Below are 55950 nucleotides of genomic sequence, written 5' to 3'. Positions count from 1 at the left end.
CCGACATCAGCTGGAGGGCCCATCCGGACTATCGGGGTCTGCAGGCGCTCAACATTATCGCGCACTCGTCCTTTTCCGGTATCACGCATGCCGGCCGGGCCTATATCGCCCTTGCGAACTATTACCGCTTCGAAGGCCTCAACGACGACGGTGCCACCGAGGCCCTCGCGGGCATCACGACGCCGCGCCTGCTTGAGCTGGCCAAACTTTTGGGCGGCCTGCTGCGTGTCGCCTACCTTTTCTCGGCTTCGATGCCGGGCGTCACGCACCATCTCGGCTTGCGGTCATCGCCCCGTCCGGACGTCGATCTCGAATTCATCGTGCCGGCGGCCTATTCCGGATTCGATGGCGAACGGCTGGATGGCCGTCTTCAGCAGCTCGGCAAGCTGACGGGCAAGCGGCTGGCCTTCCATTTCGAGAGCTGATCGGGATTACGCAGGTACGCTGCGAAGAGGCGGCTGCGCGCTGAGCGCGCAGCCGCCTTTTTATCATTCGGCCTTCAGGAAGTCGCCGACCTCGAGCAACACGAACTCATTGTCGTCCGCCTTATCGATGGCGCGGCCGGCGGAGAAGGGCAAGTTGTTGTCGTTGCCGACGATGATATGCGTGTCGTCGACGCGATCGACGTTCTCGATGGTGACGAAAGGCATGTCGTAGTAGCCGTCACCACCGCCCTGACGCTTTCTGCCTTCCGGATCTGCGATCTTGAGAAGATCGATGTAACCGATCTTGCGCACGGCCTTGCCGGCATTTTCGTCGCTCATCTCGATCTTGTAGATGCGCTTGAGCTTGGAGCCCACGGCGAAGCAGTCAGGCTTCGGATCCTTCGGGTCTGCGCAAGCCTTGTCGACCGTGCCGGCCCCGTTGTCGCGCTCGATGACCAGCGCGGTCTTCTCGTCGAGCATGTTGAAGTCGCCGATTGCCTCGCCGCCTTCGGAGAGCGGATAGAGCCAGCTGCGGCCGGTCCAGGCTTTGCTCGCGACATCGAGTTCGATGATTCTGAGCGCCGGTCGACCGTCGGCCTGCTCGACCGTTTCATTGTCGGTCCAGATCGGCCCTTCAAGCAGGCCGTAGAGCTTGCTGCCGTCCTTGGACATCGCCATGCCCTCATAGCCGCCGGAACGCTTCAGGTTGAAGGCCGGCGTTTTCTTGGAAGGGTCCGCTTGCAGCGTCAGTGTGGGGTTGTCGGGAGACATCACCGGCTTGCCGTCGACGGCGGTCGGAATGACATCGGTCAGTTTGCCGGCCGTATCGAATTTCAGGATGTAGGGGCCGAACTCTTCACCGACCCAGAAGCCGTCGGCGACTGGCTGGATCGATTCCACGTCGAAATCGGCGCCGGTGAGATAACGGTTGGCCGAGCCTTCCATGACTATCGGGAAGGGCGCTTTGCGATCGGGATCGGACAGGAAGACGGTTTGCAGCGCTTCGACCTTGCCGGCATCCCAGTCGATCTTGAGATGATGCAGCATCAACATCGCGTCGGTCGAGTTCAGCTTGTTGCCGAACCCATTGTCGGAAAGGCTCCAGAAGGTCCCGTCCGGCATCGCCTTGATGCCGGAAAAGCCCTGCATCGGCTGGCCATTGAACGGCAGCGACACGCCGGTCGGCCGCACGCCATCCGTTCCCGGCACGCTGGCGAGTTCCACGGCACGCTTCCGGTCGGCGGTCGAGAATTTCCCCGAGGTCTTGAGATAGTCAGCCGCATCAGCCGGTGCCGCGATGATCGTGTTGGCGGGCAGGATCGCATGTGCCTTCAGCGTCGCCGGAAAGACCTTCTCTTCGGCAGCGGCCGTCGTTGTCATCACAAGGGCCAGTGCGGCGGAGGCTAAAAATGCTTTCGTCATGAAGTTCACCTTGGGTTGGAGATCTGAGACCGGTCCCCGATAGGCGCGTTTGATGACGGCTGATTGATGCTTGTTTTACAGCCTCGTGAAGCTTTGGTGACACTCGATAGCTTGCTCGAACGTTCAAGATCTGCAGTCACTTCGGGCGGTAACGTTGGCGGGAAAAATGCGGAGATAGAGCGGTTACTATGTTCGAGACGAAGTTTGCAATCGTCCTGCGGGACGACCTCGCCATGTGGCAGAAGCTGAACGTCACAGCCTTCCTTGCCACCGGTATAATCGGGCAGAAGCCGGGGATTATCGGGGAGGCGTATCGTGATGCCGCCGGCAATCTTTACAACGCGCTAAGCATCCAGCCGATCATCGTCCTGTCGGCAGGCGGCGCCACGCTCGGCGATATCCAGCGGCGGGCTTTGGCGAAGGATGTTCGCACGTCCATCTACATCGACGAAATGTTCTCGACCGGTCATGACGCCGCCAACCGGGAAGTCTTTTCCAAATCGGCGCCCGACAATGCCCGGGTCGCGGGGATCGCGATCCACGCGGAGAAGAAGCTCGTCGACAAGATCACAAAGGGGGCAAAGCTGCACGGCTAGAATCGGCCACAGGCTTCGACCTACCTTGAGAGAGGCCGGCGGCGCGAAGGGAGGATACGCCAAGCTTCTGGCCGCGGCCCTTGATCTCATGTTCGCCGAGATCCTCGCTTCTGACCGAGGCCGGCAGGCGCATGCGCCGCAAGAGATCCGCGGAAATCAGGATCTGCCGATCGAGCGTTCGGCAAAGACCTTCGAGGCGCGCCGTGGTGTTCACCGTGTCGCCGAAATAGGTGATCTTGTGCCTGTCGACCCCGATTTCGGCCGCAACGATTGTTCCGCCGTGCAATGCGGCGCGAAGGCGAGGGACCTCGCCGTAGTCCTTGCGCCAGCGGTGGGCATCCGCCTCGATCCGGTCGAGAATATCGAAGGCGCAGCGGATGCAGGCGGCGTCGGCGATGGCACGATCGAAAGGCCAGGTAATGACCGCCGCGTCGCCGACATAGTCATCGATTGAACCGCCGTAGCGCAGCACCGGATCGGCCATGGTTGCGAACAGTCTTCCGAGGTATTCCTGGGTGCGCAGATCGCCGAAACGCTCGGCGAATGAGGTGGAGCCTGCGAGGTCGACAAAGAGGAACACACGCTCCTCTTGCACCGGCTTGCGGTAGCGCCCGGTCAGCAAGCTGAGGAATACGTCGCGGCCAAGCAGTTCGCGCACTCTCAGGACAAAGATGATCGGGCCGGAGATTGCCAGTGCGATGAGGAGTACGTTCAGCGAGGGCATCATCTCGCCGGGATGGCCCACTAGGCGCAGAAGAGACCCTGCGATCGCAAAGCCGGCATAGACGAGCGCAACATACACGGCAATGGAAGATAGCAGAAAGCCCGGTGTCGAAAGGCTGTGAATCTTTCTGTAGAGGCGCCGGAATATGATACGCCGTTCGAAGGCGAGGATCGGCATGCAGATGAACAGCGCATAGATTGCGCCGATCAGTCCGCCATCGCCGTAGACCACCCAGGCATAGGCCACGCCACTGCCCGCGACGACGAGCAGCAACAGGATGAACTCAAGCGTGGAAAATCTCCAGCGCATGCGCGGAAGCCTCGGAACCGGAAAACATAAAAGGACGATTGTGGATCGGGCGGCGATCCGCAATGCATTGAGACGGCTCATCCGACGCCGTTCGGGCCGGATCAGCTCTCTCGATGCGTCCTCGCTATTGCTGGATTCAGGCGGAAAGTTGTTTTCTCACCTGCGGCATTTCAACCGCCTATTTCCATCGCCTCAATCCGCTTGCCGACGAAGCGCAGGGCGACTTCACCGTTGATGAGCTTCAGGGCCATTTCACCAAAAAGCTCCCGCCGCCAGCCCTTGAGCGCGTCCACATCGGCCTTCTCGCCTTCGGCGGCGATCCTGTCGAGGTCCTCGCTGTTGGCAATGATCTTGGCGGCGACGCCTTCCTTTTCAGCGATGAGCTTCAACAGCACCTTCAGCATTTCGCCGGCCGCCGCAGCACCCTCGGGCGCGTGGTTCTGCCGCGGCAGGCGCGGCAGGTCCGGCTTCGGAATGCCAAGCGCCTCGTTCACGGCCTCGACGACGGCCGTGCCTGCGCTCGAACGTTCCCACCCCTTGGGGATGGTCCTGAGCCGACCCAGCGCTTCGGCGTCCTTGGGCTGCTGCTGGGCGATCTCGTAGATCGCGTCATCCTTGAGTATCCGCCCGCGCGGAACATTGCGCGTGCGAGCCTCACGCTCACGCCAGGCCGCTACCTTCTGCAGGACCGCGAGCTCCATCGGCTTCTTGATGCGCATCTTCAGCCGCTGCCAGGCGTTGTCCGGGTGCAGGTCATAGGTTTCCCGGCTTTCCAGGATCGCCATTTCTTCGGCCAGCCAGGACGAACGACCCTCACGGGCGAGTTCCGCTGTCAGATACTGGTAGATCTCCCTGAGATGCGTGACGTCGGCGAGCGCGTAGTCGAGCTGCTTGTCCGTGAGCGGTCGGCGGCTCCAATCGGTAAAGCGCGAAGACTTGTCGATCTGCTCGTTCTTGATGCGATTGACCAACTGATCGTAGGAAACGCTGTCGCCGAAGCCGCAGACCATCGCCGCGACCTGCGTGTCGAACAGCGGATGCGGGATAAGGTTGCCGAGATGATGGATGATCTCGATGTCCTGGCGCGCGGCGTGAAAAACCTTGACGACCTCCGGGTTGCCCATCAGCGCAAAGAACGGCGCGAGGTCGATGCCGGGCGCCATCGGGTCCACGATGACGGCCAGATCGGGGCTCGCCATCTGGATCAGGCAGAGCTCCGGCCAGAACGTCGTTTCACGCAGGAATTCGGTGTCGATCGTAATATAGCTTGATTGGGCCAACCGTTTGCAGGCGGCCTCTAGATCTACTGTGGTTTGGATCATCGGGTTTTTAATCACTGTGGCAAAAATGCGGCTTGCCCTTCCGTGTATCGTTTCGCGGCTGCTGTCACAATCGAAATTGTCAGACCACCTTGAAATAACCGGTCATCCCGGTCTTTTGATGTTCGATGATGTGGCAGTGAATTACCCAGTCGCCAGGGTTGTCCGCAACCAGCGCGACTTCCGCCTGTTCGTCCGGCAGGAGAAGGATGGTGTCGGTCGGCGGCGGCAGAAAGCTCCGTTTGTTGGAGTTCAGAATGCGGAAGCTCAGCCCGTGCAGGTGGATCGGGTGCGCGTGCGGCGTGCGATTGGAGATCTGTAGCACGTAGCTCTTGCCGAGTTTCAATTCCTCGATCGGCGCGATCGGATCCGGCGTATCTCCAGGCCACGGAACCTTGTTGATCGCCCAGAATGTGTAGCCGAGCGAACCGCAGATCGAGGGCGCTGCCTTGTGCTCGGCCGTTGCAGTCAGTTCGATTGGAATCCGTTTGGCGGCGGAGAGGTCAGCTTCCGCGATCGGATTGGGGGGTAGGGGAGCGATGTCGCGCAGGTCGCGTTTCAGCGAGGCTCCCACCGACCTGAACGTCGCGATGGTCCAGGGCTGCGAGCCGCGGTCGTTGCCGAGCTTTGCTGTCTGGCCTTCACTCTCCGGCATCCGGACGACGATATCCATGCGCTGCCCGGGGCCCACGTCGAGGCGATCGAGCGCGAAGGGGGCCTCGACCGGATTGCCATCCAGGGCAACTACCTTCGCCGCCGCGCCCTCGAGCGCCACCGTGTAGATGCGCGTTACGTCAGTGGCGACAATCCTCAGGCGCACCAGGCTGCCGGCGGGCGCCTCGTACACGGGTTCGCGCTGCCAGTTCGTCGTCCTGACCGTGCCATAGGTGCCGCCCCGGGCCGCATCGCGGGGTTTGAACGGGTCGATGAACTTGCCGCCCGCCCCGAGCCGCCAATCGCGGAGGTTAAGGACGATTTCGGCGTCGAAGGCCGGGTCCTCGGGATTCTCGACGACGATCACGCCCGCAAGCCCTCGGCCGATCTGCGTCAGCGTGTTGCAATGCGGGTGGTACCAGAAAGTGCCGGCATCGGGTGGCGTGAAGACATAATCGAAGCTGTCGCCGGGATAGACATAAGGCTGCGTTATCTCCGGCACGCCGTCCATCGCGTTGGCGATCCGCAAGCCGTGCCAATGGACCGTGGTCGGTTCGTCTAGCCTGTTCATCAGTCTTGCCGCATAGGCCTCGCCTTTGCGCATTCGCAAGACCGGAGGCACGCTCGTGTGTGGAGCATCGCCGAGGCCGTAGGTCATGACCTTGGGCGTCACGCCATCGGCCGCGATCCTGGCGTCCGCGAATTGTGCCGCCAGGACTTGCGGAGCGGGAGAGGCGCCAGCCCGAGCGGCAACGCCGGCGCCCAGCGCGAAAGCGCCTCCAAGCGCGGCCGAGCCCTGGAGAAACGTTCGGCGGTTCAACAACGGCATCATGACGTCCCGTGGTGAGGATAAGCGATCGGGCCGTTTCTAAACCTGATTTTCATAATCAGCAATTCGCCCTGCCGGTCATCTTGCCGCAGAGGCCTGTCACGCGTCCTCTCGCTGGCCGCCGGCAAGCTTATTGAAGAAGGACGAGGTGCGCAGGAGATTGCGAAACGGCATGGCGCGCTCTTCCGTCGGCACGGCCCCACGCGCCGTCATGCGCCGGAGCGTGTAGAGCATGAACAAGGCGAGGATCACCGCGGTATAGATGAAGAGCGCCTGCGGTCCGTAGAGGTCGAGCATGAAGGAGGCGAAGAGTGGGCCGATGATCGCGCCGAGCGACCAGAAGAACAGCATGCCGGCGGAGACGAGCGCATGCTGCCCGTCGGCCGCGTGATCGTTGGCATGTGCCGAACAGAGCGAATAGAGCGGCATCGCGAAGGCGCCGAAGGCGAAGATACCCGCAAAATTCAGCCACTCGTCGCTGCCTGCGCCGAAGGCGAGGAACAGCCCGGCTAGAAGCGAACCGAGCGTCGCGATCAGGATGATCAGCCGCCGGTCGATCTGGTCTGAATAGTGCCCGAGCGGATATTGCAGCACCACGCCGCCGATGATGCCCGCACTCATGAAGGTCGCGATCGCGGTGACAGAGAGGCCGATGCCCTGCGCATAGATCGGCCCGAGCGAGCGAAAGGCCGCGTTGGTAAGGCCGACGACGATGCAGCCGACCGTCGCAAGCGGCGAGATGTTCCACAGCGCCTTGACGTCGAACCGGATCGCTTCCGGGGCTACGGGGCTTGACCGGTCGGCAAAGGAAATCGGCACCAGCGAGAGTGTCAGCGCCATCGAGATGATCGCGAAAAGCTCGAAGCCGCCGATGCCGACACCCGGAATCACATATTGGGCGGCAGTAACGGAACCGAGATCCACCAGACGGTAGACGGAAAGCGTGCGCGCCCGGTTGGCGTTGGTGACGCTCGCGTTCAGCCAGCTTTCGACGGTTGCAAAGAGGCTGGCGAAACAGATGCCGGCAAGAAGCCGCATCAGGAACCAGAACCACGGGTCGATGAGCAGCACCATCGAGATGGCCGCTGCCGATGCGATCGCGGCCATCGCCGAGAAGGTGCGGATGTGGCCGATTGCCCGGAGGATACGCGTGACATAGACGCAGCCGATGGCAAAGCCGATATTGTAGCCGGCGCCGACGAGCCCGATCAGCGAGGTCGAAAATCCCTCCTCAAGCGCTCGCAGCGAAATGAACGTTCCCTGCAAGCCGTTGCCGCCGATGAGAATGCCTGCGGTGACGAGAAGCGGGATGAGCGGGCGGATCTGGGACATGGGGGCAGGAAGCATCCGGATAACGGCCGCGAGTCAAGGATAATACCGGCCTGCTTCCTGTTTAGCGGTGGCCCACCGTCGGGGACAGTCGTGATTTGTGGCCTTTTGCGTTCTTTTTGTGCCACCTGCCTGCAATGATAGTGACGACAGCAGCGAGCCGGCTGACGACTCTGGCCACCGGAACAAAGCCGCGGCCTTGACAAAACCGGCGCATCATGCGCTTTTCCGCCCGATTTTGATCTGCCGTGCGCCCCCATGCGGCCGCGCGGTTTTCAGCAATTCCAGGATTAGACGATGCACCGTTACCGCAGCCACACCTGTGCCGCCCTCCGCAAGTCGGATGTCGGCTCCACCGTTCGCCTCTCCGGCTGGGTTCACCGCGTCCGCGACCATGGCGGCGTGCTCTTCATCGACCTGCGCGATCATTATGGCATGACCCAGGTCGTCGCCGACCCGGATTCTCCTGCCTTCAAGACGGCAGAGACGGTGCGCGGCGAATGGGTTATCCGCATCGACGGAACGGTCAAGGCGCGCACCGACGAAACCGTCAACAAGAACATGCCGACCGGCGAGATCGAGCTCTATGCGCGCGAGATCGAGGTTCTGTCGGCGGCCAAGGAATTGCCGCTGCCGGTCTTCGGCGAACCGGACTATCCGGAAGATGTGCGCCTCAAATTCCGCTTCCTGGATCTTCGCCGCGAGACGCTGCACCGCAACATCGTCAAGCGCACCGAGATTATTTCGGCCATGCGCCGGGGCATGAGCGAGATCGGCTTCACCGAATATACGACGCCGATCCTGACAGCCTCCTCGCCGGAAGGTGCGCGCGACTTCCTCGTGCCGAGCCGCATTCACCCCGGCACCTTCTACGCGCTGCCGCAGGCACCGCAGCAGTACAAGCAGCTTCTGATGGTCGCAGGCTTCGACCGCTATTTCCAGATCGCTCCCTGCTTCCGCGATGAGGATCCGCGCGCCGACCGGCTGCCGGGCGAATTCTACCAGCTCGACCTCGAAATGAGCTTCGTCGAGCAGGAAGACGTATGGGACACGATGGAACCAATGATCCGCTCGATCTTCGCGGATTTCGCCGGCGGCAAGCCGGTGACGGAAAAGTTCCCGCGTATTCCCTATGACACGGCGATCCGCAAGTATGGCTCCGACAAGCCGGATCTCAGGAACCCGATCGAGATGCAGAGCGTGACCGAGCATTTCGCCGGTTCGGGCTTCAAGGTCTTCGCTAACATGATCGCATCCAACCCGCGGGTCGAGGTATGGGCGATTCCGGCCAAGACCGGTGGCTCAAGAGCGTTCTGTGACCGCATGAATGCCTGGGCCCAGAGCCAGGGCCAGCCGGGTCTCGGATATATCTTCTGGCGCAAGGAGGGCGAGAAGCTCGAAGGTGCCGGGCCGCTCGCCAAGAATATCGGCGAGGAACGCACGGACGCTATCCGCACGCAGCTTGGCCTCGAGGACGGAGACGCCTGCTTCTTCGTCGCCGGCGAACCGGCGAAGTTCTACAAGTTTGCCGGCGAAGCCCGTACCAAGGCGGGCGAGGAGCTGAACCTCGTCGATCGTGACCGCTTCGAACTGTGCTGGATCGTCGACTTCCCGTTCTACGAATGGCTGGAAGAGGAAAAGAGGATCGATTTCGCTCACAATCCCTTCTCGATGCCGCAGGGTGGCCTCGAGGCGTTGAACGGCGACGACCCGCTCTCCATCAAGGCCTACCAGTACGACATGGTCTGCAATGGGTTCGAGATTGCGTCCGGTTCCATCCGTAACCAGCTGCCGGAACTGATGGTCAAGGCTTTCGAGTTGACGGGTAAATCCCGGCAGGAAGTCGAGGAGCAGTTCGGCGGGCTCTACCGCGCCTTCCAGTACGGCGCCCCGCCGCACGGCGGCATGGCCTTCGGCATCGACCGTATCGTCATGCTGCTCGTCGGTGCCAAGAACCTGCGCGAGATTTCGCTCTTCCCGATGAACCAACAGGCCCAGGATCTCCTGATGGGCGCGCCGTCGCCGGCGACGCCGACGCAGCTGCGCGAGCTGGCGATCCGTCCGATCCCGCAGAAGAAGGACTGAACGTGCAAGCACGGCCCGGCGGTCTCTACCGCCGGGTTTTTTATGATCGAGCTGCAGGCCGCGCTGCGACCGTCGCCCCAAGCGTTGTCGTCCCATTGCTCGCCTTGACAGGATTCTCCTCGAAGCGTTTCCTTTCTCCGCTGCTCCATGGCAGCGTTTTGGGTGGAGTGAACGATGGCGAAGAACGTCAAGGACCTACTGGCGCAAGCAAATAGTGTTGTCCCGAAATTGTCGCCCACCGAGGCGGCCGAGAAGATGCGCTCCGGTGATGTGCTCATCGTTGATGTCCGCGATCCGACCGAGGTTCAGCAAACCGGGAAGATCAAGGGCGCGGTGAACGTCTCGCGGGGAATGCTGGAATTTCGCGCAGACCCGGAAAGCCAATACCACAATCCGGCCTTCCAAAAGGACAAGACGGTCCTGCTGCATTGTGCGTCCGGCGGCCGTTCGGCCCTTGCCGGAAAGACGCTGCAGGACATGGGCTACACGGCAGTATTCAACATCGGCGGCTTCAAGGAGCTCGTCGAGGCGGGCATCGATACGGAACCGGCTTGAGGCGCGTGGATCGATCAGGTAGCCGAGATTGAGGCTCCTCGGGAGCTCCGCACCTGCTCGGCGGCATGACATGAAGGCGCCGGGACGCGTCTGCGCCCCGGCGCGTCTGGGTGTTGAGTTGCTTCTTAGAAATCCATGCCGGGCGCGCCGGGCATCGGAGGCGGCGCTTCCTTCTTGGGTTTCTCGGCGATCATCGCTTCGGTCGTGACCAGCAGGCCTGCCACGGAGGCCGCGTCCTGCAGTGCTGCGCGCACGACTTTGGCCGGATCGATTACACCCATGTCGTAGAGGTCCCCGAATTCTCCCGTCTGCGCGTTCCAGCCGTAGGCGAAGTCCGATTTTTCACGCAATTTGCCCACGACGATCGACCCTTCGGCGCCCGCATTCTCGGCGATCTGGCGCACAGGGGCCTCGATTGCACGGCGGACGATCTCGACGCCGACGCGCTGGTCGTCATTGGCCGTCGGCACGTTGCCGAGCGTCTTGACGACGCGCAGCAGCGCAACGCCGCCGCCGGGAAGGATGCCTTCCTCGACCGCCGCCCTTGTCGCATGCAAGGCGTCGTCGACGCGATCCTTCTTTTCCTTGACCTCCACCTCGGTCGAACCGCCGACGCGGATCACCGCGACGCCACCGGCGAGCTTGGCGAGCCGCTCCTGCAGTTTCTCACGGTCATAATCCGACGTTGTTTCCTCGATCTGCGCCTTGATCTGGCTGATGCGCCCGCCGATATCGGCCTTCTCACCGGCACCATCGACGATGGTCGTCGTCTCCTTTTCGACGATTACCCGCTTTGCCCGCCCGAGCGTATCCATCGTCACGTTCTCGAGCTTGATACCGAGATCCTCGGAAACGACCGTGCCACCGGTGAGGATTGCGATATCCTCGAGCATGGCCTTGCGGCGGTCGCCGAAGCCGGGCGCCTTGACGGCAACGATCTTCAGGCCGCCGCGCAGTTTGTTGACGACGAGCGTTGCCAATGCCTCACCCTCGACGTCCTCGGCGATGATCAAGAGCGGCTTGCTGGACTGGATCACCGACTCGAGAATCGGGATCATCGCCTGGAGATTGGAGAGCTTCTTTTCGTGGATCAGGATGTAGGGATCTTCGAACTCGACCCGCATCTTGTCCTGATTGGTAATGAAATAGGGAGAGAGATAGCCTCTGTCGAACTGCATGCCTTCAACGACTTCGAGCTCGATCTCAGCGGTTTTGGCCTCCTCGACGGTGATCACGCCCTCGTTGCCGACCTTCTCCATCGCCTCGGCCAGATAACGCCCGATCTCGGCATCGCCATTGGCGGAGATCGTTGCCACCTGGGCGATTTCGGCATTCTTTGAAACCTTGCGGGCGTGGGTCTCGAGTTCCTTGACGATGGCCTCGACGGCAAGGTCGATGCCTCGCTTCAGATCCATCGGGTTCATCCCGGAAGCGACGGCCTTGGCGCCTTCCTTGACGATCGCCTGGGCAAGCACGGTCGCAGTGGTCGTGCCGTCGCCGGCAACGTCGCTCGTGCGCGAGGCCACTTCGCGCAGCATCTGTGCGCCCATGTTCTCGAACTTGTCCTCGAGTTCGATTTCCTTGGCGACCGACACACCATCCTTGGTGATCCGCGGCGCTCCAAAGGATCTGTCGATGACGACGTTCCTGCCCTTGGGGCCCAAGGTGACCCGAACGGCGTTGGCCATGATGTCGACGCCGCGCAGCATGCGGTCGCGGGCATCGGTATTGAATTTGACTTCCTTGGCAGCCATGTGCTCCTCCCTCAACACGGAAAATGTAGGATGATCGCTGATTGCCCCCGCAACAGGCTACTGGATCACCCCTGTCATCATGCCCTTGCGAACACCGACTCCAGGGCGCACGCCGTGGTCCGCCCCCTGAGCCGGACTGCTACTATAATTCCTCGTCGTCTTCTTCAGGTGTCAGGATGTCGATCAACGCCGCGACACGGCCGGCCGGAAGATGGCGGCCTTCGCCGATCAGGGCCTCGTCATTGTTGACCCAAGCAATCGCCTCGGCGAGTTCGCTCGCTGTCGCCCCCGTCGCAAGTAACTCGGCCATTAGTGTCTCGTCGACCGGGCCGAGAATGGCGGTGATATCCGAATGCTTCAGTCCCATGGCGTCCTCCTTCCGTTTCATCGGTCGGGAATGCGCAATTGTCGGCAACCATACGCAAAAATAGATAGGTGATCGCCTCAGAGCATCAAGCAGTGGATGATAGCATTAATCAATCGGGATAGAAAAAGCCCGGCGCTGCATCGCCGGGCTCGATCGGGATCGGACTCTCGCTTCGCGAGCGCCCACAGCGCCGCGCGTCTTATCCGGCGCGCAAAGGACGCTGTAACACTTTGAATTGCTGCATGTTTGCTTAAATCGGCTACGATTTAAGCAAACATGCGGGAGGCGCTCAGTCGTTCGCCGTCACCTTCACGCCGAGTACCGAAGGAATCGTGTTCGGCGCACCCATGGCGGCGCCCATGATCATCGGGAAGGGAACCGGCTTCTCGGGCTTGGCGCTGATCGTCAGGCTCTTCGGTCCGTCAAGATAGGCGCTGACGGCGGCCGAAACCTGGTTCTGCAACTCCGGTACGTTGAGCTGCGCCATCATGATCGGCACCAGGCCCTTCAGCGATTGTGCCATTTGATCGCCGGTAACGCCCTGCTGGCTGCCGGCGTAGTCGAGCGCTTTCTTGGTGATCGAAGCATCGTCGAAGCGGATCGAGGCGCTGTTGAACGTCAGCTGCTGCATGAGGCCCATCATCGCGAGACCCATCGCCTGATTGGCCTCTTCCTTGTTCGGATTGGCTTCTGCGGCTTTTGTCGCTTCCTGCAGCGCCTTCATGAACTGCAGCGTATATCCGGAAAAGTCCATGGCAATGTTCAGCCGGCCGACATTCTTGAAGTCGAGGGCGTATTCATTGAGGGCAAGGTTCCCGCTCTGCAGTGCCCAACTGCCCTTCATGGTGACCTCGCCGTCGAGCGTGGTCAGCCCCAGCTTTTCGATCGCTTCCTTCGCTTTGGCGTCCTCGACGTCAGAGAGATCTGCCTTGAGCCCGGCGAGCGATGCGTCGAAGTCGAAGCCGGCATCATTTTCCTGCCGCGTCAGATTGGCTTCGGTGCTCTCGACCGTGAAGACGTCCTTGCCCTTGACATTGACCACGATCGGTCCGGTTCCTGCCGTCTCGTAAAGCAGGATATCGTTGATCGTGTCGCCGGCCGGATTGCCTGGGATCGACAGTCCGCCGATCGACAGGTTGCGTGCGGAGAAGCTGGAGCCGTCCTGGTTGACATTGATATCCGGGAGGGTAACGGTCTCGGCGTAGTAGCCGCCATTCTCGCGCTCCTCGACACCCTCGAAGGTGACGTTACCGATGTTGGCCGCCTCTCCCGGGTTCGCCGCCATCTGCAGCTTGACGCCGGTCACTGTGACGACGTCGCCGTTCACGTCCGCCTTGTCGAACCGGATCGAGGTGCCGTTGGCGGATAGAGCCGCATCAAGCTTTTTCATCATGTCCGCGCCGTCCAGCGCGAAGGCGGGGCCGGCAAGTGTGAGAAGGGCGGCGCTCGCCATCATCAGGCGGATCTTGCGCGTATGCGTCATTATCGAGTTCCTTATCAAAAATGTTTGATGCGAAGCTGTTTCTGGGATCGGTTATCGCTAATCTGAGTGATCTCTGCGGGATCCGTCAACTCGCCAGCCCTGACGGAGCCTGAAACGATCCCTGCGACGGTCGGCCTGCCCCTTGCAGACAGCCTGACATCTCGAACGCGGATACCCTCACTCGAATCCTCAATTTCAAATCGGCCAAATCAGCACACGCTGAAGCTAATACGAAACAGGGCAAAATTATATTCGTCAGATCGGATGGTGCTTGTTCCCCGCGGATCATCCTTTCCGGAACCTTACCGGCCGTCGGCCGTCTAGACGCGCGGCGCAGTAGAGGCCGCGTTCTCCACAACGCGGTGCCTTGAAATTCTTGCCGTTGGCGGCCGGTTGCGGTAGCAAGAGGGCATGGGACAAAGCCTTTTGCCGCCATCGGGCGGGGACGACAACATTCAGCCGGTTGACCTCAAGGCAGCGCTGGAAGAGCGCTATCTCGCCTATGCCCTGTCAACCATCATGCATCGCGCGCTGCCGGACGTCCGCGACGGCCTGAAACCCGTCCACCGCCGGATCATCCACGCCATGAGCGAGATGGGGCTGAGACCCAATTCCTCGTTCAAGAAATGCGCGCGTATCGTCGGCGACGTCATCGGTAAGTTCCATCCGCATGGCGACCAGTCCGTCTATGACGCCCTTGTGCGCCTCGCGCAGGATTTCTCGCAGCGTTACCCGGTTGTCGACGGACAGGGCAACTTCGGCAATATCGACGGCGACAATGCCGCCGCCTACCGTTACACCGAAGCGAAGATGACCGAGGTTGCAGCCCTTCTTCTCGAAGGGATCGATCAGGACGCTGTCGATTTCCGCCCGACCTACAACGAGGAAGACCAGGAGCCGGTCGTGCTTCCCGGCGCTTTTCCGAATCTTCTCGCGAACGGCGCCTCGGGTATCGCCGTCGGCATGGCCACCTCCATTCCGCCACACAACGCCCATGAGCTTTGCGACGCGGCCCTTCATCTCATCCGCCATCCGGATGCGACGGTCGAGGACCTGCTGTTCGATCCCGCCAACCCCCAGAAGGGGGGCATCGAGGGGCCGGACTTGCCGACGGGCGGCGTGATTGTCGAAAGCCGGGCAAGCATGATCGAGTCCTACCGGACCGGTCGCGGCGGCTTCCGGGTCCGCGCGCGTTGGGTTTCGGAGGATCTCGGCCGCGGCGGCTATCAGATCGTCGTCACGGAGATTCCCTATCAGGTCCAGAAGTCGCGGCTGATCGAGAAGATCGCTGAGCTGCTCGTCGCCCGCAAATTGCCGCTGCTCGAGGATATTCGCGACGAATCGGCCGAAGACGTGCGCATCGTGCTCGTGCCGAAGAGCCGCTCGGTCGATGCCGGCATCCTGATGGAATCGCTGTTCAAGCTGACCGAGCTCGAAAGCCGCATTCCGCTCAACATGAACGTGCTGTCGATGGGCCGCGTGCCGCGCGTCATGGCGCTGAACGAGGTGCTGACGGAGTGGCTGGCTCACCGCCGCGAGGTGTTGCAGCGGCGCTCGCGCCATCGGCTGGCCGCAATCGACCGCCGGCTGGAAATTCTCGGTGGTTATCTCGTCGCCTATCTCAATATCGACGAGGTGATCCGCATCATCCGCGAGGAGGACGAGCCGAAGGCGGTGATGATGGAGCGTTTCACGCTCACCGATCTGCAGGCCGAATCGATCCTCAACATGCGCCTGCGCTCCTTGCGCAAGCTTGAGGAATTCGAGATCCGTACCGAATTCGACGCGCTGTCGAAGGAAAAGGCGGAGATCGAGGCGTTGCTTGCCTCTGATGAGAAGCAGTGGCAGGCCGTCGCCTGGGAAATCGGCGAGGTCAAGAAGAAGTTCGCCAAGGCGACCGAGCTTGGCAAACGTCGCAGCACTTTTGCCGATGCGCCGGAGGCCGACGTCGAGGCCATTCAGCAGGCGATGATCGAGAAGGAACCGATCACCGTCGTCATTTCGGAAAAAGGCTGGATCCGCGCCCTGAAGGGACACATTTCCGACACGTCATCGCTCCAGTTCAAGGAGGGAGACGGGCTGAAAGTGGCTTTCCCGGCGCAGACGACGGACAAGATCCTGATCTTCACGACGGGCGGCAAGGTCTACACCCTTGGCGGCGACAAGCTGCCCGGCGGGCGCGGCCATGGCGAACCCTTGCGCATCATGGTCGACATGGAGAACGATCAGGACGTGCTGACCGCCTTGGTCCATGATCCGGCACGCAAGCTCATCATTTCATCCGCTGCAGGAAACGGTTTCGTCGTTACCGAGAGCGATATCGTCGCCAATACCCGCAAGGGAAAGCAGGTGATGAACGTCGGTATGCCGGATGAGGCGAAGCTCGTCGTTCCCGTCAAGGGCGATCATGTCGCCGTCGTCGGCGAAAACCGCAAGATGCTTGTTTTCCCGTTGGTGCAGATCCCCGAAATGGCGCGCGGCAAGGGCGTCCGGCTGCAGCGCTACAAGGATGGCGGCATTTCCGACATTCGATGCTTTACCATTGCGGAGGGGCTCACCTGGGAAGACAGCGCGGGTCGCGTCTTCACCAAGATGAAGGATGAACTGATCGAGTGGCTCGGTGACCGTGCCGCGGCCGGACGAGCCGTGCCGAAGGGCTTCCCGCGGAGCGGCAAGTTCAACGGCTGATCTGAAGCGCCGTGCGTCCTTCAGGACGCGCAAAGGACGCTGTAGTCTTTGAATCTACGCATCGTGCTTTCCGAGAATCGATTCCGATTTTTGGGCCGATGCGCTAGCACTTTGAATTGCTGCATATTTTGTCCTTAAATCCGCTCAGATTTGAAGAAATATGCAGTCGAAGGGCGCCGCTGACGCGATTGCCTTCGTTGTTCAATGTTCCTCTCCAGAGGGGTGAATGTCATGGCCTCCGCTCTTGACGCAACCTTGCTGGCTCTTGCCGATCCGATACGCCGCCGCATATTCGAGGTCTTGTTTGCAGGCGCGACGCGTGCCGCGGAGATCGCCTCTGCCGTCGGCATGAAACGGGATGACCTTTCCGGGCATCTTGCCATCATGGAAAGCGCAGGCCTGATTGCCCGGCAACAGAGGGAGGGCGGGGAGATCGTCACCGCCGATCCGGCGCCGCTCGAGATCGTGGCGAAGTGGATCAATACCAATCGCGAACTCTGGACAATGCGCTCGCAGATGCAGAGCGTTTCGCAGGAGTCCGGACCCGGCGAGGGACAGTGATCGCGCGATGCGCCACGGCGCCGCGCGCCTTATCGGACGCCTAGGCTACGTTATCGCAGCAGAGGCGCGCCTATCGGAGTTCCGCACATTGCATCTGCGCCTTCATCGCCCTGCTGCGCATCTGCCAGAGGGAATGGCCGATCAGGGCAAGGATAAGGATGGCTCCCCCAAGGAGCGTCTGCGTCGTTGGCGTTTCCGAAAAGACGATCCACACCCAGATCGGAGCGAGAATCGTCTCCAGCAGATAGAACATGCCGACCTCCGGCGCGGAAAGAAACCGCGGGCCCGTCGCGAGGCAGAAGAAGGCAAGCGGGATCATCACCAGGCCGTTGAAGAGGATGTAGCCGGGTTCCGCAATCGAAATGCCGCTCGACGGCAGGAGCACGAAGGCAGCAATGGCGGGGAAGATTGCAGTCGTCAGCGGCACCAGCGCCATGTCCCGGCCGCTCCTGCGGGCGATGGTGATTGCGCCTGCCAGCAGGAAAGCCGAGCAGGCGGCCATCGCGTCGCCGAAGAGATGTCCGCTTTCGAGCCCGTCCTGCACGATCACCCCGACGCCAAAAACCATAACGCCCATCGTCATGAGCGTGGCGTTCGAGGGCCGTTCCTTGAGGAAAATCCAGGAAAGGAGCGCCGCGAACATCGACGTGAAGGCCAGTACGAAGACGACGTTCGCCGTCGAGGTGTTGAACACGGCGAGCAGGAAGGTGAAGGAGTTGATGGCGTAGAAGAGACCGGCGACCATACCCGCCTTGCCGGGAATCAAGGCAACGCGGCGGCCAAGTACGCGATTGAGCACGAACCAGGCGGCAAGCGCGACAAAGAAGGTTGAAAGGCTGCGCAAGGCGAGAATCGACCAGACCTCGCCGTTCGCCGACCGAATAAGCGGAATGTCGAAGGAAAGGGCGAGGCCGCCAAGGCCGGTGATGGCAAGGCCGCGCCGGTGCCGGGCGGCGTCAGAGGAATGGGTCAACTCTCAGTCCGTTTCGGTGGGTGCGTCATCGTCGCCACAATAGCGCTCCCACCCACGAGCCATAAGGTGCTCCTGCGGCAAAAACTTTGTTTTATACCCCATTTTGCGCGAACCCTTCACCCAGTAACCAAGATAGACATGGGGAAGGCCGCGCTCCTTCGCTCGGCGAATATGATCGAGGATCATGAAGGTGCCGAGCGAACGTTCCGACAGAGCCGGGTCGAAGAAGGAGTAAACCATCGACAGGCCGTCGCTCATACGGTCGGTCAGGGCCGTGGCGACCAATGGTCCCCTGGCCTTTTCGTTGATGCCATCGCCTTCGATCCGCAAGCGGTATTCGATGATCTTCGTATGCACGTGGGTGTCCTCGACCATCATGGCGTAATCGAGCACCGACATGTCGGACATGCCGCCCTTCTGATGCCGCCGGTCGAGGTAGCGGCGGAAGAGGTTGTATTGTTCACTCGAGGGTTCGGCGGGGTATTCGGCCGAGACCACGTCCCGGTTGGCGGCGAGCACCCGACGCATAGAACGCGTCGGCGCGAACTCGTTCGCAAGGATGCGCACCGAGACGCAAGCGCGACAGGTTTCGCAGGCTGGCCGGTAAGCGATGTTCTGGGAGCGGCGGAAGCCGCCCTGCGTCAGGAGATCGTTCAGTTCCGGGGCCCGTTCGCCCACCATGTGGGTGAAGACCTTTCGCTCCATCTCGTTCGGCAGGTACGGGCAGGGTGCCGGTGCAGTCAGGTAGAATTGTGGAGACGGTGTGGTCTGGGTGTTCATCGAGCGTGGGCGCCACTCTTCGTGCGGTTACTCATCGCAATAGCATGGCCTAAGAATGAAAAACGTCAACACACTCGTTTAGGCATTCCTCACGGAATTGGTGCTTTGCCGCCCGCAGGCCGCGGAGATAACCCGCAGGCATTAATACACATCGCGACGGACAGTGACCGTGCCGATCAGAAGGTCGTGCAAGAGCCGGCCGCGGTCGGTGAAGAGACCGATCAGCAGGATAAGCGGTGTCAACAGCGCGTTGGCGATCCAGAAGATCACCAGATGAACGATCGCCGTCAGAAAATCCATCGGCCGTCCGTCCGTGCGGGCGATCGCCACGCCCATGATTCTCATGCCCGGCGAGGCCTGCTCGCGGCCGCCGACCGTCAGTCCGAAATAGAGCATCGCCACAAGCGCAAAGAGCACGGGGTAGAGGAGGAATCCGAGGCCGAGCGTGAGAATGCCTAGGAAAAACACGACGACCGCCGCGGGAATCCACAGCAGGGCGATGATCACGTAGTCGATGATGAAGGCAAAGACTCGCCGCGACAGCACGCCCTGATAGGCGCGCCAGTCATCGCTCGGGAATCTGACTTGTTCGTCATGCATGCTCATCTGCGTGCCTCACATTGTTGCCGACCAGATATGGGGAAGGAGCCTCGACAAAACAATGCATGGCTGAATGCGGTCTGCCACTCAGCGTTTTGCCAGGATGCGCGCCACTTCGACCGAAAAATAGCTCAATATCCCGTCGCAGCCCGCCCGCTTGAAGGCAAGCAGCGTTTCCAGCATGACCCGTTCGCCATCGATCCAGCCATTGGCCGCAGCGGCCTTCACCTGCGCATACTCTCCGGAAACCTGATAGGCGAAAACCGGCAGGCCAAAGGCCTCCTTCATCCGCCAGCAGATGTCGAGATAGGGCAGGCCCGGCTTGACCATGAGCATGTCGGCACCTTCCTCGACATCAAGCGCGGCATCGCGGATCGCCTCGGTACCGTTGGCCGGGTCGATGTAATAGGTCTTCTTGTCGCCCTTGAGCAGGCCGCCGGTGCCGATTGCCTCACGGTACGGGCCGTAGAAGGCGGAGGCGAATTTCGTCGCGTAGGACATAATGCCGACATTCTGGTGGCCGGCGGCGTCGAGCGCCTCCCGGATCGCGCCGATGCGCCCGTCCATCATTTCGGACGGGGCAATGATGTCCGATCCCGCATCGGCCTGCGTCACCGCTGCCCTGGCGACGACCTCCACGGTCTCGTCGTTTACGATCTCGCCGTCGCGGAGGATCCCGTCATGGCCATGGCTCGTGAACGGGTCGAGTGCGACGTCGGTGATGACGCCGATGTTCGGCACCGCCGTCTTGATCGCCCGCGTCGCCTCGTTGATCAGGTTGTCGGCAGCGAGGCTGTTGGAGCCGGTTTCGTCACGCAACGCCATGTCGATGTTTGGAAACGTGGCAATTGCGGGGATACCAAGGTCAGCCGCCTCTTTCACCGCCTCGACCGCCTTGTCGACGCTCATGCGGTTGACGCCCGGCATGGCGTCGATCGGCTGGACGATGCCGCTGCCCGGCACGATGAAGATCGGCCAGATCAAGTCGTCGACGGTCAGGCGGTTTTCCTGCACCAGCCGTCGCGTCCAGTCCGCCTTGCGGTTGCGGCGCATGCGGCGGTGTCCGGTTATCCTGTCCACAAGATTCGTATTGTCGCTCATCGCGCCGCTTCCTTCTGCATTTGCACTGGAGACCGCGCTTTACCATGTGCTGCCGTCGGTTGAAAACCGCACAGCCTCACCGGCGGCTGCGGCATTTGCTCCCGGCACATGTTTTTCCTCTGCGCGCCTGATTGGACGCACGGTGCTGTAGCGCCGCGCGAGCCCTGCGGTTCTTGCTGGTAGATCTGACGAAGTACTCGGCCTATGTTGCCGCGCATGCTTCACGATTCTGCTCATGTCCCGAAGCCGTCGCTGACCGAAGTGCTCTTCGGCTGGTTCCTGCGCGTGGTGTCGGCATCCTGCTTCTGGTTCGCCTTGAACTATTGGGCGATGCTCATCGGCTTCTCCCACAACGGTGCCGGCCGGTTCGATCTGCTGCCGCCGGAATGGCGCGCCGCGGCCACCGCCCTTGCCGTCGTCTACCCGGTCGCTGCAATCGGCCTATGGCTTTTGGTTTCCTGGGGGCCGGTTGTCTGGGTCCTCGCCGCGGCAATCGAAATCGCCGTGCATGAATTTTACCCCGGCACTTTCGGTGCCCGGCCTTTGCTTTTCGTGCTCCACGGGGCCGTCGCCGTAACCTTCGTTCTTTTCCGCGTTGCGCTTTTCGTGCAGCGACTGCGGCAGGCGCGGAAGGTAAGGGTTGATTCACCCTGAGACAGGCTCGCCCGACGGTAAGCTCATGTTAAGGCTGCGGTTTAAGTAGAATTTTATACGTATTCGATAGGGTCTCACTCAAGGCGGGAAGACAAACAGACACCGCCAAACAAAACAGTGAGGCAGTCAAATGAACACGAAAATGAAGCCGCAGGCAGTTGCGCCCCGAGACCCGCAGGAAGAAACGATCCGTGGTCTCTACATGGAATCCCTTCACCTTGTCGAGCGTCTGCATCGCCGCCTGCTCGACGTCATCAAGGACGAGTTCGACCGTCAGGGTCGCAGCGACGTCAACGCCGTCCAGGCGCTGTTGCTCTTCAACATCGGCAACTCCGAACTGACCGCCGGCGAACTCCGCTCGCGTGGCTATTATCTCGGCTCGAACGTCTCCTATAACGTCAAGAAGCTCGTCGATCTCGGTCTCATCAACCACCAGCGCTCCCGCGTTGACCGCCGCTCGGTCCGCATCAGCCTGACCGAGGAGGGCCAGGACATCGCCGAAACCGTCGCGAAGCTCTACGAGCGCCACATCGGCTCGATCCAGAAGGTCGGCGGCATCGGTTCCGACGAATTCACCCAAATGAACAAGCTCCTGCAGCGTCTCGACCGCTTCTGGAACGATCAGATCCTTTACCGCCTCTGATCTCGGCTTAATTTTCCTCCGGTTTCAAGGGTCGGGCGCAATCCCTGCGTGTCCGGCCTTTGCCGTTCTTGCTAGAAACGGTTGTTGTCAGACTCTTCTCGTGCTATCCGCCCGACCGGCCCGAGACACGAATTGGCCATATTGCTATGACAGCGACGCTTGCATGCGGCAGGTGCGCTTGCGCCGAAGACGACGTTCGTTTCGCCATCGGCCTGCCGGGAGAGGGCTCTCGCTCGCATTATCGTGACGGCAATGGGAGAGCCGGGTGGCACGCGGGTTTACCTTTGTTAACCATGTCGTGTTAGGGCTCGGGCAGCGCGCGTTTTGCGCGCATTGAGATGGTGGGACTATGTCGAAAAAGAACGGAATTGATGCTTTCTCGCGCCGTGCATTTCTGCGCTCGGCCGCAACGCTCGGTGCTGCCGCCTGGGCAGGCGCCGCCAGCGCGCAGGATGCTCTGAACGAGATCATCAATTCGCCGCGCCGCGGCTCCTGGGACGACCAGTTCGACGCCAAGGCATCGCGCACGGCGACGGCCGTCCTTTCCAACACGCCGGTCTTCGGGCCGGAAACGATCAGCCATCTCCAACAGGCGATCTATGACTATCAGCAGATCGTAGCCTCCGGCGGTTGGCCGACGGTCACGACCTCGGTGAAGCTGGAGTTGGGCGTCACGGATCCCTCTGTCCAGCAGCTGCGCCAGCGCCTGATGGTTTCCGGTGATCTGCCGCGTTCGGCCGGTATTTCCTCTTCCTTCGATTCCTATGTCGACGGTGCGGTGAAGCGCTTCCAGGCGCGTCACGGCCTGCCGGCTGACGGCGTCATCGGCGAATACACGCTGAAGGCGCTCAATGTCGACGCCATGACCCGCCTCGGGCAGCTTGAAACCAACCTTGTTCGCCTCCAGTCGATGTCGGGCGATCTCGGACGTCGCTACGTGATGGTCAACATTCCGGCCGCCTATATCGAGGCTGTCGAGAATGGTCGGGTGGTGCTGCGCCATACCGCAATCGTCGGCAAGATCGACCGCCAGTCGCCGATCCTCAACTCGAAGATCTACGAGGTCATCCTCAATCCTTACTGGACCGCGCCGCGCTCGATCGTCCAGAAGGACATCATGCCGTTGATGCGCAAGGATCCGACCTATCTCGAGCGCAACGCGATCCGTCTTTTCGATGGCAGCGGCAACGAAGTTTCGCCAGAGACGGTGGACTGGAACGCCGAGAAAGCGCCGAACCTGATGTTCCGGCAGGACCCCGGCAAGATCAACGCGATGTCCTCGACGAAGATCAACTTCCACAACGAGCACGCGGTTTACATGCACGACACGCCGCAGCAGGGCCTGTTCAACAAGCTGATGCGATTTGAGTCCTCTGGCTGCGTGCGCGTGCAGAACGTTCGCGACCTCTCGACTTGGTTGCTGAAGGAAACGCCCGGCTGGTCCCGTCAGCAGATGGAGGCGACCATCAAGTCCGGCGTCAACACGCCGATCACGCTTGCGGAGGAAGTACCGGTCTACTTCACCTATGTCACTGCCTGGTCGGCAAAGGACCGGGTCGTGCAGTTCCGCGACGACATCTATCAGCGCGACGGCGCTGCCGAACTCGCGCTCCAGACGACAACGGGAATCGAACAGTCGGCAGGCGCCATCGAGCAGGATGCTCTGCCGCAATAAGCAAACTTTCGACTTCACCGATAGAGGCCGCGCATCTCAACGAACGCGGCCTTTTTCTTGGCATGCGCGCCGGGTTGTTCGGCGCGGCGGATGGTGGAAATGGCGCAAACCGCACAGCGGATATTGCTCTCCGCGTGCGAGGAAGCTAAAGAACGACCACCTTTGAGAGGAGCCTCGAGCCGATGCTTGCACAAACCAATGACGCCTTCTTCACCCGCTCTCTCGCGGAAAGCGATCCGGAGATCTTCGGTGCGATCGAGAAGGAGCTGGGGCGCCAGCGCCACGAGATCGAGCTGATCGCCTCCGAGAACATCGTCTCGCGTGCCGTGCTCGAGGCCCAGGGCTCGATCATGACGAATAAATATGCCGAGGGCTACCCGGGCAAGCGCTACTACGGCGGCTGCCAGTTCGTCGACATCGCCGAGGAACTGGCGATCGAACGCGCCAAGAAGCTCTTCGGCGTCAACTTTGCCAACGTCCAGCCGAACTCCGGTTCGCAGATGAACCAGGCGGTTTTCCTGGCACTGCTGCAGCCGGGTGACACCTTCATGGGCCTCGATCTCAACTCCGGTGGTCACCTGACCCATGGCTCGCCGGTGAACATGTCCGGCAAGTGGTTCAACGTCGTCTCCTACGGGGTCCGCGCCGACGATCACCTGCTCGACATGGACGACGTCGCCGAAAAGGCCCGCAAGCACAAGCCGAAGCTCATCATCGCCGGCGGCACCGCCTATTCGCGCATCTGGGACTGGAAGCGCTTCCGCGAAATCGCCGATGAAGTCGGCGCCTGGCTGATGGTCGACATGGCCCATATTGCCGGTCTCGTTGCCGGTGGTCAGCATCCCTCTCCGTTCCCGCATTGCCACGTCGCGACGACGACGACGCACAAATCGCTGCGTGGTCCGCGTGGCGGCATGGTGCTCACGAATGACGAGGACATCGCCAAGAAGATCAATTCGGCCGTATTCCCCGGCCTCCAGGGCGGCCCGCTGATGCACGTGATCGCGGCCAAGGCCGTTGCCCTTGGCGAAGCGCTGCAGCCCTCCTTCAAGGAATATACGGCCCAGATCGTCAAGAATGCTCGCACCCTCGCCGAAACGCTGAAGGCGAACGGCCTCGACATCGTTTCGGGCGGTACAGACAACCACCTGATGCTCGTCGACCTGCGCAAGAAGAACGCGACGGGCAAGCGGGCGGAAGCCGCTCTCGGCCGCGCCTACATCACCTGCAACAAGAACGGCATTCCCTTCGATCCGGAAAAGCCCTTCGTCACGTCGGGCGTCCGCCTCGGTGCGCCGGCTGGCACGACGCGCGGCTTCAAGGAGGCGGAATTCAAGGAAATCGGCGAGTTGATCGTCGAGGTGCTTGATGGCCTCAAGGTCGCCAATTCCGACGAGGGCAACGCCGCCGTGGAAGCTGGGGTGCGCGAGAAGGTGATCAAGCTCACCGACCGCTTCCCGATGTACAGCTACATGTGATCGGACGGCTGCATGCGCTGCCCCTATTGTGGTTCCGAAGACAGCCAGGTGAAGGATTCCCGTCCGGCAGAGGACGGGAATGCCATTCGCCGCCGCCGCATCTGCCCGGATTGCGGCGGCCGCTTCACGACCTTCGAGCGGGTGCAACTGCGTGAGCTGATGATCATCAAGAAAACCGGCCGGAAGGTACCTTTCGACCGGGACAAGCTGCTCCGTTCATTCGAGATTGCCCTCAGGAAGCGCCCCGTCGATCGGGACCGCATCGAGCGCGCGGTGTCGGGCATCGTCCGCCGGCTTGAGAGTTCAGGCGAAACGGAAATCCCTTCCGAAGAAATCGGGCTGCAGGTGCTCGAGGCTTTGAAGAGCCTCGACGATGTCGCCTTCGTCCGCTACGCGTCGGTCTATCGCGATTTCTCGCACGCGGAAGATTTCGAGAAAGTCATCGCGGAAATCAGCGCCAAGATCGCGCGTGATCCCGGCGAATAGGCCCAAGCGGAGCGCAGCATGACAGTGCCGACGCGCGAAGACGAGAGGTTCATGGCGGCGGCGTTGCGTCTCGCCCGCCGCAATCTCGGGCAGACTTCGACAAACCCTTCTGTCGCCTGCATCATCGTTAAGGACGGAACGATCGTCGGACGGGCGGTAACGGCGCCCGGAGGACGCCCGCATGCCGAGACGCAGGCGCTCGCCGAAGCCGGGGGGAAGGCGAGGGGGGCAACCGCCTATGTCACGCTTGAACCGTGCTCGCATCACGGCAAGACGCCGCCCTGCGCCGACGCTTTGATCGCCTCCGGCGTCGCGCGCGTCGTCATTTCACTTCTCGACCCCGACGAGCGTGTTGCCGGACGCGGGGTGGTGATGCTGCGCGATGCCGGCATCGGCGTCGAGATCGGCACGCTCCATCGCGACGGTGAGCGGACGCTTGAGGCCTATCTCATGCGTCAGCGCATGAAACGCCCGCAGGTGACACTGAAGCTTGCAGTTTCCCAGGATGGAATGATCGGCCGTAGCGGGGAGGGGCAGGTTCGGATTACCGGCACGATTTCGCGTGCGCAGGTGCAGGTGCTGCGCGCCGAGACCGACGCGATATTGGTCGGGATCGGCACGGCGACCGCCGATGATCCGGAACTGACCGTGCGCTTGCCGGGATTGGAGGACCAGTCCCCAATTCGCATCGTTCTCGACCGCCGTGTCGATCTGCCAGTCGGCTCCAAACTCGTCCGTTCCGCGCGAGAAGTTCCGGTAATTGCCGTGGCAGATGCAAGGCTGGATGAGGATGCTGCCAAGCGTCGCGCGGCGCTTGAGGCCGCTGGCGTCGAGGTGCTGGACGCCGGCAGCATCCCCGACCTTTTGACGGCGCTTGCCTCGCGCGGCATTTCCTCGCTGCTGGTCGAAGGTGGCGCGCGGGCAGCCCGCGCGTTCCTCGATGCCGGTTTGGTCGACCGTATCCTGCTTTTCACCGGCCCGATCACCATTGGCGAAGACGGGATTCGATCCCCATTTGATCGGCAGTCCATTCCTGCCGCTTTCAAGCTTCGGCGGATGGCGCGTTATGGCGATGATATTTTCGAAGATTACGAGAGAGACATCTGATGTTCACAGGCATTGTCACCGACATCGGTATCGTTGAGGCCGTCACTCCATTGAAGGAAGGCATTAAGCTTCGCGTTGCCACCAACTATGACCCGAAGACGATCGATTTGGGCGCCTCCATAGCCCATTCGGGCGTATGCCTGACGGTCACCGCGTTGCCAGAGGCAGGCAGCAACGAGCGGTGGTTCGAGGTCGAGGCATGGGAAGAGGCACTTCGGCTGACGACGATCGCTAAATGGGAAAAGGGCACGCGCATCAATTTGGAGCGCTCCTTGAAGATCGGCGACGAGCTTGGCGGCCATCTTGTCTCCGGCCATGTGGACGACAGAGCCGAAATCCTCTCGGTGGAGCCGGAAGGCGACGCGGTACGCTTCCGGTTGCGCGCGCCGGAGCAGCTTGCCAGGTTCGTGGCGCCCAAGGGCTCGGTCGCCCTCGACGGAACCTCGCTCACCGTCAACAAGGTGGATGGCGCCGAGTTCGACGTGCTCCTGATCCGTCATTCGCTCGAAGTCACCACGTGGGGCGAGCGCCGGGCCGGCGATCTTGTCAACTTCGAGGTTGATACAATGGCGCGTTACGCGGCACGGCTGGCAGAATTTCCCGCGCCCGAGGCGGAATAACAAACGGCGGAAATGGATCCGCCCCCGACTACAGCGCCCCGCGCGTCTTGTCAGACGCGCAAAGGACGCTGTAGCACTTTGAATTGCTGCATGTTTGTGTCCCTAAATCGGCTACGATTTAAGGAAACATGCAGTAGCGGGGGCGGACATGGCTTCAACGCACGTAGAGTGTGAGGCTGCCGTCGGCCGCCTGCGCCGCGCCTGCGATGTTGTTCATCTCGACGTCGCGTGCCTTCAGCTTGGCGGCGAGCGCCCTGTTGGCGTCGACGGCGGCATGGAGGGCTGCCATCTGTTGCGGGGTTTCCGCGTCGATCCTGGCGCGGGTTTCGCTCATCCGGCTCAGCGTGTCGACATCGACGATGCTGAAATTGTCGCCCTTGAAGTTTCGAACGGTCCGGTCGATCTGGTTCGGCCAGTTCATTTCGGCACTAGCTGCGTAAGAGATGCCGCCGAAACTCAAGGCGGAGAGGGTGGCGATGACGGAGATTTTCGCAAAGCGGTTCATGGTCATGCTCCTTTGATTGCCCGCGGGTCTCCGGCGCGTGTCAACGGGGCCGAGGCGTCCCGCGATGGCCAGCACCCATCCTTGGCGGGTGAGGTCACCCGCGGCGAAAAAGGTGCTCGACTGTTTCGACTGGTTGAGGCGGCGCTCCCGTCGCGCGACCGAGAGTTACGTCGTTTCAACGGTTCACAAGCTGGACTGGAATGTGGCCCTTTCAAAGGCATAACGGTCTGAAAAATAATTAAAAATTGTTCATGTTCGAATTGGGGAGCTCGTCTAGGCCGCGGACTTCAGGTGCCGTTCGAACAGGATGACGTGGTTGCCGTGATAGGTCGTGCGCCAGAATTCCAGAAAGCCATGCTTGGCCGCTACCCGGATCGATGCCTGGTTGCCGACGTCGATGACACAGGTCTTCTTCAAGGCCGGAAATTGACGATCGGCCCAGGCAAGGGCTGCGGTCACCGCTTCCGTGGCCAGCCCTTTGCCATGTGCTCTGGGGGAAAGTGCCCAGCCCATTTCCATCGTGCCTTCGAGGGAGGGCGTGATCATCCGGTGGGCGTCGTGGAAGCCGGCCTCGCCGATGAAGGCGCCGGTTGCCTTCTCCTGAATTGCGAAGAAGCCGAAGCCGAAATAGTGCCACATGCCGACCTGGCGCAGGAAGCGTGTCCAGGACTGCTCGCGGGAATACGGTATGCCGCCGATGTAGCGTGTGACCTCCTCGTCGGCGAACAAGGCGGTATAGGCGGCAAAGTCGTCGCGCCGGTAGGGCCGTAGCAGAAGTCGTTCGGTTTCGATGGTGGGAACGCTGTGCATGTTTCGATCCAGATTATTGCAGGGGAGTTTAAATCAGGCGCCCGGTTCTCCATCCCAGTAGTCGGTCGTGGATGCGGCGCGGCCGATAAACCGGAATGACGCGTTTGGCGAACCGGGACGCCGTGTCTTTGCCAGGAATTTGCCGGAATCGGGATATTCGCAGATCTCCGTGGCCGCCATGGTCGAGATGGAAAGGTACTTGAGCGGCGCCGTCCCCGTGTTGATCAGATGATGCGCGGTTTCGGGGCCACCGGCCGGCGCAGCCAGCACCGACGTCGTGGCGTTCGTTGCCGAAGCGATAGGTCCCCTGTCCCTCCAGGACGATGAACAGCTCTTCCTCCACATGATGGTTGTGAAAGGGGCAGCCGGATTTGCCCGGCGGCACCTCGCCGTAGCCGATGCCCAGATCCTTGAGGCCGAGGAGAGCACCGAAAGAAACGTCGCTCGACTCGAAAAACGAGCCACGCTGCCAGTGCTCGAGTTTGAGGTTCTTCAGGCTGACGATCGGCTTTCGCGCTTCCGTCATCGTGCTCCTCCCAATCTTTGCGACGCCGCCGTCGCCATCTCGATCACCGAACCTACAGCGCCGCGCGTCTTATCAAACGCGCAAAGGTCGCTGTAGCACTTTGAATTTGCAGCATGTTTTTATCCTTAAACCGGCTGCGATTTAAGAAAAGCAGTGAGGACAGCTCCACCTTGCAGGATCGACGCTACTGCACCTAAGGTTTAGCTGCAATTAAAGCTGTTGCAAGCAAATACGTTCCTGCAGACCTGTACTCTTGGCAAGTTCATGGACCCGACTGTGCCGGCGCCCGCTTGGGCTTCGTCCTCGTTACTGTCTCACCCGGGCGGCGGAGAAGCCGTCGCGTCCACGCCGCAAGCGGCATCGGCGCGGCAAATGGCCTCCGGCTGGCGGAATTTGCTTGCCATTCTGTGTCGGGCGTGGTTTGACCGCCGCCTGCGCCGGTCAGGTCCGGCCCAAATTTTCAAAGACAGGTGATCCATGGCGAAGACCTCCGCCCACATCTTGATTGTGGAAGCGCGCTTCTATGATGATATGGCCGACGCCTTGCTCGACGGTGCAAAGCACGCGCTCGATGCAGCCGGCGCGACTTATGATATTGTGACAGTTCCAGGGGCGTTGGAAATTCCCGCCGCGATTGCCATGGCGCTCGACGGCGCCGACGAGGGCGGCACCGAATATGACGGCTTCGTCGCGCTCGGCATGGTTATCCGCGGCGAGACCTACCATTTCGACATCGTTGCGAACGAATCCTCGCGCGCCCTGATGGACCTCGCCGTCAGCGAAAGCCTTGCGCTCGGCAACGGTATTCTGACGGTTGAGAATGATGACCAGGCCTGGGCACGCGCCCGCCGGTCGGAAGGCGACAAGGGTGGTTTCGCTGCGCGCGCGGCGCTGACCATGATCGAACTGAAAAAGAAATTGGGCGCAGAACAGTGACGAAGACTCCCTCGGATCAGCCGCTGAAGCAGGTCAACCAGCGTGGTGCCGCGCGCCTCGCAGCCGTCCAGGCGCTTTATCAGATGGATGTCGGCGGCACCGGCGTGCTGGAAATCGTCGCCGAATACGAAGAGCACCGGCTGGGTCGGGAACTCGACGGAGAGACATACCTGAAGGCGGACGCCTCGTGGTTCCGTTCGATCGTGTCGGGCGTCGTGCGCGACCAGCGCATGCTTGACCCGCTGATCGGCACCGCCCTTCAGGACGATTGGGCGCTGTCCCGGCTCGATTCCACCGTCCGCGCGATCCTGCGCGCCGGCACCTTCGAAATGCTCGAGCGCAAGGATGTCCCGGTTCCGGTAATCGTCACCGAATATGTCGAGATCGCCAAGGCCTTCTTCGAGGATGAGGAGCCCAAGCTCGTCAACGCTGTTCTCGACCGGATCGCCAAGCAGGTCCGCGGCCAGCGGAAATAGCAAAAATGGTGGCAGCGACTGCGGACGACATCGGGGCGGTTCTCCGCGAGGCGCGTCGCAACGTCTTTCTGTTGACCTTTGCGCAGGCGCTGCTCGGGGTGGTCGGGCCGATCAGCTTCGCGGTCGGCGGTGTCGCCGGCCACCAGCTTCTCGGTGATGACAAGTCGCTGGCAACCGCACCGCTTACCGGATTCAACGTGGGTTTGGCGCTCGGTGTCGTACTTGCGGCGACGCTGTCTCGGCTGGTCGGCAGGCGCTCGGCCTTCATCGGCGGCGCCCTTATCGCCGCTTTGGGCGGACTGGTTGCAGCCGCGGCGCTTTTCTGTGAGAGCTTCTGGCTGTTCACCTTCGGCTTGGCCGTTCTTGGCTCGTCCAGCGGCTTCACGCAAAAGCTTCGCTTCGCGGCGGCAGACGCATCGCCCTCCTTCTACAAGCCGAAGGCGATTTCCTGGATATTGGGCGGCGGCATCATCTCGGCGATACTCGGGCCGCAGATCGTCATTTTCGCCGGTGACTACTTCGCGCCCGTATGGTTTGCGGGTGCCTTCGTGGCCTTGCTGCCGGTCTGCCTTGCGGCCATTGTCTTTTTTGTGCCTCTTCGCCTGCCGGATATCAGAGGCGGTTCGGATCTGCATGCCGCCGCGCCGGTCCGGCCGCTCCGCGAGATTGTCGGCACCCAACGGTTCCTGACAGGTATGATCTGCGGCGTTTCCGCCTATGCGCTGATGACCTTCATGATGACGGGCGCACCGGTCGCCATGGTTGTCGGCTGCGGTTTTTCGACCGACCTCGCGACGCTGGGAATACAATGGCACGTGCTTGCGATGTTCGGCCCGAGCTTTGCAACGGGCTGGCTCATCGCCCGCTTCGGCGCGGAGCGTATCGTGGCCTGCGGCTTTGTGCTGCTTCTGGCTTGCGCGGCGATCGCTCACATGGGAGTGGCGCTTTGGAATTTCTGGGGTGCACTCGTTCTCCTCGGGCTCGGCTGGAATTTCGCGTTCATCGGCGCGACCGCAATCATTGCGCAGAGCTATCGGCCGCATGAGGCGGACAAGGTTCAGGGGTTCCATGATATCGTGCTGTTTTCGACGGTCGCCAGCGCGTCTTTCGCCTCCGGCAAGGTGCTTTCCACCTATGGGTGGGACGTGCTCAACGCCGTCGTCTGGCCGGTTGCCGGCATCTGCCTCTTGCTTCTTCTGATGCTGATGCGGAGGAGCGGGCGCATTGCCGCCTGACCGACTGCAGCCGAGGCTCAGCAAAATCTTCCGACTCCCTCCAAACGCGATCACTCCGGTATTTTCAGGGGCTTGACGATCCCCATTCGCGCCCGCACTCTGGCCGCGCCGTGAGGGGTGCCGCTTGAGGATGCGGCGCGCGATTCGCGGAATGAGGGGCCTGCGGGAGGGAGTGAACCTGCAGGTTGAAACGGAGGATAATGCGAAATGACCTTACTTTTAGGCGTTATCGCATGCGGGTTGCTCGCGGTGGCCTATGCCATCTGGGCAACGCAGTCGGTGCTTGCCGCCGATCAGGGGAACGCCCGCATGCAGGAGATCGCAGGCTTTATCAGGGAGGGGGCGCAGGCCTACCTCACACGTCAATACAGGACCATTGCCATTGTCGGTGTCGTCGTTTTCATCGCCGCGTGGATTCTTCTCTCGAGTGCAGCCGCAATCGGCTTCCTGATCGGTGCAGTGTTGTCGGGCGCGGCTGGTTTCATCGGCATGCATGTCTCGGTCAGGGCCAATGTTCGCACGGCCCAGGCGGCATCGGTCAGCCTTGCCTCCGGTCTCGATATCGCCTTCAAATCGGGCGCAATCACCGGCCTGTTGGTGGCCGGCCTGGCCCTGCTCGGCGTCTCGGTCTACTACCTCATCCTGACAGCGGGCTTCGGGCACGACCCGGCTTCGCGTGAGGTTATCGATGCGCTTGTGGCGCTCGGCTTCGGAGCATCGCTGATCTCGATCTTCGCCCGCCTCGGCGGCGGCATCTTCACCAAGGGAGCCGATGTCGGTGGCGATCTCGTCGGCAAGGTGGAAGCGGGCATTCCGGAAGACGATCCGCGCAACCCGGCGACCATCGCGGACAATGTCGGAGACAATGTCGGCGACTGCGCGGGGATGGCCGCGGACCTTTTCGAAACCTACGCGGTTTCGGTCGTGGCGACCATGGTGCTGGCATCGATCTTTTTCGCCGGTACTCCGCTGCTCGCTACTGTGATGATCTATCCGCTGGCGATCTGCGCGGCTTGCATCATCACCTCGATCATCGGTACCTTCTTCGTCAAGCTCGGTGCCAACGGCTCGATCATGGGGGCGCTCTATCGGGGGCTGATCGTCACCGGCGCGCTCTCGATCATCGGTCTTGGCGCCGCGACCTCACTGACGATCGGCTGGGGCTCGATCGGGACGGTCGCCGGCAAAGACGTCACCGGCTGGGGCCTGTTCATCTGCGGCATCCTGGGCCTCGTCGTCACAGCACTGATCGTCGTGATCACCGAATACTACACCGGCACCAACAAGCGGCCGGTGAATTCGATCGCGCAGGCCTCCGTTACTGGTCATGGCACCAACGTGATCCAGGGACTTGCCGTCTCGCTCGAGTCGACCGCTTTGCCGGCGATCGTCATCGTCGGCGGCATCATCGCCACCTACCAACTCGCCGGCCTCTTCGGTACCGCTATTGCAGTCACTGCCATGCTCGGTCTCGCTGGCATGATCGTGGCACTCGATGCTTTTGGTCCGGTTACCGACAACGCCGGTGGTATCGCCGAGATGTCGCATTTGCCGCCGGAAGTGCGTAAGTCGACCGACGCGCTCGATGCCGTCGGCAACACGACCAAGGCCGTGACCAAGGGCTATGCGATCGGTTCCGCGGGCCTCGGCGCTCTCGTGCTTTTCGCGGCCTATTCGAACGACCTCACCTACTTCGCCGCCAATGGCGACAAACATCCCTATTTCGCCGATGTGGGTGCGATCTCGTTTGACCTGTCCAATCCCTATGTCGTCGCCGGCCTGATCTTCGGTGGCCTCATTCCTTATCTTTTCGGCGGCATCGCCATGACGGCCGTCGGCCGTGCAGGCGGCGCTGTCGTCGAGGAAGTGCGCCGCCAGTTCAAGGAGAAGCCGGGCATCATGGAAGGCAAGGATCGGCCCGACTACGGCCGCGCCGTCGACATGCTGACCAAGGCGGCAATCCGGGAAATGATCGTGCCTTCGCTGCTGCCGGTGCTGGCGCCGATCGTCGTCTATTTCGGGGTGCTACTGCTTTCCGGCTCGAAGGCCTCGGCCTTTGCCGCGCTCGGGGCGTCGCTCCTCGGCGTTATCGTCAACGGGCTTTTCGTCGCCATATCGATGACGTCCGGGGGCGGGGCATGGGACAATGCCAAGAAGAGCTTCGAAGACGGTTTCGTCGACAAGAATGGCACGCGCCACATGAAGGGTTCCGATGCCCACAAGGCTTCGGTCACAGGCGACACCGTCGGCGATCCCTACAAGGATACGGCTGGCCCCGCCGTCAACCCGGCGATCAAGATCACCAATATCGTGGCGCTGCTGTTGCTGGCCGTCCTAGCCTGACAAAGGCTCCTGCAAAACAAAAAGGGCCCGCGAACCTTGTTCGCGGGCCCTTTTGCATGCTGCGACTTATGGATCCTTGCCAAAGTCCTTGAAGAGGTTTCGCGCCGCTGCCTGTCCGGCGCCCGGGCCGCTCAGGAGCTGGCCGAGGAAGCTCGTTTCCTTGCCGCCGGTCGGCGTCGTGCGTGACAGCATGTCGAAGACCTTACCGTCCTTCATCGTATAATGTGCGAGCTGGCTGACGACGCCTTCCTTGTCGAAGTAGACGGCAAGGATCGATTGGTCGATGAGCTTCGGCTTCATGAAGGCGACCGGCCGCTTGCGCGTCTGCGAGATGTAATAGAAGACCTCGTTGTCGAAGGTGGCGGTCGTCGACGGCGTGCCCAGAGAGAGCAGCACCTGCTCGCGGCTCGATCCGACCGGGACAAGGTTCAGCGTTTCCTGGTCAACGACATAGCCTTGATGGAGGACCTCGCCCATATTCGCCGTCGTGCAGGCGGCAAGCGTGGTTGTGCAAAGGGAAGCCACGAGCACGGCACGGCTTAGAACATTCAGGTTTGATATCAAATACCGCTTCGACAAGGACTGTTCCCCTGGAGTAACGATGGCAGATCCGCCATTGCATTTCGTGCCTGCTTCGGTAAACCAGCTTCGGCTATCATGCAATAACGTCGTGGGCGCCGCCCACATTTCGAGAAAGCCAGAGCTGGGCTTTGTGATGATTTTTGGACTGTTCAAAAGAAAAAGCGGCAATATTGCGATTGTGGAGCGCCAGTATGCGTTGCTGACCGCCGCCGCACGCCAGCCGTTTCTGTACACCGACCTTGCTGTCCCTGACACGGTCATGGGCCGCTTCGAGATGTTGTCGGCAATCCTGATTCTCTATTTTCGGCGGACACGCGCCTCCGCGCGCACCGGACAGGAGATCGCGCAGGAAATCGTCGATGCCTTTTTCGAAGACGTCGACCACTCGATCCGCGAACTCGGCGTCGGTGACGTGGGCGTGCCGAAGAAGATGAAGAAGTTCGCCGGCATGTTCTACGGCCGCCTCGAGTCCTATGCCGCCGCGCTCGAGCAAAGGGACGGAGAGGCCCTGGCCGCCGCGCTCCGCCGCAACTTCCATCCCGATGCCCACGAAGGGCCGTCGATGGACGGACTGGCCGCCTATCTGCTGGCCACCGAAGCGGTCCTGTCCGAGACCCCGGAAGAGGTGGTCGAAGCGGGCCAGTTGCGCATGCCGCCAGCAGGAGCGTAATAGGCCGATAGCGATGCCGCCCGAAGATCGCGCTCGGCGGCTGTATGCGCGGCATGGAGATCCGATGCCGCGAGGAAGGATCTTGTCATGAGAGACGATAGCAAACCGGCGTTCTCCTACCCGGTGAAGGTGGGACACATCTCGGCAAACGCGGTCAGCGTCCATCTTTCGGCGAGCGAGGCCGAGCGCCGGGCGCTTGCCAAGCTCTGGAATGTCGAAGAAGTACTCTCGCTTGCCGCCGACCTCCAGATCGCGCGCTGGAAGAAGGACGGAGTGAAGATCAAGGGAGATGTCGCTGCCCGCGTTGTCCAGTCCTGCGTGGTGACGCTCGAACCGGTCGAGGCGGAGATAAACGAGCCCGTCGAGGCGATTTTCGTGCCGGAAGGATCGCGGCTTGCACGCCAGGCGCACAACGACGGTGGCGAGATGGTACTCGATCCGGATGGTCCGGACATTCCCGACACCTTTGCCGGCGATACCATCGATGCGGGGGTCGTGGTCAGCGAACATGTCGCCCTCGCCATCGATCCCTATCCGCGCAAGGAAGGTGCGGTCTTCGGTGAGCGCATCGAAAGCTCTGCGGAGGATGACAAGCGGCCGAACCCGTTTGCCGCGCTGAAGGACTGGAAAAAGGATTGAAACGGCGCAAGCCGCGCTTACAATTCGGTTGTCACGCAGACGAAAAGCAGTATTTTGGCCCGACTCCAGCCGATGGGGCCGGTGCGCCGTGACGTCGCATGTTGGCTCAAGCGTCAGAAGGAACAAGGATCGCCCCGCGTGAAAAGTGATGCGCAGGGCGAGACGCGTTTGCGTGGGCAGGAAAAAGGATAAGACACGCGTGGTCAGAATTTCACTTGACGTGATGGGGGGCGACTATGGTCCTGAAGTCGTCATCCCGGGCGCAGCAAGAGCGCTCGAACGTCACCCGGACATAAGATTCGTCTTGTTCGGTCAGGAAGCGCGATGCGCCGAGCTTCTGGCCAAGTATCCGAAGCTGAATGCAGCGAGCACTTTCAACGATTGCGAAATCGCCGTCGCCATGGACGAAAAGCCTAGCCAGGCGCTCCGGCGTGGGCGTGGCAAATCGAGCATGTGGAAGGCGATCGACGCGATCAATGCCGGCGAGGCGGATGTGGTCGTTTCCGCAGGCAATACAGGCGCGCTGATGGCGATGTCCGTCTTCTGTCTCAGAACCATGCAGGGGATCCAGCGCCCTGCGATTGCCGCCATCTGGCCGACGCTCAAAGGGGAAAGCATCGTCCTCGACGTCGGCGCGACGATCGGCGCGGACGCGCAGCAGCTCATGGATTTCGCCTTGATGGGCGGCGCGATGGCTCGCGCACTGTTCGAGGTCGAGCATCCTTCGGTCGGCTTGCTCAATGTCGGCGTGGAAGAAATCAAAGGCCAGGAAGAGGTCAAGGAGGCCGGACGGCTCATCCGCGAGGCCAACATCGAGGGCATTGACTATTACGGTTTCGTTGAAGGCGACGATATTGGCCGCGGAACCGTCGATGTCGTTGTCACCGAAGGCTTCTCTGGCAATATCGCCTTGAAGGCGGCCGAAGGAACGGCGCGCCAGATTGCCGAATATCTGCGCGCGGCGATGTCGCGCACATTGCTCGCGAAGATCGGTTACGTGTTCGCAAAGGGCGCCTTCGACCGGTTGCGTGAAAAGATGGACCCGCGGAAGGTCAACGGCGGCGTGTTCCTCGGCCTCAATGGCGTCGTCATCAAGAGCCATGGTGGCACCGACGCCGAGGGTTTCGCGGCCGCAATCGATGTCGGCTACGACATGGTAAAGAACGGCCTCAAGGCCAAAATAGAAAGCGACCTGGCGAAATATCACGGCGCACAGCCGTCTGAACCCCTCCCGCCGGCATGAATGATGAGGTTTTGAGTAAATGATCCGTTCCGTCGTTCGCGGCTTCGGGGCAGCGCTGCCGAAGCGAGTGATGACCAACAAGGAAATGGAATCGAAGGTCGACACGTCCGACGAATGGATCGTGCAGCGGACCGGGATTCGCCAGCGTTACATCGCCAGTGAGGGCGAAACGACGGCATCACTCGGAGAAAGTGCCGCGCGCGCCGCGCTTGCGCGGGCCGATCTGACGGCCGACGACCTGGACCTGATCATCGTTGCCACATCGACTCCGGACAACACGTTTCCGGCGACGGCGGTTAACATCCAGAACCGCCTCGGCATGCGGCACGGCGCGGCCTTCGATCTGCAGGCGGTCTGTTCCGGCTTCGTCTATGCGGTGGCGACGGCGGATGCCTATATCCGCGGCGGACTCGCCAAGCGGGCCCTGGTGATTGGGGCGGAGACGTTCTCGCGCATCCTCGACTGGTCCGATCGCACAACTTGTGTCCTCTTCGGCGACGGCGCCGGCGCGATCGTCCTTGAAGCCCAGGAGGGAGCAGGCACGAATGCCGACCGCGGCGTGCTCACGGCACAACTGCGCTCAGACGGCATTCATGGCGACAAGCTTTACGTCGACGGCGGCCCATCGACCACGGGCACCGTGGGCCATCTCAGGATGGAAGGCCGTGAGGTGTTCAAGCATGCCGTCGGCATGATCACGGACGTGATCGAGGCGGCTTTCGAGGCAACGGGAACGACGGCAGACGACGTCGACTGGCTGGTTCCGCACCAGGCCAACCGACGCATCATCGATGGCTCTGCAAAGAAGCTGGGCATCCCGCTCGATAAGGTTGTGGTGACGGTCGACGTCCACGGCAATACCTCGGCCGCCTCCATTCCGCTCGCGCTTGATAACGCGGCCGCCGACGGGCGGATAAAGAAAGGCGACCTCGTGATGCTCGAGGCGATGGGCGGCGGCTTCACCTGGGGTTCCGTTCTCATCCGGTGGTAAAGAAAATAATGAAGCACCGCAGGCGCTTGACCGCAAAAGGCAAGGGCAATAGTCTTCCTTCGCTGATCGGCATGCCAGACATCGGTGGGGGAAGATGAGCGGAAAAACAGTAACACGGGCGGACTTGGCTGAGTCGGTCTTTCGCAAGGTGGGCCTATCTCGTACAGAGTCGGCCGAACTCGTGGAAACGGTCATTGATGAAATATGCAACGCAATCGTGCGTGGCGAGAGCGTGAAACTGTCCTCCTTTGCGACGTTCCAGGTGCGCGACAAGAATGAGCGCATCGGGCGCAATCCGAAAACCGGCGAGGAAGTTCCGATTTCACCGCGCCGGGTGATGACCTTCAAGGCGTCCAACGTATTGAAACAGCGCGTGCTGAAGGCGCATTTGAGCCGCAAGGCCAAGCAGAGGCCGGCCGCTCCGGCGTCGTGATCCCCTGCTCGAAACCACAAATGTGGTTGAAAACCTGTCCATAACCCATTGAAATGGGCGCGACTCGTGCGATCATCGCGCGGTGATCCGTCCATTGCGGTGCTGACAAGCCGCGTGATCTGTAAATGGGGATGATATGGACAAAAGCCCGGACGCCTTCCGCACAATCAGCGAGGTCGCAGACGAGCTCGATCTGCCGCAACACGTTCTGCGTTTCTGGGAGACACGATTCCAGCAGATCAAGCCGATGAAGCGGGGCGGCGGTCGGCGGTATTATCGCCCGGAGGACGTCGATCTCCTCAAGGGCATTCGCCACCTCCTCTATGATCACGGCTACACGATCAAGGGCGTGCAAAAGCTCCTGAAGGCCAACGGCAACAAGTTCGTCGCGGCGATCGCAAGCGGCGATCTAGCAACTGTCGAAGCACTTGCAGCTTCCAGCAACGAGGAGCCGCAACCGCCGAAGGTCGGTGTCGCCGACGAGGACCAGATCGTCGGCCGCGCGAAGGCTCCGGCGGGCCGGCGGTTTTTCTCCTTCGGCGGCGGTAGTGGCGACGACGCGGAGGTATCGATCGGCAAGGCTTCCGTAAGCAAGGAAGACCGGGCGTTGTTGCAGGAGGCGCTTTACGATCTCCTGGAATGCAAGCGGCTGCTCGACCAGGTGCGGTGACACCGCTTTCAAGGCATCTATTGATGAGTGTGATTGGTGGCTACCGGTGCAGCGCTATTTTGCTCTGCGCGGCTTGGAAGTGCCGTTCGCAAGTCGATCCGGAGTGAAGGCAAACGCCGGGAAATGAACATGCTCAAGGAAGGCAAGACCGTTCGCCCCTGCCTGAGGCTTTGCCGCCGGCGCGACTTGCATCGCCGCTGAGAGCTGATCGAGATATTCCAGCGCCTCGTGGGCCGCCAAGACTGTTAGCATCCTGCCGTCTGCCTGGCCCGCCTTCTGCAGGTCGTTCCTGGTAGTCTCCACCGCGTCGCGGACGAACCCTCGTGGGTCATGGCTCTGTGAAGCGGCCCATTCGAGAAGGCGGCACATTATCATTTCATTCACACGCAAGGCGGCGACGGTTTGACCAAGCAGCAGCGCCAGTTTCTGAAGCTTATCTTCGTTTACTTTCCGAGACATCTGTATCTTCCCGTCGTTTGGCTTTCTTCCTTTCTGGAGCGTCGCCCGCCGCCAACGAATGCACGGCGGCTCTCGGCCGGCATGGACCGAACGGCACCGAGCAGGGTTTTGTTCCCCGTGGGTCCGGTCAGCTGCCGCCCGGCCTCGATCCCGTAAGTGCCCGTCGGCAAACTTCGTCGCACTGCATTGGCGTGGGCGATGGAGAGGTTGCGGGGCGCCTGTTGCATGAAGGTTCGTCCGACATATGCACGCGGGCGGTTCGTTTTTCCTGTCGACATCGAATTTCGGGCTTGCGCTCCCAGCGTTGAGAATATAGGGATTTTCTCGGTTCGGAGCGTAGCGCAGCCCGGTAGCGCACTTGACTGGGGGTCAAGGGGTCGCTGGTTCAAGTCCAGTCGCTCCGACCATTTAATCCCTTGGCAACTCCCTTCGCGATGACCGTCCGGCAACGGCGTCGTTGACGGTAAAACGCCATCAGGCCAAGCAAAACTCCCTAAGTCCGTGAGAAAAATCCTGCGTCGGGCGACAGGCAGGCTTGCGGTACCGGCTGGGAGCTGGTGCTTCCCCGCTTCTCGCTGGCTTCCTTTTCGTGGCGCTGCGAAACGCATTTCCACGGCGCCGATCACAACCGAACCAGAGAACGGTTTTGTGATTTGGTCGGGGCCGCGGCGGCGGATAGACTGCGCCTGCAACAACAAGGAGAAGCCTTATGAAGACCATCCTCGTATTTGCAGCCGCCCTCGCTTTCTCGACAACAGTGGCTTCCGCCGAGTGCATCGGCCATTCCAAGACCACTGCTTCTGTAGACGAAGAGATGACCACGGCGAGCGTCACCAAGGCCGAACAGTCGACGCCGGCGGAAGAGATCCTTCTGCAGCAGAAACAGCAGCAGGAAGAGCGGCAGGCGGAACAATAGGCCAAATAACGTCGGATGCGGGGCCTCCCTGATGGGCGAGGCGTACAGCATCCGACGCCTCTCGACGACAACCGGCAATCCCGCTTCAGCAATTCAGCTCCTTTGCGCGTCTGATAAGACGCGCGGCGCCGGCGTGTCCGTTTTGTGGATAGATGGTCGCTCAGCGGCGCTGGCGCGCCGCCAAACGTCGGTAGAGTTCTTCCGTCCGGTCAAGCATCACGTCGAGCGTGAAACGATCCTTGTGGACCTCGGCCGCCTTGAGGAGCGCGGGATAGCTTTCCGGGCTTGCAGCCGCGATCATTGTCTTCGTGAGCTGCGAAACATCGTCGCTGTTGGGAATGATGAAGCCGTTCTCGCCGTTGTGGATGACGGTTCGGGCGCCGCCGACATCGGCGATGATGATCGGCCTGCCCGCGGCGGCGGCCTCCAGCATGACATAGGACATCGCTTCGTAGCGGCTTGGCATGACGACGAGATCGAATGCGGCCACAGCCTGGGAACCGGTAAAGGCGGAGGTTAGGTGAATGCGGCTTTGCAACCCGCTTGCCGCGATCGTGCGGCGAAGCTCCTCCTCCAGTTCGCCGGCACCGACCATCACGAGATAGCTGTTCTTGACCGATGATGCCGCGCCTTTGAATGCGTCAATGAGCCGCTCCGGCGCCTTCTGGCTGGAAAGACGGCCAATGAAGCCGAAGACGAAGGCGTCTGCGGGAATCCCGAAGCTCGCTCGAACCGTCTTCGCCATGTCGGGTGAGGGGGGCGAAACGCCGTTGACGATCACGGACATTCGTCGTTCGGGCATGCCGAGCGACAATGCATGCGCGCGCTCGTCATCGGAAACCGTGATGAGGTGATCGGTAAAAAACCACGCCAAGGCCCACTCGATGGCGCCGTAGATCAAGCGCCCCGCTCGATCAAGCGCCGGGTCCATCGTCCGGAAGGCATGCGGGGTATAGACGCGCGGCGCATGGCGCCCGGGCAGCCGCAGGCGCGTGAGGGCGCCCGCCTTGGAACTGTGGCCGTGGACGATGTCGAACGGCCCCGCGGTTCGGCTGATGCGCCGAATGGCGCGAAAAGCCGACAGATCGGACGGTCCAGGCGCACGCTCCATGTCGACCGCATGGACGGCGGGCAAGTCGATTGCCTTGAGCTCGCGGACGAAGCCGTCTTCCGCTCGCACCGGCGAATAGATCGCCTCGACGTGATGGCCGCGCGCCTGCATGCCGCGGCAAATGTCGAGGAAATGCCGGCCGGACCCGCCTCCGCTTGGCTCCAGCACTTCGAGAAGGCGCAGCGGACGGGCCGACGATCCGTCGGTTGCGGGCGTGTCGATGGTCATATGTGCCTTCCGGCGCGGGCGCGCCTTTGAAAGCGATATTCGAGCGCGGCACATCCCCAGACGATGCCAAGCAGCATGTAGAAATGACGCCAATGATCCGTATCGATGACGTTGCCGACACCAGCATGGCCGATCAGTGTCACCCACGCAATCATCAGGTACGGTTGCCATGGCCGGTCGAGCAGGAGGAAGCGGAAGCCCAGTGAAAGCGTCCATGCGATCAGCGTCACGTAGGCGATCAAGCCGATCCAGCCGTAGGACGTCAGGCACTTCAGCCAGATATTGTGCTCGTCCTCCGGGAAGATGGTGCTGAAAACCAGAGGGCCGATGCCGAGCGGTTTTTCCATCGACATGAGAAAGCCGATCCGGTGCCGGTCGAACCGGCCGAGATGTCCGCCATCATACTCCTGAACAAGCTGGGAACGGCTTGAGAAAAGGGTTGCGACCTGCTCGGACTGCAGGGCGGCTGCGAGTGCGGTGACGATGAAGAGCGCGCCGCAGAGCGCGAGCACCAGTATGCGCAGGCGGAAGAGGCCGCTTCGCTCCTTCAGCAGCATGACGAAGACAAAGGCGACGACGCAGAAGAGATTGAGCGCCCAGGCCGCTCGCGAAAACGAGAGAAAAACGCCGAGCGTCAGGATGAGAAGTCCAACGATCTTCGCCGGCGCCTGGCGGATCGGCTGGGTGAGGAGGCCATGAATGAGATAGAGCGCCGGCGCGGCGAGGAAGGGGCCGAAAACGTTCGGGTCCTGGAACGCTCCCTTCGCGCGGTCGTAGAGCGTGAAGTTGGCGCCTCCCGGTATTGCGCCGAAATAGCCGAGAATACCGAGGAGCGCCGTGATGACCGCGGCAGCAACCCAGGCATTGAAGATCAGCCGCAGTCTTTGGTGCCGATCTTCGATGATCGCCGCGAAGAAGACCGCCGAGAGCGCGAGGAAGCCGGAGACGGCCATATACATCGGCCCGGTGGCAAGGTCCGCCATCACGGTCAGCGACAGCATGCCGCCCACCATGAACAGCACGAGCAGAGACAGCAACGGCGCCACATAGCGGGAAATCTTCAGCCCGAAGAGTGCCCACAGGCCGATGAGGCACGCCATGAAGAGCTCGTAAGGCGCGGGCTCGTCGATGACGAAGCCCGAAAGAAAAACCGCGACCGTGACCAGGCCGGAACCGACCAGCGAAACCGCGGCAAGCTGGGGGCGGAGAACGCTCGGCGGGGATGCGCTCGCGGAGATCAATAGGCGTTATCCGTGTTGAGCAACCGGAATGGCGTGAGCACAAGGATCTTCAGATCGAAGAGCAGTGACCAGTTCTCGATGTAGTAGAGATCGAAAGCGGTGCGGAATCGGATCTTTTCATCATTGTCGATCTCGCCACGCCAGCCGTTGATTTGTGCCCAGCCCGTTACCCCGGGCTTGACGCGATGGCGGGCGAAATAGCCCTCGACGACATCGGAATAGGTTCGGTTGCGCGTTTGTGCCAGAACGGCGTGGGGGCGCGGGCCGACCAGCGAGAGTTCGCCCTTCAACACGTTGAAGATCTGCGGCAGCTCGTCGATTGAAGACTTACGCAGGAAGCGGCCGACAGGGGTCACCCGCGGGTCTCCCTTGGTGACGGCGCTGCGAGCGGTCGGATCGCTCATGTGCGCATACATCGAGCGGAACTTGTAAACCTCGATCGTCTCGTTGTTGAAGCCGTGTCGGGCCTGCTTGAAGATGATCGGCCCTGGCGACGTGATCTTGACGGCGACAGCGGCGGCAAGCATCACCGGCCATAGGAGAAGGAGCGCGACGACGCTGAAAAAAATGTCGAAACAGCGCTTCGCCACGGAATCCCAATCGGCGATCGGCTTGTCGAAGATGTCGAGCATCGGAACCTGTCCGACATGGGAATAGCTGCGCGGACGGAAGCGCAGGTTGTTGGCGTGTGCCGCCAGGCGGATGTCGACCGGGAGGATCCAGAGCTTCCTCAACAGTTCGAGAATACGTTTTTCCGCAGTCAGCGGCAGCGAGATGATCAGCATGTCGATCCTCGCGAGCCGGGCGAATTCGACGAGTTCGTTGACGGTCCCCAATTTCGGGTAGCCGGCGATCATGTTTGGTGATCGCCGCTCGTCGCGATCGTCGAAGATGCCACAGATGCGGATGTCATTGTCCGGCTGATGTTCGATCGTGCGGATCAGGTCCTTGGCCGCCTGACCGCCGCCGACGATGACCGCACGACGCTCCATCGTCCCGTTGCGCGACCAATGGCGGATCGAATAGGCGATGAAGGCGCGTTGGGCGATAAGGAAGACCGCACCGCCGATGAACCAAGCCGCGATCCAGACGCGGGAATACTGATGCCCGGATTTCAGAAAGAAGAGCGCGAGCGCAATCGCGCCGAAGGCTGTCGCCCAGGCGCCCAGAACGCGCGGCGACATTCGCAGCCATGCTCTGAGCGCCGGCACCTGATAGCCATCGGCGACCTGGATGGCCGCGACGGCGAGTGCCGAGCCGCCGGCGAGAATTGCAAGATAGACGGGCAGCTGTTCGACAGCCGGCTGGACATAATACGCGTTGATGCCATAGCCGATGGCGAAGAGAACGCAGAAATCGAGCAGCCGGATCAGGCCGGTGATCATGGCCGGCGAATAGGTGTCGGCGCGAAACTGAAGCGCGATCTGTCGCGCCAGCGGATTAAGCTCCGTGGCGCCTTTCTCGCCGATCGTCTCGTCGGGGGCGGCCGTGCGAATCTCGGAGATCTTCTTGCGAAGCGTTTCCGGATTGAATACCTCGGGCCTCTCGTAGTGGTTCATGGTCTCTTCCTGGCGCTGAAGTCCCTGCGCCCGGATAGCAGAAAGCCACTAAGAAACGCTTACGTTGTAAGCAACTGTCCTCGTGCGCGAGCCGCATCGCCTGCCAGATCGCGATATAGCCGCATCACGCTCTTTGTCATGACCGACGCGGCGAAGCGGGATTTGAACGCCTGCGGATCCGGCATCATTCTTTCGGGCCAGTCGTGCTCGACAATCGTGGCAGCCATGATCTGGGCGAGCGAATCGACCTTAGGTTCGGCAAGAGCGCCGCTGTCGGCGCCGAAAACCTCCGGAATCCCGCCAACCCGTGTCGCGATGACGGGCTTACCGGCGGCAAGCGCCTCAAGCACGATGTAGGGCATCGCTTCCGCGCGCGACGGGATGACGACCGTGCGCGCAAGGGCGAAGGCTTCCCGCGCCTTCATGGCCGGAAGCATCTTGATGCGCCGCCCCAGTCCCTTGCGCAGTTTCATCTCTGCGTATTGCTGCTGTTGCGGCCCGTCGCCGATCATCAGGGCGGAGAGAGGCCGCCCGGCGATCCGCTCCGCCGCGGCAAAACTCTCTACAAACAGGTCGGGACCCTTGAGGTCCCGCATCATGCCGATATAGAGGAAATCCACTGCATCTGGCGCAACCGGGACGGGGTCGAATTCGCGGTCGTCGATGCCGTTGTAAATCAGTTCGTTGCGACCCGGCGGCCGGCCGACCTTCGAGAAATAGGTTTGGCGTTCGTAATCGCAGACGAAGACGAGAGCGTCGGTGAGGCGCTCCTGCAGGCGCTCGAGACGGAAAATCGCCCGACCTTTCAACGATCTTGAATCGTAGTGGAGGCTGCCGCCATGGGGCGAATAGAGGCGGGCTACGCGATACTTGTTGACCCGCAAGGCTGAACCGATGATGCGCGCAAGGACGCCGCCTTTGGCGCCGTGCCCATGCAGCACATCCGGTTGCAAACTTCTGATTTCCTTGTAGCTGCGCCAAAGTGCAAAAATATCGGACGGTCCGATGGCGCGGTGAATGGGCAGGCGAACGATGCCGAGCGCCAGATAGGGGCGGATCGCATCGAACAGGGCGTCCTCATGGGCGCCGCCGGTCGTGCTGTCACACAGAATTCCAACCTCGTGCCCGGCATTGGCGTGGGCTTCGGCAAGATCGCGCACGTGCCGGAATATGCCGCCGACCGGCGACCTGAAGCAATGAAGGATGCGCAGTGGACGTTCGCTCTGCATGGATGTCAGAACAACCGTTCGCGGACATAGATCGTGTCGCCGGCCATGACCGGATCGGAAATCGGCACGCGGCCGGTAATGATCCGGCCGTTGATCTTGCGGGTGATGTCGGCGTTCGACTGGTTCGCACGCGGCGAGAAGCCGCCGGCCACCGCGATCGCATTCTGGACCGTCATGCCGGGAACGTAGCTGTATTGGCCCGCCTGGCCCACTTCGCCCATGATGAACACCGAGCGATAGCGGTCCACTTCGATCGTGACGTCCGGATCCCGGAGAAAGCCCTCGCGCAGCTTTGCGGCGATCATGCCCTCAAGCTCCGGCAGCGTATGGCCGCGCGACGGTACCGCGCCGATCAGCGGGAAGGCGACATAACCGGCCTGATCGACGGTATAGGTGCCAGTAAGGCCGGCCTGTTCGAAGACGTTGATGCGAAGGCGGTCGCCGCTGTCCAGCCTGTAGGGCTGGATGGTGGCCTCGCTGAAGGCTTTGGGAGCCGGCTGGTAGCTAGTGCAGCCGCCGACCAGTGCCGACAATATCGCCAATGCGATAGCGCGTGCTGTCTTTTTGCCTGCGGTCGACATGCGGGTCTCGGGCTCCGGAAACGATCACCTGTGACGACGTTATCGATCCGTTAGGGTTAATAGCCGGTAAACTCGCCCCAGGAATTTTGATATGGCGTCGGCAAGGAGCGCGCCACCTTAGGGTTGTGCTGGAAATTAACCCTTGTGTTACCATGTTCTTTTACCTTCCTGCCGACTGAGGAACCTTCGGAGTTGGGGCATGTCGAGCATCGGCAGCGGGCAGCAGGATGTGGATATAGATCTCGGCGGCCTCTTCCGCGCCGTCTGGAAGCGGCGAGCCCGGGTTTTGCTCGCCACGGCGTGCGTCGCGGCTGCGGCTTTCGCCACAGCGACGATGATCGCTCCTCAGTATCAGAGCGAAACGCGACTGCTGATCGAGTCGCGTGAACCGGAGTTCAGCGGAACGAACCAGCTTGCGCCGACGGGATCCGACCGGGTTTTCGATGAATCGGGTATTTCAAGTCAGGTGCAAGTGCTGCGCTCCGCCGATCTGATCAAACAGGTCGCGCGCAACATGAAGCTGCATGAACGCAAGGAGTTCGATCCTTCGGCCGAACCCTCGGCGCTTTCCGATCTTCTGGTGATGCTCGGCCTCAAGAAGAACCCTCTCGACTTGCCGCCAGAAGAGCGGGTGCTGAAGGAGTTCGACTCCAAGCTGCAGGTCTATCAGGTCGAAAGGTCGCGGGTGATCGCCATCGCCTTCACCTCGAAAGACCCCAAGCTCGCGGCGGCCATCCCTGATGAGATGGCAAAAGTCTACTTATCCCTGCAAAGCGGCGCGAAACTCGATTCGAATTCGGAGGCAAGCCGCTGGCTGGAACCGGAGATCGCCAACCTTCGCGAGAAGGTGCGTGAGGCAGAAGCGAAAGTTGCGGCCTACCGTGCCTCGTCCGGCCTGTTGCCGACCGGTCAGACGGAAAACTTCGCCACGCGCGAGCTCACGGATATTTCGAGTGAGCTCGCCCGCGTGCGCGGAGAGCGAGCCAATGCCGAGGCGCGCGCGAAGGGCGTGCGGACGGCGGTCGCCGACGGCCGTGCGCCAGACACACTGACGGACGTCGTCGGCTCTCAAATGATCCAGCGGTTGAAGGAAAACGAAGCCAACGTCCGGGCGCAGATTGCGGACCTGTCGACGTCATTGCTCGACGGCCACCCGCGTCTCAAGGCACTGAAGTCGCAGCTTGAAGGCATCAGGCAGCAGATTCGCACCGAGACCCGCAAGGTGCTCGTCAGCCTGGAGAACGAAGCAAAGGTCGGGCAGTTGCGCGAAGAACAGTTGCTGCAGCGCCTCAACACGCTCAAGGCGCAATCCGCGCAGGCGGGAGAGGAGGAGGTCGGACTGCGCGCACTGGAGCGCGAAGCAACCGCGCAGCGTCAGCTTCTCGAAACCTATCTCGCCCGATATAGAGAGGCGACATCGCGCACCGTTGCGAACGCAGTGCCGGCAGATGCGCGCGTGATCTCGAACGCGGTCGTACCAAGCACCCCAGACTTCCCGAAGGTAATGCCGATCACAGTGGTCGCGGCGCTCGCCGCCTTCCTGATCAGTTGTGTCGTCATCATGCTCGGCGAGCTCTTCAGCGGACGGGCGCTCAGGCCCGTTTCTGTTGCGGAACCGGACGCTTCGGAACAATTGCCCGCCGTTCCGACGGAACCGGAGTCTGCGGAGTCGATTCTCGTGCTCGGGGACATCGGGGCGGTCGAAAAGGACGTTGAGCCTGCTGAGGACACGAAGACGGCGGAAAGCGACTTTTCGATCGAGTTCGTTGCCGCCCACCTTCTCGACCAGAACGTCCGTATCGCCGTCTCGGTATCGCCGGGCGGTGACGAAGGGTCGACCGCGACTGTCATGCTGGCGCGGCTCCTGGCGGAGGACGGGCAGAAAGTCGTTCTCATCGATCTTTCCGGCTCGGCTTGCCCGACGCGGCTGATGGTACAGTCGTCGGCGCTGCCGGGAATAACGAACCTGCTCTCGGGGGAAGTCGCCTTCGGCGAATCGATACACGCGGACCGCTTCTCGGAGGCGCATCTCGTCCCCCGGGGAAATTCCGACCCGCGGACAGCAATGCGTGGCATCGAGCGACTGCAGATGATCATCGATGCGCTCACCAATGCCTATGACCTGGTCCTGGTCGAGTGTGGCGCGGCTGACGCCGGCGCCGTATCCAGAATTGCCCGGCGAGAGGGCACGGAAATCATATTGTCGGCTTCGTCCGTCAGCGATGAGCGGATTGTGGAACTGCTCACAGACTTCGGCGAGGCCGGATACCGCAACATCGTGCTGATGACCGGACAGCGCGAAAGCGACCCCGACTTTCCGGATCGCCACGCGGCCTGAAGCGCACGCGCGCGCTTCAAACGCTCAATGCTCCTCCGCCGCAGCCGCCGGCTCCAGTGGTGATTGACGCTGCTGGCGCAGCCGCTGGACGAACGCGTAGGATGCTTTGTTGGCCTTTATCATGCGCTTGGCCAGCATCGCGCCGCGATGAAGATTGGCGGCCAAATGTCCGCGGAGCGTAACGGGCACGACGATGTCCCGCAACGGGGTTTCGATTGTGCACCACGAGCGTTTGTAGGGCTGGTCACCGATCCCGAAATCGAAGAGCGCCACTCCTTCGGAGCACAGCCGCTCGATTGTCCTGTAAAACAACAATTCTCCCGGGCTGCTGTCGGCTGCAATTTCCTCGTCAATCGAGCCAAACTGGCAGATGACATGGTCGCCCTTGCGCGAAAGGCCGGCGACCGCAAGGATCCGGCCTTCATGCTCGCCCTTGAGGCGAATTGCGTTTAGCTCCAGCAACCGGCCGTCCGCCGCTTGACCGCGTTGCGCGAGCTGGCGAAAGAAGGCGCGTGTTTCGGCATCCTGAAACACGTCCGGCAAGCCGTGTGCCTCGAAGCGAGCCGCCTTCTGCTGGAAGAAGGTTTCGAGAAGCGCGTGCGCTTCCGATGTCTCGCGGGCGACCACGTAGTCATAGCCGCCAAGGGCGGCGAGACGCCGCTCCGATATCCGCATCTTCTTGCGTCGCCGTTTTGCGTTGAGCTGCGCCAGCGTGCGTTCGATATTCCCGAGGAGCGGCAATTGGAACGAGGAGTCGGCGTTCTGCAAGGCGGGCAGGGCGGCAAGCGGGTGGGCCTTCCCGCGCCAGGTTTCCGGCGTCTTGTCGAGGGTGACGATATCGGCGATCCCTCGCAACTGGCGTTTGAGTCCGCAGGTCAGCACGCGCGCGAGTTCCGTAGGCGGCGTTGCATCCTCATCGGTAAACAAACCGGTGTTGAGATTGCTGTGATCGGAACCGATCAGCCGCGCCGTGCGGAAGAGGAGCCCGCGGTCGATTTCGAGCGGCAGGATAAAGAGCATTTGCCGGCCGCGCGCAACGCGAACGAACAGCGTCTGGCTCTCATGCGTTGTCCGCCATGCGGCGCACCAGTCGAAGCTCTGGTGTAGCGAGTTCTGGCCATTCTCATCCAGAACGCGCCACTCCGCTTCGAGCGCGGCCATGTCGGTGTGGATGGAGACCGTTATCTTTTCGGTGTCTTGTGCTTTTGAACACTGGGTCGGGACGCGATCACTCGGCAGCGGATCGTCCAACGACGTCAAAGTAAAACAGGCATTCGTCATTTCATCTACCGTTCGGAAGCGGGGCCGTGCATCCATTAAGCGTAGATGTCGCTACATTCGGCTTAATTTCGAGCGGACTGGCGCCTATTACGCGGGCGACAGGAGAATGCGGTTAGCAAAGCATGAAGCGCACGCCAGTGAGCGCGTGTTCCGCACGCCGGTCGACAAGGTGACGCGAAACATTGCCGCAATCACCGGCGCGGACCTGCACGCGTTGGAACACGCGCAGTAAGCTCAGTCGAGGAAGCCGGTTGCAAGCGCCTTTGCCCATTCGGGACGATTGCGACGCGCAGCGAGGCGCGATATCGCCATATGATCGTAGCGCACGCAACGGAAGGTGACATTCCAGTCGCCGGCAGTGCGTTCGACGATGGCATAGCGCGCGTCCGGCGAACCGGTTTCGACCCTGTGGGGAACGGGCTTGTCATCGTCGTAGCCGGGGCAGCCGACGCTGCCGGGATTGACGACGAGGCGGCCGTCGGCGAGCCGGATGGCCCGCGGAATGTGCGTATGGCCGCAAAGGATGACGGGATAGTCGATGTCCGCGGCGAAGCTCTCGATTATGTCGCGTCCCGCCATGTGGACTACGCCATCGGCCGTCAGCGTTTCCAGCCAGTAGGTTTCATCGCTGCGCGGCGTGCCGTGACAAAGGAAAAGCGCATCTCGATAGACGAGCGTTTCAGGCATATCCGCGAGCCACGCAAGGTGAGACGGTTCAAGCTCGTCGTGCGCGGCACGGTCGGAAGGCCCCATGCGGGCGGGATCGAGCGTCAGAAGATAACGGTCGTGATTGCCGCGGATCGCAGGCATGTTGCGCTTGGTCAGGATGTTGGCGGTTCTCGCGGCGTTGAGCGGGCCGCTCAGATGATCGCCGAGATTGACGATCTCCGCGATCCCCTGCGCGGCGATGTCGGCAAGAACGGCCTCCAGCGCGAGGTCGTTGCCGTGAATATCGGAAATGACCGCGATCCTCATCTTGCGCCTCGGCAATCAACGGTTCTTGGCCGGCTTTTCCATCCACTTGATGATCAGCATCGCGGGGAGGATCCACAACAGGCCCGTCAGGAAGAAATAGATGAGATGCACCCACCACGGCGATGCGCCGAGCAGCAGCGAAGCGAAGGTGATGGCCGCCAGCGCATAAACGATGACGAGGATGATGATGAGGATTGTGCCGATCAGTTTTCTGAGGCGTACGGGCATTTCATTTCCTTCGGATGGCTGCGCTTCACTACAGCGCCACGCGTCTTATCAGGCGCGCCAAAGATGCTGTAGCACTTTGAATTCCCTAAATTGACTACGATTTAAGGAAACACGCAGTAGCCGCGACGGCATGCCGCAAAGGCTTCGGCCTTGTTTTGCACGGCACTCTGGTGCAAATCAACGGCTTTCGGGAACCTTGCGGCAGGCACGGCCGCGTCCCGGCGAGAAATGAGGAAAGCCATGGCCCACGTCGAGTTGGCAACAGAACAGACGCTCCTGAGGGAGATCGGCAGGACAGAGCGCAACCGCCGGCAGATCCGCGGCTGGCTCGCGGTCGTTCTCTTCGCTCTGTTCGCCTTGGTGCTCGTCGGCGGTGCGACGAGGTTGACCGAATCCGGTCTTTCGATCACGGAATGGAAGCCCATTCATGGCGTCATACCGCCGCTTTCCGCCGAGGAATGGGAAGAGGAGTTCCGCCTCTATCAGCGCATTCCGCAGTACGAACAGCTCAACAGGGGCATGACCGTCGAGGAGTTCAAGACGATCTTCTGGTGGGAATGGGCACATCGGTTGTTGGCGCGCACCATCGGCGTGATCTTCGCCCTGCCGCTTTTCTTTTTCTGGGTAACGGGTCGGATCGAGCGACGCCTCAGGTGGCCGCTTATCGGCATCTTGGCGCTCGGTGGCTTCCAGGGCTTCATCGGCTGGTGGATGGTCTCCTCCGGCCTCGTCGAACGCACCGAGGTCAGCCAGTACCGGCTTGCCACGCACCTCGTCATCGCCTGCCTGATCTTTGCTGGCTGCATGTGGATCCTGCGCGGTCTTTGCCCGCATTCGGGCGACGCCGCGCCGACGAAACGCTCGCGATCGTTGGCGGCTATCCTGGCTGTCATGAGCCTGTTTCAGATCTACCTGGGCGCGTTGGTGGCCGGTCTCGATGCAGGTTTCACCTACAATACCTGGCCGCTGATGGACGGCGCGATCATCCCGGGCGGGCTGTTCGTGCAGCAACCCGCCTGGATCAATCTCTTCGAGAATCCGAAGACCGTGCAATTCCTCCACCGTGCCGGCGCCTATCTGCTGTTCGCACTGGCGCTGGCGCACATGCTTGCTTCATTGCGGGCGGCGCCGGAAACGACGCATGCGCGACGATCTGTGGTCCTGTTCGCCCTGGTGACGGTCCAGGCGATGATCGGCATCACGACGCTTGTGCTCGAGGTGCCAATCGGCTGGGGCGTACTGCACCAGGCGGGTGCACTGGTCGTGCTCGGCTTCGCCATCGCGCATTGGCGCGGCTTCGTCGGCGAATACCCGAAATCGACGGCGATCGAGCTCCGCGACTAACCATCCGAGCAATGTCGATAAGAAAAGCCCCCGGCAGGCGACTGTCGGGGGCATTGTCTTTACGGCCTCATTCAGGCCGAAAGCATCAGGTCCATGTTCTGGACTGCGGCACCTGACGCGCCCTTGCCGAGATTGTCGAGCAGGGCGACGAGGTTCACATGGGTTCCGCCACTCGCTCCGAAGACAAAAATCTTCATCGTGTCCTTACCTGCGAACTCCGTCGCGTCGATGCGGGCGAGCTGCGCGCTTTCGGCAAGCGGGGCAACCTCGACGATCGATTGGCCGGCATAGTGCCCGACGAGCGCGGCATGGATGCTTTCAAGCGTCGCGCCGGCGGCAAGGTCATCGAGATACAGCGGCACCTGCACGATCATGCCCTGCGGGAATCTGCCGACGGATGGCGAGAAGATCGGGGCGCGTTCGAGCAGGCCGTGCATCTTCATTTCCGGGACGTGCTTATGCTTGAGCGTCAGGCCGTAGAGGAAATGCGGCGCGCTGATGTGGTCCGGGTTCTTCTCGTCCTCCATCTGCGCGATCATCTGCTTGCCGCCACCGGTATAGCCGGAAACCGCATTGACGGTGACCGGATAGCCGTCCGGCAGGATACCCGCCTGACGTAGCGGCCGGATCAGGGCGATGGCGCCCGTCGGGTAGCAGCCGGGGTTGGCAACATGGCGCGCTTCGCGGATCTTTTCTGGCTGCGCCTTGTCCATCTCGGCGAAGCCATAGGCCCAGTCGGGCGCGACACGATGGGCGGTCGACGTGTCGATGATGCGTACGCGATTGTTGCCCGCGACCATCGATACGGCTTCGCGCGACGCGTCGTCCGGCAGGCAGAGTATGGCGATGTCGGCACCGTTGAGCAGGTCCTCGCGCATCGCGGCGTTGCGCCGTTCCGCTTCCGGGATCGACAGCAATTCGACATCCGTACGACCTGCCATGCGGGTGCGGATCTGCAGCCCGGTGGTGCCGTGTTCGCCATCGATGAAGATCTTCGGTTTCATGATTTACCTGTTCCTGCAGACGGTTGCGGAGATTTCCGGATTCAGTCTGGCATAGAATTGAATCATTTTCTTAGCGGCCGCTGCGAATTAGCCGCGCCTTTCCGCGAGCCATTCGGCGCGCAAGCCCAGCATATACATGGCGATGGTCGAGCCAGCAATGGCGGTCATGTCGGCGTGGTCGTAAGCAGGCGCCACCTCAACGACGTCGCTGCCGGCGATGTGAAGAGCACCGAGCTTGCGCAGCACCGAAAGGATTTTGGCGCTGGACGGACCGCCGGCCACCGGCGTGCCGGTGCCGGGCGCATAGGCCGGGTCGAGGCAGTCGATATCGAAGGTTAGATAGGCGGGCTGGCTGCCGACATGCCGGACGATCGTGTCGGCGATTTCCTCGGCGCGCATATCCTCGACCTCGTAGCCATAGACGATCCTGATGCCGCAATCCTCGGGGGCGTGTGTCCTGATGCCGATCTGGATCGAACGCTCGACGTCGATCAACCCCTCGCGCGCGGCGCGGCCGACGAATGAGCCGTGGTCGATGCGACCCCTCTCGTCGGGCCATGTATCCTGATGGGCGTCGAACTGAACGAGGGCGAGGGGGCCATGCAGGGCGGCGTGAGCCTTGAGGATGGGATAGGTGACGAAATGGTCGCCACCGAGCGTTAGCATATAGGCGCCGGATTTCAGGATCTTTGCCGCCTCGCGCTCGATCGTCGCGGGCGTCTTGGCATGATTGCCGTAGTCGAGCAGGCAATCGCCATAGTCGATCGTCGCCATGTCGGCGAAGAGATCGCGCTCGAACGGATATTGCGGATCGTTGTCGAAGATCGCGGAGGCGCGACGGATCGCCTGCGGTCCGAAGCGGGCGCCAGGACGGTTGGAGGTTGCCGCGTCGAACGGAATGCCCCAGACGACGGTGTCGACCCCCTTTAGCTGCTTGGTGTATTTCCTGCGCATGAAGGAAAGGATGCCGGCATGGGTGGGATCGGACGCCGCCGCCGTCAGTGACCCTGCCGTGATCGCGTGGTCGATCGTCTTGTTTGCCATGCCCGTCTCCCGTCAGTTTGACGGGACGTTGGACAATCGATGCCGGCAAGGCAAGAGCTTGCCGGCAAAATCATGTGCACTCTACAGCGCCGCGCGTCTTTGGACGCGCAAAGGACGCTGTAGCACTTTGAGTTGCTGCATATTTTTGTCCATAAATCGGGTACGATTTAAAGAAACATGCAGCAGGGCAGGCCCTCAGGACGCCTTGGCCTCGAAGGTCGGCTCAAAATCACCAAGCCTCTTGGCCTCATTGATCCGAGCCGTGATGTCCTCCTCGATGATCGCCTCGAGCTGGGCAAAGCTGTCGACGACGTAATAGATCGGCTGGACGATATCGATGCGGTAGGGCGTCCGCAGCACGCTCATCAGGTCGAAGGGGCGGAATTCGCAGTCCATCGTCTCCATGGCATGGCGCGTCTCGCTCGTTGACGAGACGACACCCGCGCCGTAGCAGCGCCTGCCCTTTGGCGTGTTGATCAGGCCGAACTCGACCGTGAACCAGAAGAAGCGGAACAGGTGCCACGAATAGTCCTTGCCGAGCTTGACCGCCTTTTGGCCGAAGCGCCGGACGAAGTTGGCGTAGCTCCGGTTTGTCAGCAGAGGGCAATGGCCGAAGACCTCATGGAAGAGGTCCGGTTCCTCGATATAGTCGATGTGCTCCCGCCGGCGCATGAAGGTCGCGAGCGGGAACTTGCCCTGCGACAAAAGCTCGTAAAAGCGGGATGGCGGAATGAGTGCCGGCACGCCCTCGACGCCGAAGCCCGTGGTTTCGGCGAGCCTTCGGTTGACGTCCTTGAGCTGCGGGACATGGTCCGGATTGAGGCCGAGGCTCCGCACGCCTTCGAGATATTCGTCGCATGCCTTGTCGGCAAGCAGCTTCATCTGCCGCCGATAGAGTTCGCCCCAGACCGCATCTTCCTCCGGTGTGTAGCGATAGGTGCCGTCCGGTTCCGGCAGTTTCGCGGTGTAGGTGCTTTGCTTGGTCATGACGTCTCCTCATTCGTCAGAACAGATTGCTGTTGCAATTGTATCCCCAACGGGCTGAGTATTTGTTTCACAGTTGCCGGCCGTCGGCTTCCTGGCGGGAGGAAATTTCGAAATGCCGTCAGATTTGAAGGAATCGTTCCAACCGTTGC

General features: G+C 61.5%; 55 protein-coding genes, 1 tRNA gene and 1 pseudogene (2 of these 57 only partly in view). 29 read left to right on the top strand and 28 right to left on the bottom strand.

Going from position 1 to position 55950, the window contains the following annotated elements; all coding sequences use genetic code 11:
* A protein-coding gene (ppx, locus tag QN222_RS17600; protein WP_283961388.1) for an exopolyphosphatase crosses the window boundary here: on the top strand, positions 1-425 show its 3' end. The gene continues 1099 nt to the left of window position 1, outside the view; the window shows 425 of its 1524 coding nt (coding positions 1100-1524); its start codon lies off the left edge, out of view; the stop codon is at positions 423-425.
* Positions 426-488: 63 nt separating this feature from the next.
* Here the strand turns inward: ppx and QN222_RS17595 are convergent, their stop codons facing one another.
* The gene (locus QN222_RS17595; protein ID WP_283961387.1) at positions 489-1847 is read right to left on the bottom strand and encodes an esterase-like activity of phytase family protein; all 1359 of its coding nucleotides are present in this window, start codon (positions 1845-1847) and stop codon (positions 489-491) included.
* A gap of 188 nt (positions 1848-2035) precedes the next feature.
* On the opposite strand from QN222_RS17595, the gene QN222_RS17590 reads away from it, so the two are divergent.
* Positions 2036-2443, top strand: coding sequence for a DUF2000 family protein (locus QN222_RS17590; RefSeq protein ID WP_283961386.1), 408 nt, complete (start codon positions 2036-2038; stop codon positions 2441-2443).
* On the opposite strand, the gene QN222_RS17585 is transcribed toward QN222_RS17590, so the two are convergent.
* From QN222_RS17585 to QN222_RS17570, 4 genes are all read right to left on the bottom strand, one after another.
* A complete protein-coding gene (locus QN222_RS17585) occupies positions 2415-3476 on the bottom strand; it encodes an adenylate/guanylate cyclase domain-containing protein (protein WP_283961385.1) in 1062 nt (353 codons plus the stop codon). The genes QN222_RS17590 and QN222_RS17585 overlap by 29 nt on opposite strands.
* 170 nt (positions 3477-3646) lie before the next feature.
* Positions 3647-4798 (bottom strand): ribonuclease D, encoded by a 1152-nt coding sequence (rnd, locus tag QN222_RS17580; protein WP_283961384.1) that lies wholly within the window; start codon positions 4796-4798, stop codon positions 3647-3649.
* A gap of 79 nt (positions 4799-4877) precedes the next feature.
* Entirely contained in the window at positions 4878-6278 is a 1401-nt protein-coding gene (locus QN222_RS17575; RefSeq protein ID WP_283961383.1) for a multicopper oxidase family protein, read from the bottom strand.
* 99 nt (positions 6279-6377) lie between these two features.
* On the bottom strand, positions 6378-7610 hold the full coding sequence (locus QN222_RS17570; protein ID WP_283961382.1) for an MFS transporter: 1233 nt from the start codon (positions 7608-7610) through the stop codon (positions 6378-6380).
* A gap of 294 nt (positions 7611-7904) precedes the next feature.
* Here QN222_RS17570 and aspS point away from each other — a divergent pair, with 294 nt between their 5' ends.
* Both aspS and QN222_RS17560 read left to right on the top strand, forming a co-directional pair.
* Positions 7905-9692 carry an aspartate--tRNA ligase gene (gene aspS, locus QN222_RS17565; RefSeq protein ID WP_283961381.1) on the top strand — a complete coding sequence of 596 codons (1788 nt, stop codon included), beginning with the start codon at positions 7905-7907 and terminating at the stop codon, positions 9690-9692.
* Between the two features lie 174 nt (positions 9693-9866).
* Entirely contained in the window at positions 9867-10247 is a 381-nt protein-coding gene (locus tag QN222_RS17560; RefSeq protein ID WP_283961380.1) for a rhodanese-like domain-containing protein, read from the top strand.
* Between the two features lie 125 nt (positions 10248-10372).
* Here QN222_RS17560 and groL read toward each other — a convergent pair whose 3' ends face one another.
* The 3 genes from groL to QN222_RS17545 all read right to left on the bottom strand — a co-directional run bounded on the left by groL (position 10373) and on the right by QN222_RS17545 (position 13851).
* Positions 10373-12001, bottom strand: a complete 1629-nt coding sequence (gene groL, locus QN222_RS17555; RefSeq protein WP_283961379.1) for a chaperonin GroEL — start codon at positions 11999-12001, stop codon at positions 10373-10375.
* 142 nt (positions 12002-12143) lie between these two features.
* On the bottom strand, positions 12144-12368 hold the full coding sequence (locus QN222_RS17550) for a hypothetical protein (RefSeq protein ID WP_136504214.1): 225 nt from the start codon (positions 12366-12368) through the stop codon (positions 12144-12146).
* Positions 12369-12657: 289 nt separating this feature from the next.
* The gene (locus tag QN222_RS17545; RefSeq protein WP_283961378.1) at positions 12658-13851 is read right to left on the bottom strand and encodes a hypothetical protein; all 1194 of its coding nucleotides are present in this window, start codon (positions 13849-13851) and stop codon (positions 12658-12660) included.
* A 411-nt stretch (positions 13852-14262) separates the two neighbouring features.
* On the opposite strand from QN222_RS17545, the gene parC reads away from it, so the two are divergent.
* Both parC and QN222_RS17535 read left to right on the top strand, forming a co-directional pair.
* The gene (gene parC / locus QN222_RS17540) at positions 14263-16539 is read left to right on the top strand and encodes a DNA topoisomerase IV subunit A (protein ID WP_283961377.1); all 2277 of its coding nucleotides are present in this window, start codon (positions 14263-14265) and stop codon (positions 16537-16539) included.
* 231 nt (positions 16540-16770) lie between these two features.
* Complete coding sequence (locus QN222_RS17535) at positions 16771-17100, top strand: helix-turn-helix transcriptional regulator (protein ID WP_283961376.1); 330 nt, start codon at positions 16771-16773, stop codon at positions 17098-17100.
* A gap of 70 nt (positions 17101-17170) precedes the next feature.
* Here QN222_RS17535 and QN222_RS17530 read toward each other — a convergent pair whose 3' ends face one another.
* The 4 genes from QN222_RS17530 to hemB form a co-directional block, all read right to left on the bottom strand.
* Positions 17171-18073: a DMT family transporter gene (locus QN222_RS17530; protein WP_283961375.1), complete on the bottom strand. Its 903-nt coding sequence runs from the start codon at positions 18071-18073 to the stop codon at positions 17171-17173.
* A gap of 3 nt (positions 18074-18076) precedes the next feature.
* Positions 18077-18853 carry an arginyltransferase gene (locus QN222_RS17525; protein WP_283961374.1) on the bottom strand — a complete coding sequence of 259 codons (777 nt, stop codon included), beginning with the start codon at positions 18851-18853 and terminating at the stop codon, positions 18077-18079.
* Positions 18854-18994: 141 nt separating this feature from the next.
* Entirely contained in the window at positions 18995-19459 is a 465-nt protein-coding gene (locus QN222_RS17520) for an RDD family protein (RefSeq protein ID WP_283961373.1), read from the bottom strand.
* Between the two features lie 81 nt (positions 19460-19540).
* The gene (hemB, locus tag QN222_RS17515) at positions 19541-20554 is read right to left on the bottom strand and encodes a porphobilinogen synthase (protein ID WP_284005515.1); all 1014 of its coding nucleotides are present in this window, start codon (positions 20552-20554) and stop codon (positions 19541-19543) included.
* Positions 20555-20770: 216 nt separating this feature from the next.
* Here hemB and QN222_RS17510 point away from each other — a divergent pair, with 216 nt between their 5' ends.
* The 7 genes from QN222_RS17510 to QN222_RS17480 all read left to right on the top strand — a co-directional run bounded on the left by QN222_RS17510 (position 20771) and on the right by QN222_RS17480 (position 27217).
* On the top strand, positions 20771-21208 hold the full coding sequence (locus tag QN222_RS17510) for a DUF6163 family protein (RefSeq protein WP_284005514.1): 438 nt from the start codon (positions 20771-20773) through the stop codon (positions 21206-21208).
* A gap of 130 nt (positions 21209-21338) precedes the next feature.
* On the top strand, positions 21339-21851 hold the full coding sequence (locus QN222_RS17505) for a transcriptional regulator LdtR (RefSeq protein WP_180940688.1): 513 nt from the start codon (positions 21339-21341) through the stop codon (positions 21849-21851).
* Between the two features lie 349 nt (positions 21852-22200).
* Positions 22201-23526, top strand: a complete 1326-nt coding sequence (locus QN222_RS17500) for a murein L,D-transpeptidase (RefSeq protein WP_283965623.1) — start codon at positions 22201-22203, stop codon at positions 23524-23526.
* Positions 23527-23708: 182 nt separating this feature from the next.
* Positions 23709-25004, top strand: a complete 1296-nt coding sequence (glyA, locus tag QN222_RS17495; protein ID WP_283965622.1) for a serine hydroxymethyltransferase — start codon at positions 23709-23711, stop codon at positions 25002-25004.
* 12 nt (positions 25005-25016) lie between these two features.
* Positions 25017-25490: a transcriptional regulator NrdR gene (nrdR, locus tag QN222_RS17490; RefSeq protein WP_003529310.1), complete on the top strand. Its 474-nt coding sequence runs from the start codon at positions 25017-25019 to the stop codon at positions 25488-25490.
* Positions 25491-25508: 18 nt separating this feature from the next.
* Positions 25509-26597: a bifunctional diaminohydroxyphosphoribosylaminopyrimidine deaminase/5-amino-6-(5-phosphoribosylamino)uracil reductase RibD gene (gene ribD / locus QN222_RS17485; protein WP_283965621.1), complete on the top strand. Its 1089-nt coding sequence runs from the start codon at positions 25509-25511 to the stop codon at positions 26595-26597.
* A complete protein-coding gene (locus QN222_RS17480; RefSeq protein WP_283965620.1) occupies positions 26597-27217 on the top strand; it encodes a riboflavin synthase in 621 nt (206 codons plus the stop codon). Before ribD ends, QN222_RS17480 begins: the two co-directional genes overlap by 1 nt.
* Before the next feature lie 154 nt (positions 27218-27371).
* Here QN222_RS17480 and QN222_RS17475 read toward each other — a convergent pair whose 3' ends face one another.
* From QN222_RS17475 to QN222_RS17465, 3 genes and pseudogenes are all read right to left on the bottom strand, one after another.
* Positions 27372-27722, bottom strand: coding sequence for a hypothetical protein (locus tag QN222_RS17475; protein WP_283965619.1), 351 nt, complete (start codon positions 27720-27722; stop codon positions 27372-27374).
* Between the two features lie 273 nt (positions 27723-27995).
* Entirely contained in the window at positions 27996-28532 is a 537-nt protein-coding gene (locus tag QN222_RS17470; RefSeq protein WP_283965618.1) for a GNAT family N-acetyltransferase, read from the bottom strand.
* 33 nt (positions 28533-28565) lie between these two features.
* Positions 28566-29058: pseudogene (locus QN222_RS17465) on the bottom strand (cupin domain-containing protein).
* A gap of 477 nt (positions 29059-29535) precedes the next feature.
* Here QN222_RS17465 and ribH point away from each other — a divergent pair.
* The 4 genes from ribH to QN222_RS17445 all read left to right on the top strand — a co-directional run bounded on the left by ribH (position 29536) and on the right by QN222_RS17445 (position 34048).
* The gene (ribH, locus tag QN222_RS17460; protein ID WP_180940703.1) at positions 29536-29994 is read left to right on the top strand and encodes a 6,7-dimethyl-8-ribityllumazine synthase; all 459 of its coding nucleotides are present in this window, start codon (positions 29536-29538) and stop codon (positions 29992-29994) included.
* Positions 29991-30470 (top strand): transcription antitermination factor NusB, encoded by a 480-nt coding sequence (gene nusB / locus QN222_RS17455; protein ID WP_284005513.1) that lies wholly within the window; start codon positions 29991-29993, stop codon positions 30468-30470. Before ribH ends, nusB begins: the two co-directional genes overlap by 4 nt.
* 5 nt (positions 30471-30475) lie before the next feature.
* The gene (locus tag QN222_RS17450) at positions 30476-31705 is read left to right on the top strand and encodes an MFS transporter (RefSeq protein ID WP_284005512.1); all 1230 of its coding nucleotides are present in this window, start codon (positions 30476-30478) and stop codon (positions 31703-31705) included.
* 207 nt (positions 31706-31912) lie between these two features.
* Positions 31913-34048: a sodium-translocating pyrophosphatase gene (locus QN222_RS17445; protein ID WP_283965839.1), complete on the top strand. Its 2136-nt coding sequence runs from the start codon at positions 31913-31915 to the stop codon at positions 34046-34048.
* A 66-nt stretch (positions 34049-34114) separates the two neighbouring features.
* On the opposite strand, the gene QN222_RS17440 is transcribed toward QN222_RS17445, so the two are convergent.
* Complete coding sequence (locus QN222_RS17440) at positions 34115-34627, bottom strand: outer membrane protein assembly factor BamE (RefSeq protein WP_283965840.1); 513 nt, start codon at positions 34625-34627, stop codon at positions 34115-34117.
* A gap of 136 nt (positions 34628-34763) precedes the next feature.
* Here QN222_RS17440 and QN222_RS17435 point away from each other — a divergent pair, with 136 nt between their 5' ends.
* The 6 genes from QN222_RS17435 (at position 34764) to QN222_RS17410 (ending at position 39276) form a co-directional block, all read left to right on the top strand.
* Positions 34764-35300 carry a ubiquinol-cytochrome C chaperone family protein gene (locus QN222_RS17435; protein WP_283965843.1) on the top strand — a complete coding sequence of 179 codons (537 nt, stop codon included), beginning with the start codon at positions 34764-34766 and terminating at the stop codon, positions 35298-35300.
* 87 nt (positions 35301-35387) lie between these two features.
* Positions 35388-35939, top strand: a complete 552-nt coding sequence (locus tag QN222_RS17430) for a DUF177 domain-containing protein (protein WP_283965841.1) — start codon at positions 35388-35390, stop codon at positions 35937-35939.
* A 199-nt stretch (positions 35940-36138) separates the two neighbouring features.
* Complete coding sequence (gene plsX / locus QN222_RS17425; RefSeq protein ID WP_283965842.1) at positions 36139-37182, top strand: phosphate acyltransferase PlsX; 1044 nt, start codon at positions 36139-36141, stop codon at positions 37180-37182.
* Between the two features lie 19 nt (positions 37183-37201).
* Complete coding sequence (locus QN222_RS17420; protein WP_284005511.1) at positions 37202-38173, top strand: beta-ketoacyl-ACP synthase III; 972 nt, start codon at positions 37202-37204, stop codon at positions 38171-38173.
* Between the two features lie 94 nt (positions 38174-38267).
* Positions 38268-38606 carry an integration host factor subunit alpha gene (locus tag QN222_RS17415; RefSeq protein WP_180940716.1) on the top strand — a complete coding sequence of 113 codons (339 nt, stop codon included), beginning with the start codon at positions 38268-38270 and terminating at the stop codon, positions 38604-38606.
* 136 nt (positions 38607-38742) lie between these two features.
* Positions 38743-39276, top strand: coding sequence for a MerR family transcriptional regulator (locus tag QN222_RS17410; protein WP_283965144.1), 534 nt, complete (start codon positions 38743-38745; stop codon positions 39274-39276).
* 54 nt (positions 39277-39330) lie between these two features.
* Here the strand turns inward: QN222_RS17410 and QN222_RS17405 are convergent, their stop codons facing one another.
* Positions 39331-39735, bottom strand: a complete 405-nt coding sequence (locus tag QN222_RS17405) for a hypothetical protein (RefSeq protein ID WP_283965145.1) — start codon at positions 39733-39735, stop codon at positions 39331-39333.
* Positions 39736-40065: 330 nt separating this feature from the next.
* On the opposite strand from QN222_RS17405, the gene QN222_RS17400 reads away from it, so the two are divergent.
* Together QN222_RS17400 and QN222_RS17395 are read left to right on the top strand one after the other, a co-directional pair.
* Positions 40066-40142: transfer RNA gene (locus tag QN222_RS17400), tRNA-Pro, on the top strand.
* A gap of 302 nt (positions 40143-40444) precedes the next feature.
* A complete protein-coding gene (locus tag QN222_RS17395) occupies positions 40445-40651 on the top strand; it encodes a hypothetical protein (RefSeq protein ID WP_283965146.1) in 207 nt (68 codons plus the stop codon).
* A 160-nt stretch (positions 40652-40811) separates the two neighbouring features.
* Here QN222_RS17395 and QN222_RS17390 read toward each other — a convergent pair whose 3' ends face one another.
* Genes QN222_RS17390 through QN222_RS17370 form a run of 5 tightly spaced genes read right to left on the bottom strand, consistent with a single transcriptional unit; the run spans position 40812 to position 46600 of the window.
* Positions 40812-41990 carry a glycosyltransferase family 4 protein gene (locus QN222_RS17390; RefSeq protein ID WP_283965147.1) on the bottom strand — a complete coding sequence of 393 codons (1179 nt, stop codon included), beginning with the start codon at positions 41988-41990 and terminating at the stop codon, positions 40812-40814.
* Positions 41987-43231, bottom strand: a complete 1245-nt coding sequence (locus QN222_RS17385; RefSeq protein ID WP_283965148.1) for an O-antigen ligase family protein — start codon at positions 43229-43231, stop codon at positions 41987-41989. The genes QN222_RS17390 and QN222_RS17385 overlap by 4 nt, the downstream gene beginning before the upstream one ends.
* A complete protein-coding gene (locus QN222_RS17380) occupies positions 43228-44790 on the bottom strand; it encodes an undecaprenyl-phosphate glucose phosphotransferase (RefSeq protein WP_283965149.1) in 1563 nt (520 codons plus the stop codon). The genes QN222_RS17385 and QN222_RS17380 overlap by 4 nt, the downstream gene beginning before the upstream one ends.
* Positions 44791-44849: 59 nt before the next feature.
* A complete protein-coding gene (locus tag QN222_RS17375; RefSeq protein WP_283965150.1) occupies positions 44850-46019 on the bottom strand; it encodes a glycosyltransferase family 4 protein in 1170 nt (389 codons plus the stop codon).
* 5 nt (positions 46020-46024) lie between these two features.
* Complete coding sequence (locus QN222_RS17370) at positions 46025-46600, bottom strand: polysaccharide biosynthesis/export family protein (RefSeq protein WP_283965151.1); 576 nt, start codon at positions 46598-46600, stop codon at positions 46025-46027.
* A 199-nt stretch (positions 46601-46799) separates the two neighbouring features.
* Here QN222_RS17370 and QN222_RS17365 point away from each other — a divergent pair, with 199 nt between their 5' ends.
* Positions 46800-48938 (top strand): exopolysaccharide transport family protein, encoded by a 2139-nt coding sequence (locus tag QN222_RS17365; protein ID WP_283965152.1) that lies wholly within the window; start codon positions 46800-46802, stop codon positions 48936-48938.
* A gap of 24 nt (positions 48939-48962) precedes the next feature.
* Here the strand turns inward: QN222_RS17365 and QN222_RS17360 are convergent, their stop codons facing one another.
* Positions 48963-50099: a GNAT family N-acetyltransferase gene (locus QN222_RS17360; protein WP_283965159.1), complete on the bottom strand. Its 1137-nt coding sequence runs from the start codon at positions 50097-50099 to the stop codon at positions 48963-48965.
* A gap of 226 nt (positions 50100-50325) precedes the next feature.
* On the opposite strand from QN222_RS17360, the gene QN222_RS17355 reads away from it, so the two are divergent.
* On the top strand, positions 50326-50451 hold the full coding sequence (locus QN222_RS17355; RefSeq protein ID WP_283965153.1) for a hypothetical protein: 126 nt from the start codon (positions 50326-50328) through the stop codon (positions 50449-50451).
* Between the two features lie 2 nt (positions 50452-50453).
* Here the strand turns inward: QN222_RS17355 and QN222_RS17350 are convergent, their stop codons facing one another.
* Positions 50454-51194: a metallophosphoesterase gene (locus QN222_RS17350; protein ID WP_283965154.1), complete on the bottom strand. Its 741-nt coding sequence runs from the start codon at positions 51192-51194 to the stop codon at positions 50454-50456.
* Positions 51195-51209: 15 nt separating this feature from the next.
* Positions 51210-51422: a DUF2842 domain-containing protein gene (locus QN222_RS17345; protein ID WP_283965155.1), complete on the bottom strand. Its 213-nt coding sequence runs from the start codon at positions 51420-51422 to the stop codon at positions 51210-51212.
* 240 nt (positions 51423-51662) lie between these two features.
* On the opposite strand from QN222_RS17345, the gene QN222_RS17340 reads away from it, so the two are divergent.
* The gene (locus QN222_RS17340; RefSeq protein ID WP_283965156.1) at positions 51663-52766 is read left to right on the top strand and encodes a COX15/CtaA family protein; all 1104 of its coding nucleotides are present in this window, start codon (positions 51663-51665) and stop codon (positions 52764-52766) included.
* 71 nt (positions 52767-52837) lie between these two features.
* On the opposite strand, the gene argC is transcribed toward QN222_RS17340, so the two are convergent.
* The 3 genes from argC to QN222_RS17325 all read right to left on the bottom strand — a co-directional run bounded on the left by argC (position 52838) and on the right by QN222_RS17325 (position 55801).
* Entirely contained in the window at positions 52838-53770 is a 933-nt protein-coding gene (gene argC, locus QN222_RS17335) for an N-acetyl-gamma-glutamyl-phosphate reductase (protein WP_283965157.1), read from the bottom strand.
* A gap of 87 nt (positions 53771-53857) precedes the next feature.
* Positions 53858-54814, bottom strand: coding sequence for an agmatinase (speB, locus tag QN222_RS17330; protein ID WP_284005510.1), 957 nt, complete (start codon positions 54812-54814; stop codon positions 53858-53860).
* Between the two features lie 195 nt (positions 54815-55009).
* Positions 55010-55801 carry a phenylalanine 4-monooxygenase gene (locus QN222_RS17325; protein ID WP_283964473.1) on the bottom strand — a complete coding sequence of 264 codons (792 nt, stop codon included), beginning with the start codon at positions 55799-55801 and terminating at the stop codon, positions 55010-55012.
* Positions 55802-55913: 112 nt separating this feature from the next.
* Between QN222_RS17325 and QN222_RS17320 the strand changes: the two genes are divergently transcribed.
* Positions 55914-55950, top strand: the 5' end (the start) of a protein-coding gene (locus tag QN222_RS17320) for an Lrp/AsnC family transcriptional regulator (RefSeq protein ID WP_180940741.1). It continues 437 nt past the right edge of the window; only the first 37 of its 474 coding nucleotides appear in the window; its start codon is at positions 55914-55916; its stop codon lies beyond the right edge, outside the window.

Source organism: Sinorhizobium sp. 6-70 (assembly GCF_030124375.1).
GTDB lineage: Bacteria > Pseudomonadota > Alphaproteobacteria > Rhizobiales > Rhizobiaceae > Sinorhizobium.
This window is presented reverse-complemented; position numbering and strand designations above follow the sequence as displayed.

Bases quoted from the DNA above. Each gene is read 5' to 3' on its own strand.
- QN222_RS17520 (WP_283961373.1), bottom strand. From the start codon at position 19,459: ATGAGCATGCATGACGAACAAGTCAGATTCCCGAGCGATGACTGGCGC.
- QN222_RS17360 (WP_283965159.1), bottom strand. From the start codon at position 50,099: ATGGCCGCGCTCGAAGCGGAGTGGCGCGTTCTGGATGAGAATGGCCAG.
- QN222_RS17375 (WP_283965150.1), bottom strand. From the start codon at position 46,019: ATGCAGAGCGAACGTCCACTGCGCATCCTTCATTGCTTCAGGTCGCCG.
- QN222_RS17430 (WP_283965841.1), top strand. From the start codon at position 35,388: ATGAGAGACGATAGCAAACCGGCGTTCTCCTACCCGGTGAAGGTGGGA.
- QN222_RS17365 (WP_283965152.1), top strand. From the start codon at position 46,800: ATGTCGAGCATCGGCAGCGGGCAGCAGGATGTGGATATAGATCTCGGC.
- QN222_RS17420 (WP_284005511.1), top strand. From the start codon at position 37,202: ATGATCCGTTCCGTCGTTCGCGGCTTCGGGGCAGCGCTGCCGAAGCGA.
- QN222_RS17535 (WP_283961376.1), top strand. From the start codon at position 16,771: ATGGCCTCCGCTCTTGACGCAACCTTGCTGGCTCTTGCCGATCCGATA.
- QN222_RS17545 (WP_283961378.1), bottom strand. From the start codon at position 13,851: ATGACGCATACGCGCAAGATCCGCCTGATGATGGCGAGCGCCGCCCTT.
- QN222_RS17595 (WP_283961387.1), bottom strand. From the start codon at position 1,847: ATGACGAAAGCATTTTTAGCCTCCGCCGCACTGGCCCTTGTGATGACA.
- QN222_RS17410 (WP_283965144.1), top strand. From the start codon at position 38,743: ATGGACAAAAGCCCGGACGCCTTCCGCACAATCAGCGAGGTCGCAGAC.
- QN222_RS17560 (WP_283961380.1), top strand. From the start codon at position 9,867: ATGGCGAAGAACGTCAAGGACCTACTGGCGCAAGCAAATAGTGTTGTC.
- ribH (WP_180940703.1), top strand. From the start codon at position 29,536: ATGGCGAAGACCTCCGCCCACATCTTGATTGTGGAAGCGCGCTTCTAT.
- nrdR (WP_003529310.1), top strand. From the start codon at position 25,017: ATGCGCTGCCCCTATTGTGGTTCCGAAGACAGCCAGGTGAAGGATTCC.
- QN222_RS17415 (WP_180940716.1), top strand. From the start codon at position 38,268: ATGAGCGGAAAAACAGTAACACGGGCGGACTTGGCTGAGTCGGTCTTT.
- QN222_RS17500 (WP_283965623.1), top strand. From the start codon at position 22,201: ATGTCGAAAAAGAACGGAATTGATGCTTTCTCGCGCCGTGCATTTCTG.
- rnd (WP_283961384.1), bottom strand. From the start codon at position 4,798: ATGATCCAAACCACAGTAGATCTAGAGGCCGCCTGCAAACGGTTGGCC.
- QN222_RS17525 (WP_283961374.1), bottom strand. From the start codon at position 18,853: ATGAACACCCAGACCACACCGTCTCCACAATTCTACCTGACTGCACCG.
- QN222_RS17340 (WP_283965156.1), top strand. From the start codon at position 51,663: ATGGCCCACGTCGAGTTGGCAACAGAACAGACGCTCCTGAGGGAGATC.
- QN222_RS17585 (WP_283961385.1), bottom strand. From the start codon at position 3,476: ATGCGCTGGAGATTTTCCACGCTTGAGTTCATCCTGTTGCTGCTCGTC.
- QN222_RS17575 (WP_283961383.1), bottom strand. From the start codon at position 6,278: ATGCCGTTGTTGAACCGCCGAACGTTTCTCCAGGGCTCGGCCGCGCTT.
- QN222_RS17390 (WP_283965147.1), bottom strand. From the start codon at position 41,990: ATGACCATCGACACGCCCGCAACCGACGGATCGTCGGCCCGTCCGCTG.
- QN222_RS17450 (WP_284005512.1), top strand. From the start codon at position 30,476: ATGGTGGCAGCGACTGCGGACGACATCGGGGCGGTTCTCCGCGAGGCG.
- QN222_RS17505 (WP_180940688.1), top strand. From the start codon at position 21,339: ATGAACACGAAAATGAAGCCGCAGGCAGTTGCGCCCCGAGACCCGCAG.
- QN222_RS17470 (WP_283965618.1), bottom strand. From the start codon at position 28,532: ATGCACAGCGTTCCCACCATCGAAACCGAACGACTTCTGCTACGGCCC.
- QN222_RS17350 (WP_283965154.1), bottom strand. From the start codon at position 51,194: ATGAGGATCGCGGTCATTTCCGATATTCACGGCAACGACCTCGCGCTG.
- groL (WP_283961379.1), bottom strand. From the start codon at position 12,001: ATGGCTGCCAAGGAAGTCAAATTCAATACCGATGCCCGCGACCGCATG.
- glyA (WP_283965622.1), top strand. From the start codon at position 23,709: ATGCTTGCACAAACCAATGACGCCTTCTTCACCCGCTCTCTCGCGGAA.
- QN222_RS17345 (WP_283965155.1), bottom strand. From the start codon at position 51,422: ATGCCCGTACGCCTCAGAAAACTGATCGGCACAATCCTCATCATCATC.
- speB (WP_284005510.1), bottom strand. From the start codon at position 54,814: ATGGCAAACAAGACGATCGACCACGCGATCACGGCAGGGTCACTGACG.
- QN222_RS17590 (WP_283961386.1), top strand. From the start codon at position 2,036: ATGTTCGAGACGAAGTTTGCAATCGTCCTGCGGGACGACCTCGCCATG.
- aspS (WP_283961381.1), top strand. From the start codon at position 7,905: ATGCACCGTTACCGCAGCCACACCTGTGCCGCCCTCCGCAAGTCGGAT.
- QN222_RS17355 (WP_283965153.1), top strand. From the start codon at position 50,326: ATGCGGTTAGCAAAGCATGAAGCGCACGCCAGTGAGCGCGTGTTCCGC.
- QN222_RS17325 (WP_283964473.1), bottom strand. From the start codon at position 55,801: ATGACCAAGCAAAGCACCTACACCGCGAAACTGCCGGAACCGGACGGC.
- QN222_RS17405 (WP_283965145.1), bottom strand. From the start codon at position 39,735: ATGTCTCGGAAAGTAAACGAAGATAAGCTTCAGAAACTGGCGCTGCTG.
- ribD (WP_283965621.1), top strand. From the start codon at position 25,509: ATGACAGTGCCGACGCGCGAAGACGAGAGGTTCATGGCGGCGGCGTTG.
- QN222_RS17395 (WP_283965146.1), top strand. From the start codon at position 40,445: ATGAAGACCATCCTCGTATTTGCAGCCGCCCTCGCTTTCTCGACAACA.
- QN222_RS17510 (WP_284005514.1), top strand. From the start codon at position 20,771: ATGCTTCACGATTCTGCTCATGTCCCGAAGCCGTCGCTGACCGAAGTG.
- QN222_RS17550 (WP_136504214.1), bottom strand. From the start codon at position 12,368: ATGGGACTGAAGCATTCGGATATCACCGCCATTCTCGGCCCGGTCGAC.
- parC (WP_283961377.1), top strand. From the start codon at position 14,263: ATGGGACAAAGCCTTTTGCCGCCATCGGGCGGGGACGACAACATTCAG.
- QN222_RS17435 (WP_283965843.1), top strand. From the start codon at position 34,764: ATGATTTTTGGACTGTTCAAAAGAAAAAGCGGCAATATTGCGATTGTG.
- QN222_RS17380 (WP_283965149.1), bottom strand. From the start codon at position 44,790: ATGAACCACTACGAGAGGCCCGAGGTATTCAATCCGGAAACGCTTCGC.
- QN222_RS17475 (WP_283965619.1), bottom strand. From the start codon at position 27,722: ATGAACCGCTTTGCGAAAATCTCCGTCATCGCCACCCTCTCCGCCTTG.
- QN222_RS17570 (WP_283961382.1), bottom strand. From the start codon at position 7,610: ATGTCCCAGATCCGCCCGCTCATCCCGCTTCTCGTCACCGCAGGCATT.
- QN222_RS17480 (WP_283965620.1), top strand. From the start codon at position 26,597: ATGTTCACAGGCATTGTCACCGACATCGGTATCGTTGAGGCCGTCACT.
- QN222_RS17370 (WP_283965151.1), bottom strand. From the start codon at position 46,600: ATGTCGACCGCAGGCAAAAAGACAGCACGCGCTATCGCATTGGCGATA.
- QN222_RS17445 (WP_283965839.1), top strand. From the start codon at position 31,913: ATGACCTTACTTTTAGGCGTTATCGCATGCGGGTTGCTCGCGGTGGCC.
- hemB (WP_284005515.1), bottom strand. From the start codon at position 20,554: ATGAGCGACAATACGAATCTTGTGGACAGGATAACCGGACACCGCCGC.
- argC (WP_283965157.1), bottom strand. From the start codon at position 53,770: ATGAAACCGAAGATCTTCATCGATGGCGAACACGGCACCACCGGGCTG.